Source organism: Flagellimonas algicida (assembly GCF_049629585.1).
GTDB lineage: Bacteria > Bacteroidota > Bacteroidia > Flavobacteriales > Flavobacteriaceae > Flagellimonas.
In genome coordinates this window covers 230,687-288,357 of record NZ_JBMYIX010000003.1, presented here as the reverse complement: position 1 = coordinate 288,357, position 57,671 = coordinate 230,687, and the positions used below count along the sequence as shown (strand labels likewise).

Genomic DNA, 57,671 nt, shown 5'->3' with positions numbered 1-57,671 from the left:
ATCTTGCCAAGGAACCTCCAATCTATAGCTTCCATCTTCATCCGAGTACGTTTCAGCAAGCAACTTGCCCTCCTTATCCAATACCCTTACCGCAACCTTTTCCACTGTACTTGAAGGATTGTATGATTTCACCACTTCCCCTTTGAAGGTCAGGGTCTTTAAGCCCGGTTTCTCATCGACTTTAAAACCGTACAAATCATCCTTACCCTTTCCTCCTGCCCTATTTGAAGCGAAATAGCCCAACAATCCATCCCCATCATTTCGCATGATAAGTCCAAAATCATCCTTTGGAGAATTTATACCACTCCCCAGATTAATGGGAATACCAAAACCATCTTCCTCCACGTTGGATTTGTAAATATCCATTCCACCCAGACCATAAAACACATCCGAGGCAAAGTAAAAGCTATCCTCAAAGACAAAGGGAGCTATCTCATTCCCTGGAGAGTTGATCCTGGGACCCAAATTAATGGGTGCAGACATGATCTGCCCATTGTTCGTGTATACAAAATAAAGGTCGGTACCTCCGTATCCGTTATCAAAATTAGCCGAAAAATAGAGCTTACCGCTATCCGCATCATAAAACGGATAGTAAAACGAAGTACTTAAATCCTTCAACAATAACTGAAAAGTCCCTCCTATGGCCTGCTTGCCAATAGCCAAGGCATTTTTCCCATTTTTATCAAAGCTGAGTTCCCCTTCTTGGGTATTGGAGAGTACGTATAAAATGCTATTGAGCTTTTCCGAATAAAATGGGGTAGCTTTATGATAATTGGAGCTTGGCACCCCAGAAAAGGGCTGCACAGCGGAAATCTGACCATCCGACCCCAATTTAGACTGGTAGATATTGAAATACCCTTCATTTCCCGGCGCATAGGTGTTACGCTTGTTCAGGGTCCGCCCACTGGAAAACAGTAATTGATCTTTGTAAAAGGTAGGAGCAAAATCGGTTTGCGGACTATTCCCCATCAAATTGAATATCTGATAATTCAATTCTGGACCAGCGGAGTCGTTTTCCAATAATTGCTCATTGAACTCCATGTTTTCCCAAAGCTCTTTTTGAAAACGGGACGACATGGTAGCCAAAAATGCGGTGTTTCTTTCCTTATCCGCTGTTTCGGATAGACTTTGGAGCATTTTATTCAGATGGTGCCCACTCATCAAGGTATCCTTTTTGAAGAGTTCCAAATAGGCATCGGCCGCCTTTTCAAATTTATTGGTCTGGAAATAGGAGTCCGCCAAATTCAAAAACTGCTGTTCCGTGAGGGTTCCGGCCGCTTTTTCTGCCTCATAGGCATATACGGCCTTTTGATATTCGTATTGAAAAAAGAGGTCATCCCCTCTGGACTTCTTTTTTTGGGCAAAGCAGAAAGCCATCCCTAAAAAAAAGACGACTAGTAGCGGAAGTGTTTTATTTAATCGGTCCATATTAGAAAAATCTAGGGGAATCTATCTGCTTACCTTTGTTTTTTGAGTCCTTTACTTTTCCTTTTTTTGACTTGGAGCCGCCAGAACCAAAACCACCCCTGCCTATGTAAAACTTAAGAATGGCCTCATGGGACCCTCCACTGTATTCACTCAATCCATTAGTGTTGTAATCGTAAGAATACCCTATGAACATGGCGTTGGAAATCTGAAATCCGGCCAGACCACTCACAGCATTGTCAAATCGGTATGAGGCACCAATGGTAAGGGCATCTATAAATTGAAAATTGGCCGAAAGGTTAACATTCACAGGAGAGCCTTTTAAGTAATTTACCAAAAAAGCCGGTTTAAATTTGGTCCTCTCCGCCAATTGAAAAACGTATCCGCCAATGGCATTGAACTGCATATTATCTTCCACTAGGGTAGCCACCTCATCATTGTACAAACCACTGGTGAGGAAATTGGGTGCCGATAGCCCCAAATACCAATCTTCTTCATGATACATAAAAAGTCCGGCCCCTACGGTCGGATAAAAGCTATTGTAGTTCTCCCCCAAAATGGAAGGATCCGATCCATTTTGGAACGAACCTTTTGAATAATCGATATCCAACATGGAACCTCCCGCATTGATCCCAAAAGACAATTTGGTGTCATCGGATAGATTGATCTGGTAAGAATAAGAAGCCTCTATATAGGTTTGATTGGAGGGACCCAGTTCATCGTTCACCACATTAAGCCCCAAACCCATTTTTTCATTGGACAACGGCACATTTACCCCAAACCGGATAGTAGTAGGGGCTCCGGGAATATCAACCCATTGGGCCCTGTACAAACCAATTACCTCGGGACTTTCCACCGTACCTACATACGCAGGGTTAAAACTGCCAATATTGTACATGTACTGGGTGTATTGTGGTTCTTTTTGAGCCTGCATATGGCCCATCCCCATCAAAACCATGCAGAATATTGCCGTAAATGTCCGTAAACCAATCGTATCTGGCATCTTTGTCTTTATCTTATGATCTGTATCCACCCTTTAACAACCTCGGCCCCATCTCCATGGAGATCCAATATATAGAAATAGGTCCCTTTGGGCACAGCTCCATTTTTACCTGTTCCATCCCACGAACTATCATATCCATCCATAGCGAACACACTGTTCCCGTAGCGGTCGAATATTTCCAATCGGTTATTGGTGTAATCACCATTGGGATCCACAAACTTCAATCTATCGTTGACCCCATCATTATTGGGCGAAAATATGGTGCAAAGGGTTCCTGGGTCTGTACATTGGTCCCTTCCCACTGTTACCGATACCGTTGCCGTGTTATTGTTGGTCACGTCATCCACAGGTAGCGAAGAGGTCAGCACTGCTGTATTTGAAAAAGTTCCCAGTTCAGTTACCCTAACCGTGATTTCCAATGTTGCGGTTGCTACATCGGACGCTAAATCTGGTATAGTCCATTCCCCTGTATTAGGGTCGTAGGTTCCCAAAGTTGCATCATCCCCTACATACTCAAAAGCTTCATCCAACAGATCGGTCACCACAATATCCAAAACCCTATCCATGGTGGTATTCTCCAACGTAATGGTGAAAGTGATGATATCATCCAATAACGGACCCACATTGTCCACTTCCTTGGTCAACACCAAATCTATATCCGCATTGGCAAAACAATCCTCCACGGTAACGGTCACCTGGACGGAACTATTTTCGCAGGGTCCAGCCGGACCAGTGGTGGTATATTCAAACACATAATCCCCAATGGCCAAATTGGCAAAGTCCACAACATTTCCTGCCCCAATGGCAACGCTGCCGTTGGAAGGATCGGTAATCACAGCCCAAGTCCCGGCATCCGCACCACTCAGGGTATCATCCAAATCAATGCTATTGGGCCCATCCTCACTCTCCGAATTACAAGCCACCGTATCTGTTGCCGTACCTGGGGAAGGGGCATCCAAAACGGTTGCTATCACTTCTATCCGTTCGGTGGTACATCCATTGGCTGTGGCTTCCACATAAAAGGAAGTGGTTTCCGAGATGGAAGGCGTAATAAAAACCCCTCCTGTATCCAGTGCCGTACCCCCTGTGGGTACATCGTACCAGCTTAACACGCCACTGTCCGAACTTGCGGTCAAGGTCAATGTTCCCTCCCCACAACGTTCATCCCCAGTGGGATCAATGATCACCGGAATGGGAAAATTGGTGAGGGTAACGGTAAGTATTGGACTGGCACATGCGTTTACTTCATCATAGAAAAATCCGAAATACTGTGCAGCACTGCTCACCATACTGTTTCGATGTCCGTCAGTTTGATTGGGGTCTGGGTTGGTACTCCACGTCAAGGTGCTGCCCACAGGGGCAACATTGGTCACATAATCGTTCAAATCCACCAGAAAGTCCCCGCAAAATACGGTAGGTTCCGTTGCATCCAGCACTGGGGCACCACCTCCGGCATTACATACCGAAGTATCCTTATCCGATGTGTCCTCGGCAGCCACCCCGGTCCCATTGACATTGGTAAGGGTTACACTGAGGGTCACCAAGCCATCAGCCAGACTACTCAAATCAATGTTGGCTATATTATCTGTAGGCGTAGCAATGGTTCCAGAACCATTTACCGGTGTGCCCCCACCATCACTGGTAAAGGTATAGTCATAATCTGCCCCAACTTCGGCTCCTGCAAAGGTAAAGTTGATGGACGTTTGGTTGTCAAAATTGATGATACTTTGATCTATGGTCGCTGTATATCCTGATGGGACAGCGGTGTATTTAACTGCCGTATCCGTGGTGGGAGGGCCTTCCGTACCCAGAAGATTACTCACTACGACTGAAAGGGTAACAACCCCATCCGGCAAACTGCTTACGTCTATATTAGATACCGTTTGATTCATAAAACTAAGGGCACCACTCCCCGTTACCGTACTCACGTTTCCATCCCCACTACTGCTGAAAGAAAACTCATAGGTCGTTGAAAAAGCAGGTAAGTTGGTCATGGTAAAACTTACCGCTGTTTCATTGGTTATGTTGATGGGGTCTTGGTTGATGGTCAAGGTATAGCCGTCAGGTGGGGTATTGTCTTCACTCACCAAAGTTACCGTATCGCTATTAGGTGCCCCAACGGTATAACCAGCTCCAGCCACCAAGGTAACGACTATTGTTTCATCCGCCTCAATTTCTGTATCGTCTATGGGTGTAACCGTAATGATCCCGTTCTGTTGTCCATTAATAATATCGACACTTCCGGAAAGCGTTGCGTAGTCACTTCCTGGAGTTGCCGTACCTCCCACATTATAGTCCACTGTGATGGGTGAGCCTGTATTGTTCACCCCTCCAATATTCACCGTAAAAGCTCCAGGGTCCAGTCCCTGTTCTTCGGCAGTATCATCACTTGCCGTGATGGTGGCCACTGCCGTATCATCGTTGGTGATGGTCCCTGTAGCAGGAGACCCCGAAACCGCTACTCCACCATTGGATGGCACACCCAAATTCACCGTAAAGGTCTCATCCAATTCAATGATGGTATCATCGGTTATAGGCACTATTATATCCTGTGTCTCCGAGGCATTACCCACAAAGGTTAATGTATTTGGAGTATTGTCATAGTCCGTACCCCCGGCGGTACCATTGGTAAAGCTATAGGCCACTTGGGTACCTCCAGCAACCACATTGTCCAAAGTCACGGTAAAGACCAGGTTACCTCCAACAACATCTTCTGCAACACTTTCATTTGTTATGGTCAGGGTAGCGGAGTCGTCATTCGTAAACGAACTGTTCCCCACAGCCGTGCTTATGTTCGCATTAGCGCTCGCATTGCTCAACGTGACGCTCACAGGCTCGTCCGATTCCACCACTGTGTCGCCGTTCGTGGTCACACTCACCGTCTGGGTCAGTGTCACGGTGCCAGCCAAAAAAGTGAGCGTGCCAGTGTCCGTGTCCTCGTTCCCGCCGCTTATCAAATAGTCAACCGTGATGTCCGCCAAGGGGTCCGAGGCATCTATGGTCACAGTGAAGTCGATCGTGCTCACTCCCGGACCGTTACCCTCCGCAACGGGAGCGGGACTGTCTATGCTGATGTCGGAAATGTCGTCGTCCGTAAAGGAACTGTTCCCCACAGCCGTGCTTATGTTCGCATTAGCGCTCGCATTGCTCAACGTGACGCTCACAGGCTCGTCCGATTCCACCACCGTGTCGCCGTTCGTGGTCACACTCACCGTCTGGGTCAGTGTCACGGTGCCAGCCAAAAAAGTGAGCGTGCCAGTGTCCGTGTCCTCGTTCCCGCCGCTTATCTCATAATCAACCGTAATGGAGTTGTCAGGGTCCGATTGGTCGATGCTGACAGTGAAGTCGATCGTGCTCACTCCCGGACCGTTACCCTCCGCAACGGGAGCGGGACTGTCTATACTGATGTCGGAAATGTCGTCGTCCGTAAAGGAACTGTTCCCCACAGCCGTGCTTATGTTCGCATTAGCGCTCGCATTGCTCAACGTGACGCTCACAGGCTCGTCCGATTCCACCACCGTGTCGCCGTTCGTGGTCACACTCACCGTCTGGGTCAGTGTGGCCGTATTGGCCAAGAACGTAAGGGTTCCAGTGTCCGTGTCCTCGTTACCGCCGCTTATCTCATAATCAACCGTAATGTCCGCCACGGGGTCCGAGGCATCTATGGTCACAGTGAAGTCGATAGTGCTCACTCCGGGACCGTCGCCCTCCAAAACAGGGGCCGGACTGTCTATACTGATGTCGGATTGCCCAAACCCAACACCTATACCAAAAAACAGAAAAGCCCAGAACAGGATGTTTATCCGGCTTGGGCCAGCACAAAGAAATAATGAGGTCTTTTTACAGAAAGATAGCATCAGCTTTTCTATGAGTTTCAGTTTCGTTCCTTTACTTTTTCAGGTTGGTTTTTGGGAATATCAATATTACTAAAAAAGCTCAGAACGCCACAACTTTACGGTTTAAATCTATGTTTCTTGGTTGAAATACAACTGCTTTGAAAAAAACAGGTTTTTACACCGCTGCGGATGCCGTTTCTGCATCTGGACTTATCTTTTTCACCAGTCCTTGTAAAACCTTGCCCGGACCTACTTCCACGAAGGTTTTTGCCCCATCTTCAACCATTTGCTGTACACTTTGGGTCCACTTGACGGGAGCGGTCAATTGCAGAATCAGGTTTTTCTTGATTTCATCAGCGTTGGATACCGCTGTTGTCGTCACATTTTGATATATGGGGCAGCTGGGAGTGCCAAACTGCGTTGCTTCTATGGCCGCGGCCAACTCTTCCCTTGCGGGCTCCATCAATGGGGAGTGGAACGCCCCTCCTACGGGCAACAACAATGCTCTTCTTGCTCCTGCTTCCTTTAATTTTTCACAGGCTATGTTGACGGCATCCACCTCTCCGGAAATGACCAATTGTCCGGGGCAATTGTAGTTGGCGGGAACTACCACACCATCGACCTCAGCACAGATTTTCTCCACAATACCGTCTTCCAATCCCAATACAGCTGCCATGGTGCTAGGCTTTAATTCGCATGCTTTTTGCATGGCCAAGGCTCTTTGCGATACTAATTTCAATCCGTCCTCAAAGGTTAGGGTTCCATTGGCTACCAAAGCCGAGAATTCCCCCAAGGAATGCCCTGCCACCATATCGGGCTTGAAGCTATCTCCAAGTACCTTGCTCAAAATAACGGAATGCAAGAAAATAGCAGGTTGGGTCACCTTGGTCTGTTTCAGGTCCTCGGGAGTGCCCTCAAACATGATATCGGTAATGGAAAAACCTAAAATTCCATTGGCTTTCTCAAAAAGTTCTTGTGCAGTGGAGTGGTTTTCGTAGAGGTCCAACCCCATTCCTACAAATTGTGCGCCCTGTCCTGGAAAAATATATGCGTTCATAGTGTTCTTTTATTGTGAGTGGCACAAAAATAGGGATATTTTGGAATGTTGAATGGCAAGGGAGCTTCAATAACAAACTATTTGAACCAACTGGAATACGTAACATAGTTATTGGCGATTCGGTCAATTTCTCCCGATTGGAGTTCAGGACTGATATCCTTTATCTTCCGGGCCGGCATTCCTGCATAAATGCTTCCTTCCTCCACATGTGTTCCCTTGGTCACCACGGCCCCAGCCGCTATAATGGAGTTGCTCCCAACCACACAATCATCCATAATGATACTGCCCATGCCCACCAATACATTGTCTTTCAAAGTACAACCATGCACTATGGCATTATGCCCAATGGACACATTATTGCCTATGGTGGTCGGGGATTTTTGATAGGTGCAATGGATCACGGCCCCATCTTGCACATTGACCTTATCGCCCATTTTAATGAAGTGTACATCGCCACGTACTACCGCATTGAACCATATACTGCACTGGTCTCCCATAGTAACTTCCCCTACAATGGTGGCATTTTCCGCAATAAAACAGTCCTTTCCAATTTGAGGGGTTTTTCCCCTAACGGATTTCAATATCATTTTTTCGGTGTTAGTCATACAAATTACGTTCTTTTCATGGATAAAAACATCTCCACTACGCTCGATGTGACATTCCGTACTTCACTAAAGGATTTGTATTTCTTCCCATAGTCCAGAATCTCTTTCTAGGTCCGACACGAATTGCACAAATTTTCTCGAATGCTCTATGTCCTAAGCGTACAGTGAAGGAGTAGTGAGAAATCTGTTGATTGGGATTTCTCAATCGCTTTACTCATGTCGAAATGACGATTTGCCTACTTTGTTTCGTGCTTAGACTTGAGCTTTTCTATGTCCTTTTATTGAAAATAGGATAAAAGTTCCGCCTTTTTGGATGCGGACACGGAGAGTTCCTTGCCATTGGACAGCACCACACTTCCTCCTTTTCCCTTTTTGTATTTGATCACTTCGGTAACGTTGACCAAATAGGATTTGTGTATCCGCGCAAAGGGATAGGCCTGAAGGGCTTCCTCAAAATATTTCAGGGTCTTGCTGACCACAATTTTTTTCTGCTCCAGATAGATTTCGGTATAGTTGTCATCGGCTTTGCAGAAATAAATATCGCCCACCTCCAGTACTTGAAATCCATCTTGTTGCGGCAAGGTGATTTTCCCCTCCGCCTTCATCGATTTGGCCTGAAGGACCTGGCCTTCCAATGCCATTTCCTTTTCTTTGATCGTCCTTACGTAATCCACCGCTTTGATGAGCTCATCAATATTAATGGGCTTCATTAAATAATAGGCCGCATGCTGATTTAGGGCATCCATGGCATATTGGTTATACGCCGTCACAAAAATGGTTTCAAAAGTACGCTCCGGGATTTGCTCCAATAGATCAAAGGCATTGCCAAAGGGCATTTCCACATCCAAGAAGACCAAATCGGGCCCATGTTTTTTGATGAGTGCCAGCCCTTCCTCTATATTGGCGGCCTCACCCAACAGCTTGACGCCAGAGCAATACTTTACCAAATAATTCCGAAGGATTTCCCGGCTATTCGCCTCGTCTTCCACTATGATCGTGCGTAGTTCCATCAATCTTTTTTAAGCTTTAGGGACACTCTTGTGCCGGTTTGATCTTCATTGAGGTCGGTAATGGAAACCTCTACCTTGTTCTTGTACATATCGTTTAGGATATGGATTCGTTTTTTGATATTGCCCATTCCCTTGGATTTCTGCTTCTTCTGATTACTGGTCTTCAACTCCGCAGATTTTTTGCGCCCAATTCCATTATCCTCAATGATGATTTCCAGCAGGTCGTTGGTGTGCTGTTGTACTAGAATTTTCAGAAACCCCTTATCTTCCCTGTAACGCAATCCGTGCCAGATGGCATTTTCTATATAGGGCTGTAACAACATGGGCGGAATCTGAAAGGCTTCCACATCCACTTTTTTATCGACCTCTATTTCATAATCGAACTTATCCAAGAAGCGGGAATGCTCCAATTTCACATATAGTTCCAACAATTCCAGTTCCTTGGACAATGGAATAAAGTCTTCTTCCGAATTTTCGAGCACACTGCGCATCAATACCGAAAACTCACTCAAAAACCGATTGGCGCTACGCTCATCACTCTTGGCGATGTAATTGTTCACCGAATTCAGTGCATTGAAGATAAAATGGGGGTTCATTTGGGTGCGAAGCGATTTCAAGGCCAAAAGGTTGTTGGCCAATTTCTGCTGCCTATTGCTCCGATAGTACAAAAATGCGGTCAAGGCCATGAGCAAAATCCCAAAAGCCAAGGAATAAATGATCCATTTTTGTCGTTTACTGGTTTCTTCATAGAGCTGCTGTTCGGTAACGGCCAGACTGTACTTGCTCTGACTGAGTTCCCGTTCCTGCTCCAAACTGGAAATACGATTCTGGGTATTGGCAATCTCCCGATTGAACCGAGCCGCCCTTGAAATCTCCTGTTCTTTTCTGATGTACAGACTGTCCACGACAGCCACATAATCTTGATACGACTCCAAGGCTCTAGAGAAATCCCCTTTGTACTTATAGACTTCCGACAGTTTACGGGTAGCGTCCTTTTGCACCACCAAATCGTCATCCTCATCCGCTTCCACAATACTCCGTTCCAGATAGGGAATAGCTTCATCCAACTTATCCTGGGCAATATAGGCATTGGCAATTTTATAATTGATGCGCTGGGAGGTAATGGTATCCGAATTGGGCATTACAAACCCTGAAGATGCCATTGCCGGTTGTTGGGGCAGTTGCTCCAATTCGTTCAGGCTTTTTTTGCGCAATTGGATCTCATCTTCATACCGACTTTTTTGGTTGTAGAAATCGGCAACTTTTTCGCTTTCCTGGATGGATCGTTCCGGAGCCACTTTCTTTGAAAGGTTCAAGGAATTCCGATAAAATCCTTCCGCTTCAATGGTACGATCTTGACTGGCAAAGGCATCGGCCATTTTGGAATTCAGGTCGATGACTTTTGGTGATATCTGGTTTTTTTCCGCAATTTGAAGCCCTTCCCTATAAAACTCCTGGGCTTTCTTCAAGTTGGAGAGGCCTTTATAGCTATCACCAAGGGCTTCATAAAGTTCCACTCGCTGATAGGGCACCACACTTTTTACATCCAATAATGGAGTGAGGGTGGATTCCGCATTTTCATATTCCCCATTCAAAATATAGGCCTTCCCGAGTAACAACTTGGTCTTACTGGTCTCTCTGGCCGCAAGGGCATCCTTAAAATTGGCAATGGCCAGATCATATTGTTTGTGGAACATGTAGATTTCCCCAAGAGTTGACAATGAGACCGACAATTCTTGTTTGTTCCCTTGACTTCCCAAAGGTGCTATGGAGCGGGCAATAAAATCAATACTTTTTTCCAGATCGGTGCGTTTGTAAAAGTTGGCGGAATCCAACAACTGTTTATGGTCTGCCGCTGCACCATAGCTCATACGGTTCCTTTTTTCTTTTTTTTCGGCCGTTGCACCTTCATAATCCTCAACCAGAACATCCACATCCTCATTGGACCGTATTCGGTATCGTACCGTTTCAAACTCCGGGCTTTCAAAAATCAACATATCCCCAATGGCAGCCTTTATCTTGAATTCCCCCAAACCATTGGTGGTGGCATGGTTTCCTTTGTCCGTTGAAATCTGGACCCCGGAAATTGGTGTATAGTTTTCCTTTCCCCGTACAGAACCTTCAATTTCTATCACCGACTGCCCCGTATTGGTTTGCGAGAAACCCATAAAGGACATCATCAGAAAAAGAAAGAATATGTATATGTTCTTGATCATAGAGGTTACATCTGTTCAGTAAACTTACTTCATCCCAAGCGTATTAAAAAATGGGGATTACCACAAAAACCACTTCAAATGGCACTATTTTGCCGTTTTACCAATCCATCCCCTCCCTTCACTCATTACAAACACCATTTCCCTCATTTGCGATTTTTCCTGAAAAATGTTGCGGGTACTTTTAGCCCATCATTTAAAACATTGCATCATGAAACATTTGAAAAATCTATTGGGAATAACATTTAGCCTACTCATAACAGCAACGTCATACGGATGCGACCTGAAGGCGAAGGAACCTACGAGCACCGCCTTGACCACCAAGTCGGTCACTGAAAAACCAAGCAAACAATATGTAAAGATTGCCCTGCTCTTGGATACCAGCAATAGCATGGATGGTCTTATCAACCAAGCCAAGGCACAATTGTGGGACATTGTGAACGAATTTACCCATGCCAAGTGCGGGAACGACTCCCGACCCCTATTGAAAATTTCCTTGTATGAATATGGAAATGATAATTTATCGGCACGCGAAGGATACATCAGACAGGTTTTGGGCTTCAGTTCCGACTTGGATGAAATCTCGGAAAAACTGTTTTCGTTGACCACCAATGGCGGTGAGGAATTTTGCGGGCAGGTCATTCAAACCTCATTGAGACAATTGGATTGGGGCAAAAATGCCGATGACCTAAAAATGATCTTTATTGCCGGAAACGAACCTTTCACCCAAGGAAAATTAAATTACAGGGATGCGGCCACCAATGCCAAGGAGAACGATGTCATTGTAAACACCATTTTCTGTGGCAATTACGAACAAGGTATCTCCACCATGTGGAAGAGTGGGGCCACACTGACAGGCGGAGAGTACATGGCCATTGACCACAACAAACAAATCGTGCACATAGACACTCCTTATGACGACATCATCATCAAACTCAACTCCAAATTGAACAAGACCTACATCTCATATGGCGCCTTGGGAAGACAAAAAAAGGCCATGCAATCCATGCAGGACAGTAATGCTGCCGAAATGGAGGCCGCGGTTGCCGTAAAACGGTCCGTAAGCAAGAGTTCAAGGCTCTACAAAAACTCCAATTGGGATTTGGTCGATGCCGTGGAAGAGGATGAAGTAGTACTTTCGGAACTGGATGCCGAGGATCTCCCCGAAGAGCTTCAAGAAAAATCGGAGAGTGAGATCAACACCTACATCAAAGAAAAAAAGGAAGAACGCGAAGCGATCCAAAAACAGATACAGGAACTCAATGCCAAGCGCGAGGCCTATATTGCCCAAAACCAAAAAGAAGAAACCGGCGAACTGGAAAATGCGCTTTTGTCCGCTATCAAGACCCAAGCGGCAAAGAAAAACTACAAGTGGGATTAATTAAATTCTTGAGCAATTGTCACATCGAGCGCAGTCGAGATGCCTTTAAAAAGTTCTCGACTGTGCTCGAACTGACATAAAGACTTATTAATTATTGGCCGCGGGACAATAACAATCATATCGCTTGCCCTGGTCGCTCTGTCCAAAATCGTATCCCAAGGTAATCTGGTGAAAGCCCCCATTATCAAAACGGATGTCCCCAGATTGGTAGGAATAATTATAGGAAAACATAAAATTGTTCACATTGACCCCAATAATGGGCGTGAACAACTGCAGTCGTTGCTCTGCAAAACCGCCATTGGACTGATACTGTGCACCATCAAAACTTCTTCTGTACGATAAACCACCCCAAACGGTTCCAAAACTCACATCCCTATACACTTTGGCATTGAGGTCCACAGTTTTTTCTTTGGTAAAATCGGTCATTTGAAACAAAATGGAAGGCTCAATTCGGGTCGTTCTACCAAAAACATATCCCACGGAGAACAAATACCTCCTCAAATTGTCAAATTCGGCAGCACTGTATAGATCCCGACCGCTTCCCAAAACGTTCAAGATAGCGGCATGGGCGTAAAATTCAAGAAAATTGTAAGACGCCCCTAAATCCACATTAAAGTAACTGGTCGTATTTTTCACCCCAGTGATTACGGGGTCAGGGAATACCGACCTGAATTCCGTTTCGTCCAAACTACTCAGTATCACCCCGGCACTCAGTCCAAAAGATAATTGGTTCAGGGTCCTGAAGTCACCCGCCAATTGCAAGTGGTGGGCATACGTGGCCTTAAATCCGGTTTGGGAATGATATCCATTGGAATCATTGAAAAGAATCCCTCCAATACCACTTCGCTCCCCTACCCTGGAGTTGATGCTCAATGTCTGTAAATTGGGTGCTTCGTCCACACTGAACCATTGCTTTCTGGCCGTCAGACGTACTTTGGTCCCTTCGGCAATTCCAGCCATGGATGGATATACCAAATAGTAATTGTCCGACAAATAATCGAAATAAACCGGAATTCCTTCCTGCGCCTTGGCAAATAGCCCAAAAAACAGGGTTAATATCGTTGAGGTTATGTAGCGTCTCATGTGACGGTTGGGGCTATAGTGGTTGTGTTGTAACTGCAATTAAACATTTAGATAACGATTTGCCGGGTACATTATTATAATATTTTGCTACGCATTCCAACTATTGGTATTTTTGCACAAAGATTCGCCATGAAAGAATATAACATTACCGTTGTTGCCACAAACAATCCAAAGATCATAAAATTGGAAGCCAATCATTTTTTGGCCAAGGGCAATTATGAATATAAAAACATTGACGAGGCCAAGAACTCCCCCTTGGCCCAGCAACTCTTCTATCTACCCTTCATCAAGACCGTTTACATCTCTGGAAACTTTATCGCGCTGGAACGGTTTGACATTGTGGAATGGGACGATGTTAAGGACGAGGTGGCCCAGCAATTGGTGGAATACCTCAACGCAGGGGAACCTGTGGTCCATGAAGATATTGCACAGAAAAAAGAACCCGTTACCGTATACGCCGAGGTGACCCCCAACCCAGCCGTGATGAAATTTGTGGCCAATAAGCGTATTGTTCCAGCGGTTTACGAGTTCAAGAACATTGATGAGGCCAAGGACTCGCCATTGGCACAGGAACTTTTCCATTTTCCTTTCGTTAAAGAGGTCTTTTTTGATGAAAACTATGTTTCCATCTCAAAATACGACATGGCCGAATGGGAAGAACTCACCATGCAGTTGCGTGAATTTATCCGGGATTTTTTAGCTGATGGAAAGGAAGTGGTTTCCGCGGAAGCCCTCCAAAAGAGCAAGGAATCCACCGAGCAGGCCTCAACCCAGACCCAGTATGATGACACCTCGCAACAGATCATTGATATTTTGGAAGAATATGTAAAACCTGCCGTGGCCAGTGACGGGGGAAATATTCTGTTCCAATCCTACGAAGCGGAAAGCAAAACCGTGAATGTGATCTTACAGGGCGCCTGTAGTGGTTGTCCCTCATCTACCTTTACCCTAAAGAATGGTATTGAGACCATGCTCAAGAACATGATGGGTGACAAAATCCATGAGGTAGTGGCCCTCAATGGCTGATTTTAAGATTCGTTTCTTCTGGATTCTGCCTAAAATTTGCTACATTGAATGAAATTCAAAAACAATAACCATGGCAGTTTTAAAAGTAATCGAAGTATTGGCTAATTCTGATAAGGGATGGGAAGACGCGGCCAAAAATGCGTTGGAGCAAGCCTCAAAATCGGTAAAGAATATCCGTTCCATCTACATCAATGAACAAAGTGCCACTGTGAAGGATGGAAAAATTGACGACTATAGAGTCAATGTAAAAATCACGTTCGAAGTTAAATGACCCAAGGGCACAACACATAATCGCGCCCTTATGGGCGCTTTTTTTGTTTAAAAAACATCGTATGCCAAAGAAAGTTCTCCTCATATTGGCCTTGGCCACCCTAATCCTCAGTTGCAATCAAAAACCCAACAAAGTGTCGCATAAATACACCAATGCCCTAATTCATGAAACCAGTCCCTATCTGTTGCAACATGCCCACAATCCGGTAAACTGGGAAGCTTGGAGTCCAGAGGTATTGGAACGTGCCCAAAAAGAGGACAAACCTTTGCTCATCAGCATAGGGTATGCGGCATGCCATTGGTGCCACGTTATGGAAAAAGAGTGCTTTGAAGATGAGGAAGTGGCCCAAATGATGAACGATAACTTCATCAATATTAAAATTGACCGCGAAGAACGGCCCGATGTGGACCAAATCTACATGGATGCCATTCAAATGATATCAGGAAATGGGGGTTGGCCCTTGAACATTGTTGCCCTACCCGATGGAAAACCGTTCTGGGGCGCCACTTATCTCCCCAAGGACAATTGGATAAAATCCTTGGAGCAACTAATTCAACTCTACAAAAATGATAAGGCAAGAGTCACCCAATATGCCACGGACCTCGCCGGAGGTATCCATGCCATTAATTTGGTGGAAACCGATACAGAATCCGACCTATATTCGCTGGACCAGTTGGACACCGCCGTAAACCAATGGTCACAACATTTCGACACTGGCTTGGGAGGATATCAAAGGGCACCCAAATTCATGATGCCCAACAACTGGGACTTTTTATTGCACTATGCTACCACAAGGAACAAACCGGAGCTCATGGAACAGGTGAACACCACCCTTACCCGAATGGCCTACGGTGGGGTCTATGACCACGTGGGAGGGGGATTTTCCAGATATGCCGTGGACACCAAATGGCACGTGCCCCATTTTGAGAAGATGTTATATGACAACGGTCAATTGGTAAGCCTATATGCAAAAGCCTATGCCGTGACCAAAAATGAGCTCTATAAACAGGTCGTGGAAGAGACCATTGGATTTGTCCAAGAGGAACTTTTGGATGAAAATGGAGGCTTCTATTCTTCCTTGGATGCCGATAGTTTGGATGAGCATGGAGAACTGGAGGAAGGCGCTTATTATGTTTGGACCGAAGGACAGCTGACCCAATTGCTGGGTGATGATTTCCCTATTTTTAAGGAATATTACAACATCAACCCTTATGGCCTTTGGAAAGAAGGAAATTATGTCCTGATTCGGGATAAGGGGAACGAGGAGATTGCCGAAAACCATGCAATTTCCGTTACAGAACTAAAGGATAAAATGACCCATGCCCTTCAAATCCTAAAAGAAGAAAGGACAAAGCGTTCCAAACCCAGATTGGACGACAAAATATTGACTTCATGGAACGGATTGATGCTAAAAGGTTTGGTGGACGCCTATCGATATTTAGGTAATGAAGCCTATTTGGAACTAGCCTTGAAAAATGCCCGCTTTCTGGAAAAGGAAATGATCAAAAAGGACCACTCCCTGTTCCGAAACCATAAAGCCGGGAAAAGCAATATCAATGCTTTTTTGGAAGACTACGCCACAGTTATTGAAGCTTATTTGGCATTGTACGAAGTAACCTTTGATGATACTTGGCTAAACCATTCCAAAAAACTACTGGACTACACCAAGCAGCATTTTAGGGATGAAGCGTCCGGAATGTTCTTTTTCACCTCGGATGAAGACCATTCCTTGATTCGTAGAAGCATTGAAACCAACGACAATGTCATTTCCGCCTCCAATTCCATCATGGCCAAGAACCTTCTCAAGTTCCATAAACTTTATACAGAGGAAGATTATGGCGACATAGCCCGCCAGATGGTGAAAAATGTACAAAAGGATTTTGACCGAAGTGCCCAAGGTTTTGCCAACTGGCTGCATGTGATTCTCTATGAGAATCAGAATTTCTATGAGATTGCCTTGGTTGGCGATAATTACAAAGCATTGGGCAAGGAAATCGGCACACACTATCTACCCAACAGTATTTTGGTGGGCTCCGGACAAGATGGAAACCTGGAGCTCCTCAAAAACAGGCATGTGGATGGAGAAACCTTGGCTTATGTATGTATCGAGGGTACTTGCAAGCTCCCGGTCACCACTTCGGAAGGGGTCATGCAGCAAATACAGTCCTTCCAATAGGATTAACATTTGTTTACATCTCATTCTTTTCGATTTCACGGATTATTATTTAGTTTGCCCCAAACCAAAAAAAGCATATGGAAGAATTCAAAAATTATCAAGACTACATAGATCAAGCTTGGGAATGGACCTTGAGCATGTTGCCCAATCTTATCTTGGCCATCGTTATATTTTTTGTGGGATTATGGATCATACGTTTCATCAATAAGATGGTACGTAGATTTTTCCAAAGGAAGGATTACGATGAGACCTTGGAATCCTTTTTGCAAAGCTTTATAAGCATCGCCCTAAAAGTATTGCTATTTGTCTTGGTGGTTACCCAACTCGGCGTAAAAACGTCTTCCTTGGTGGCCATGATCGGTGCCGCAGGTCTTGCCATAGGTTTGGCCCTACAAGGGTCTTTGGCCAATTTTGCCGGCGGGGTACTTCTATTGATCTTTAAACCCTTCAAGGTCGGGGATTGGATCTCCGCGCAAGGCGTGGATGGAACCGTGAAGGAAATAAGCATTTTCAACACCAAACTCAGCACATTTGGCAATCAGGTTGCCATAATCCCCAACGGACAACTGTCCAACGGGAATATTGTAAACTACAATATGGAAAATACCCGAAGGGACAAGTTTGATGTGGGAATTGGGTATGGGTCCAATATCAAGGAAGCCAAAGACATCCTTTTGAAAATCTGCGCGGACAACCCCAATATCCTTACCGAACCTGCCCCCGAAGTTTACGTAGGGGCCTTGGGTGACAGTTCCGTAAACCTAACCTTGCGTTTTTGGGCCAATACCGATGTGTTCTGGCCAGCGCATTTTTATGTAATCGAAGAGGCCAAGCTTCGCTTTGATGCCGCTGGGATTGAGATTCCTTTCCCACAGCGTGTGGTGCACCAAGCCGATTAAGCTTTCTTTTTGCCCTGTAGGACAAAATCCTTTAGATAGTAGGGTTCAAAATAGGCGACATCCTCAAAGTGTCCCGCTTCATATTTTTTATGGGCCAATTGTGCCATTTCGTTTGCGGAAGGTGTTATCGAAACATCAAACCTAAAGTTGGGATGTTGGAGAAGGGCCTTGCATTTTTGGGCACCGCTGCCCACAATATGGACTTCTTTATGGGCCATGTATTCCCCAAATGAGTCTTCGGTGATGATTTCGGCCTTGGTTTCACGGATTTCTTGATGGTCTGCATCAAATACCGCCGAATATACCTCCATCCTACGGGCATCCAAAACCGGTATGATCAGTCCATCATCCTTTAGGGTGACCTGATGCGCCATACTTTCCAAGGTAGGAATGGAAATCAGCGGAAGGTCCAATGAAAAACAAAGTCCCTTTGCCGCGGACACTCCAATACGGAGTCCCGTATACGAACCCGGTCCCTTGCTTACCGATACGGCATCCAAGTCTGAAAAAGACAAAGAAGCCCCTTGCAAGGCTTCCTTGATAAAAATGTGCAATTGTTCTGAATGGGAGTATTCCATGGCATTGTTTTCCTTAAGGAAAACAACAGTATCTCCATCGGAGATGCTCACAGAGCAATTGGTGGTCGCGGTTTCTAAATTGAGTATTCTGGCCATAGCGGCCACAAAGATACTAGTTTAAGGAAATGGGCAAACCAAAGTAGAACTCCAAAATTTTCAATCTAAAGATATAATCGTATTTGGTACGGATCACTTCAGCTTCTGCATTGTCCACCCTGGCCTGTGCCTGACTAAAATCAAAGGCATTCATTAGCCCTACATTAAAACGTTCTTTGGCATATTCATGGGCCAATCTACGTGCTTCCAAGGTTTTCAGGGCTGCCTCATAGGCTTTCTCAAAAGTGCCCACATCCACATAGGCTTGTTGCACGGTGGTCTCCAAATCCAACTTGTCCTGCTCCAATTGCAACTTGGCCTTTTGCAAACTGATTTCGGAGCGTTTTACGCTATTTTTGGTCCTCCACCCGTTAAAGATGGGCACGCTCAACTGCGCTCCGTAGGAGATACCATCGAATATCCACAACTGATCGGTGAAATTTGGGGTATACACCCCTCCATTTCCATCGGGAATTTGGGTCACATCCGAATACCTTGATCCATACTGAAAAAATGCGGTTAAGCTGGGATAGTAGGCTCCCTTGGCTATTTTTAGGTCTTCCTCCGCCAAATCCACGGAAGATTCCGAGAATTTTATATCACTTCTAAAGCTTACGGCCTTGTCAAAAATCACCTTGGGAGAATTGCTAAGGATATCGGAAGGAGGCACTTCGAACTCTTCCTCGGCGATATCAAAATTTTCATAATCGGTAATTTGAAGCAATTGCGCTAAATTCACCCTAGAGATGAGCACCATACTCTCCCCGTTCACAATCTGCTGTTCCTGGCTTGCTGCTGTGGCCTCTATCTCCAAAAGATCACCTTTGGGCACCACTCCGGATTCCACGAGTTCCTTGGTACGTTTTAAATCCTGCTCGGTCACCGCATATTGCGCCTTAAAGGTCTTCAATTGCTCTTTGTTGGACAGTACCTGTAAATAGGCATTGGCCACATTCAATCGAATGTCATCCTTAAGGTTGTCCAACCTGTATTGATTGGCAATGGCATTGAGCTTGGCCCTATTGAGCTGCCGCATATTGCGCAATCCATCAAATAGGGTAATATTGGAGCTTATACCGGCATTCACATTGAACGCCGTGCTATTGGTAGGCAAGTTGTTGGTAGGATTAATGGAAAATCCCGTATTACTGGATACGGATGTAGATCCGTTTAAATCAGGGAGCATATTTCCCAAGGCATCCGACTTGTCTATTTTGGCGTTCTCAAGATCCAATTCAAATTGTTCAACGGTCAGATTGTGCTCCATGGCATATTGCACACACTCCAACAAGGTCCATTTACGAACCTGTGCTTGGGAGAGGGATATGGCGAAAAGGAGCACCACGGCTGTTATGATATTTCTCATTCGTTTTTTGATTTTGTTCTTGGAAACAGTGGCTTTTTTATTCTGCATCACTTTTCTTTTCGAGCTTGTTCCAGATCTTGACCTTGGCTTTTTCATCAAGTCCTGAAACCACTTCCACATCGATGCCGTCACTAACACCCAGTTCCAAATCCTTACGTTCAAACTCGTTCTCACCTACTTCAATTTCCACATAAGGCTTTTCGGTTTCCTTGTCAAACTGTAGCAAGGCTTCCTTGATGGCCAATACATCCTTTTTCTCCTCCAAGACAATGGAGGCATTGGCACTATATCCTGCCCTTACATAAGTGGTGCTATCGGTCAGTGCCAAATCCCCTTCAATCTTAAATTGGACGGCACCTTCTTCCTCTACTCCCTTTGGGGCGATGAACTTCAGATTTGCCGAGAACTTTTCCGTTTCAAGGGCACCCAAACTAATATCCAAGGGCATTCCCACATGTAATTTTCCAACTTCGGCCTCGTCCACTTCGCCTTCAAAGATCATTTTGGACATATCTGCGATTGTGGCAATGGTAGTACCGTCGTTGAAATTGTTACTCTGGATCACTTGATCACCTTCCTTAACGGGTATCTCCAGAATGGTTCCGGATACCGTGGCCCTGATGTTGGTATTGGCACTGGCAGAGCCTCCAGACGATCCTTTTTTAATGATCTGGTAATCGGCACGGGCATTTTGCAATTCCTGTGTGGCTTGGTCAAAGGTCAACTTTAGGTTGTTGAAATCCTGGCTGGAGATCACTCCTTTATCAAACAACACTTTATTTCGATCATACTCGATCTTGGCATTGTTCAATGACAGCTCGGCGTTACGGACCCTCCCTGCCGCTTGGTTCAAGGATTGCTCGTTGGGGACCACCTTGATCACCGCGATAAGGTCTCCTGCATTGACCTTGACCCCTTCTTCCAAAATAATCTTATCTATAATCCCAGATATTTGGGGTTTTATGTTGATTTCATCCTCTGGAATGACCTTTCCGGTAACAATCACCTTGTTTACAATGTCCTTTCGCTCCACGGTCTCGGTTTTGTAGAGCTCTGCCGGTGTACTGTTTTGTTTGAGAAAGTATACGGTAGCGGCCAAAATACCTACGACCAAAACCCCAATCAATCCGTACTTTACATATTTGTTCATTATGACTAATTTGATTCGTTATTATTTGTATTGATTATTCTTCCCTTAATGCTTCGATAGGCCTTACCTTAACTGCCCTGTTTGCCGGCAACAGTCCAATGAGTACACTCAGACCAACCATTAAGACAAACGATATGACAAACTGCGGTATACTGATCATGGGATTGGCAAAGGGAAAATCGTCCCCACTGCCCCACATGGAATTCATGATGGCCAATATCCCCACGGAAATAGCAAACCCTACCAGTCCGGCGAAGGCCGTCAACACAATGGCCTCAACCACAATCTGACGTTTCACAATTTTAGGCGTGGCCCCCAAGGCCCTTCGTACTCCAATCTCCTTGGTACGCTCCTTTACGGTAATCAACAGGATATTACTAATAGCAATGACACCTGCCAACAGGGTAAAAATCCCCACAAAAAAGGAAAATCCTTGCAGTACCATGGTAAAACTGGTGATGTTGTTGAATATCTCGGACATATCGAAACTACCGATGGCCCGATCATCATCCGGATGGATATCGTACTTATGTTTGAGAATATCCTTGATCTGCTTTTCCACAAAAGGAACCGGGGTTTTGGATTCCACGGCTATGGCCATCCACCCCATGCGATCTCCAGAGTTGAAAGCTTTTTGAAAGGTGGTAAAAGGAATAAACACGGCATTCTCCCCATCAATATTGATATTGTTGTTGGGTTTATAGATTCCGACCACCGCAAAGTACACCCCATTGATGCGGATATCCTGCCCAATGGCATTCTCCCCTTTATCAAATAAAAGCTTGTAGGTTTCCTCTCCAATGACACAAACCTTCTTGGAGTGTTCAATATCAGTTTGGTTCAGGAACCTGCCCTCCACTAATTTCTTTTTGGTAATCTCGTCAATCTCGGGGTAATCCCCATAAACTGCCGAACCACTGGTCTGTCCGTTTCTATACACGCTGACCACACTTCTATGGCTGCCCAATTCTATACGTGGGGCCAACACCTCGATTTCTGGAATCTGTTTTTTCAAGATCTCGGCGTCTTCAATCTTGTACCGAATCCTTCTGCCCCTTTCAAACCCTTTATAGGGTTCCGATGTGGATTGTCCCCAAACAAAAAGGCTATTGGAAGCCGTTCCCGCAAATATCTTGTTGAATCCATTGCTCATTCCATTGGCAGACCCCAACAGCAGCACCAAAATGACCATGGCAAAGATAACCCCCAACATGGTAAGGAAGGTCCTGAACATATTTTTGCCCAGCGTATGAAAAATCTCTATCCACAAGTCCCTATCAAATAACCACATAACTATTTATCACTAAGTGCAACAATGGGTTTAACATTAGCGGCTTTCATGGCCGGTATAAGACCAGCCAAAACACCAGCAACAATCAAGATAATGGTGGCGGTAATGACCGTGGATGCATTTACAGAGGGGTTGCTAAATGCGGGTGTCTGAAACATGGGGCCTACAGCCGCCAGTATCATCCAAGCGAACAATAATCCGATAAACCCGGATAATGCGGTAATAAAAATAGACTCCAAAAGCACCAAATTTATAATCTGCCTAGGCCGTGCCCCCAATGCTTTCCGTACCCCTATTTCCTTGGTGCGTTCCTTAATGGTAAATACCATAATATTTCCTATCCCTACGATGCCCGCAACCAGGATAAGGAAGCCAACCCCAATGCCAATACCTCTTAAAACCGCCGTAAAACTGCTGATGTCATCAAAGGCCTCTGCATAATTCCAGACATACAGTCCGGCCTGGTCCTCTGGGTCTATCTTGTGCCTTCTTTTCATGACATCCTCCAGTTTCCCGGAAAATTCCAACGCCTTGGCCAAATCATAGGTAGGGTTATAGGTAAGTGCTATGACATTGATATTATTGGTGTTCCCGTAAATACGCTGGTACGTGGTCACTGGGGCATAGATTCCTCGTTCGGCATTGTCATCCCCATCATCCGTGAACACCCCAATCACCCGAAAGGACAGATTATTGAGTTCCACAAATTTTCCAAGGGGGTCTTCCTTCTTAAAAAGATCTTCGGCCACTTTTCGTCCGATTACCACCACCTTGGCCTTGTTGATGAGGTCCGCTTCATTGAAATATCTTCCAGACATGATCAAGGTCTTTTCAATGGCCTGATGGTCTGGATGGGTGGCCTGCACGTTGTAAGAACCGGTTTCACTTTTATATCGAGCCGTGACATTGGCATAATATCTGGAGCTTAGGTACTCTATGTCATCAGCAAAGCTTTTCTTGACATACTCCAGATCTTCATTTTTTAATTGGATGCGCCTCCCTGCCTCAAACCCACCGTAGGCTTTTGAGGTGGTCCCGGGACGGATAAAAATGGTATTGGTGGCATCGTCATTGAACTGGCCCAAAAACCCATTTTGCATTCCATTGACGGAAGCCAGGAGCATTACCAAGATAAAGATGGCCCATCCTACGGAAAAACCTGTTAAGAAGGTCCTTAGCTTGTTGGTCTTTATGGTATTGAATATTTCTTGCCAGACGTCTCGATCAAACATATTGCCCTGCCCTTACCTGTTCAATTTTCTTATCTTCCACAATCACCCCATCCTTAAGGTGTACAATACGTTTGCACATATGTGCAATATCTTCTTCGTGGGTCACTACCAAAATGGTATTCCCCTCGTCATTGATCTGTTGGATCAAGTCCATAACCTCATATGAAGTTTTACTATCCAAAGCCCCTGTAGGTTCATCTGCCAACAATACTTTGGGTTCCGCGGCCATGGCACGGGCAATGGCCACCCGTTGTTTTTGCCCACCGGACAATTCGCTGGGTAAATGATGGGCCCATGGCTTGAGTCCTACTTTCTCCAAATATTGCATCGCTTTTTCCTGACGTTCTTTTCTGGGAACTTTTTGGTAGTATAGAGGTAGTGCCACGTTTTCCAGGGCACTTTTGTAATTGATGAGATTGAAGGATTGGAAAATAAATCCCAAAAACTTGTTCCTGTATTGGGCTGCCTTGGTCTCGCTCAGGTTCTTGATTGGAACCCCATCCAAGGTATATTCCCCGGAATCGGCGCCATCCAACATCCCCAGTATGTTCAAGAGTGTAGATTTTCCAGATCCTGAAGACCCCATGATGGCCACCAGTTCGCCATCCTCTACTTTAAAATTGATCCCTTTTAAAACATGTAGGGAATTGCTCCCCATTTTATAGGACTTGTGAAGATCCTTGATTTCAATCATAATTGGTCATGTTAGCTATCCAATATCAACTTCTGTATGTAAGACATACAAGTTGTTGAATTGTTACAAGAATTATTGAAATTTTTTGTTAAATGATTGATAACAAGGATTTCTTACCCCCTAAAGCATAGGTTTTGATACCATCAATGGAACAAATTGAGAAAAATCAGGTTTTCCTATCCCCGCATTTTACGGTAGACAAAATAGCCCACACCCGCCACTAGCACATATGGGATGGCCATAAGGTACACAATCCCGTTATTGATACCTTCCGCGGTTTTACCATCAGCCTCACTTTCCACCACTGCTCGGCACATGGCGCATTGGGCTTCCACAACATTGGGCAAAATCAACAATACAAGTAACAATAATAGAAGCTTGGTCCTCATTTTTGGCATTTTCAATATGAATAGTAGGGAGAAATCATGATGTAGACAACAACCCCGGTCACTGCCACATACAACCAAATGGGAAATGTGTATTTGGCCCACAGTCTGTGGCTTTGAAAGTCGTTTAAATACACTTTGGAATAGGTAATCAGAACCAAAGGAATCACCGATATGGAAAGCACTATATGGGTCAACAATATAAAGTAATAGATGTATTTTATACTACCCTCACCACCATAAATGGTACTTTCCGATGTCATGTGGTATGCCACGTACATCACCAAAAACAGTGCGGACAAAATGATACAAGTCGTCATTAATTTTTGGTGAAGCCCCCTTTTACCATTCTTAATAGCAATTACAGCAATCACCAAAAGAACCGCGGTCAGTCCATTGATCATAGCATATATGGGCGGTAAAAAAGATAAGGGTTCCGCATTGGGTATCTTGTAGCCGAACAACAGGGCCACCACCAAAGGTATGGCCACTGATATCACCGTAATCCATTTATTGAACCGTTTTTCCCTGATAGAGACTTCGTCGATCATTCTGCCAATAATTTTTTAATATCCTCTTTTAATATGGTAATCTGCTGGGGCTCTCCCTCTGCATTGACCCCTTGTTCCTCAGTCACGGTTCCCCTGTAGTAAATCAGGGGGTTTCCATGTTCATCTTGGCGAGAACGAATATACCCATTTTTGTCGACCAAAGCGAACATTCCGGAATGCTCAAAACCACCCGGGGCATCCTCCACTTCATTCGCAACTATATAGAATCCTTCTTGGGCCAAATTGTAAATTTCATCCCTATCCCCGGTCAACAAATGCCAATCCTTGTCCACAATAGCATACTTTTTGGCATAGTTCTTAAGTACGGATGGCGTATCGTATCTTGGGTTGATGGTAAAGGAGGCCACTCCAAAACCTTCATCATTTTGAAAGGTGTTTTGCAACGACACCAAATTTTTTGTCATTACCGGGCATATGGTAGGACAAGTGGTAAAGAAGAATTCTACCACATACACTTTGCCCAGGTAGTCCTTATCCGTAACCAATACACTATCTTGGTTCAGGAAGGCAAAAGAGGGCACTTTTCGTTTCTTCCCATTGTTCAGTACAAAACCTACCTGCTTTTGTTGGAACCCCATGTTCATACGATCGTTCTCCACCACGGTTCCATCCTTAAGCCTCTTTGTGACTTCATAGACGGCAAAAATCCCAAAAACCAAAATGACTGCGGACACCCAGACGTAGGTATACTTTTTCTTTCTATTTGCTCCTGTTGGCATCGTTGTTCTTTAAGGCTAATCTATATTCGGCCAAGATAATCTTGACATCATCTTCCATCTTATTGTTGAGCTCCGCCACTGAAGTGGTGTTAAAGCCGTATTTTACCCCTTCATCCTCATCATCTTTTCTTCCCCTGAGGTTACGGTCCTTATCAACGATAAAAACATAGGGGGTGGATAGATCGTCATCCAAATTTACATCGGTCTTCAGTTGGGCAAAAAACGATTTGATCTCGTCCCCAGTCCCAAAGGCAAAGTGCCATTTGTCCGCATTGGAAAGTTCGCCCAGTTCCTTTTTTAGGAGTTCGGCATCTTCCCGATGTCCTTCTTCCACTACCATGACCATCTGAAAGTCATTGAAATCCCCGAACCGTTTGTAGATTTTCTGGTTAAGGTTAAAGGCATTGCCTTTTTTCTGCTGAATGCCACTTCCCATAAAACCTAGAATGGTAATCTTTCCATCCAGGCTCAAAGTGTTTTCCAATTCAGAGATATCGGGGATATTCTCCGTTAAAACCGGCAGTTTTCCGAAGTTGTTTACCCCTGATGCAAAAAATAGATAGGCCACCAAAGGGAGTACAAACAAAACCACTAAAACAAACGTCTTTTTCATAGGGAACAAAACCTTACAAAAATAAAAAAGACGGTTGAAAAACCGTCTTTTAATCTTGTTAATACTTTCCTTTAGAAATTCCAGGCCAAGAAACCATCCTTGTACACATTATAGATGTAATCCGCCTCAAAAAGGAGAATGAATATCAAATAACAGATCAAGAATATTGGGGTCCATACTATGGATCTTCTCAGGGCTTTCTTTTCATCACGCAAGTGCATAAAATCCCATGCAATGTAATAGGCCTTTACCAAGGTCAGGATGATGAATATCCAGTTAAGGAGTTTCATCCCCAAAAAGAAGTTATGCGTCAACACTTGTGGTTTGGCAATACCCAAAGCCACTTCCACTGCCGTTACAATGGAAAGGAAGATAAGAACGCCCCAAATCTTCTGGACGTTGGATTTGAACTTCAATGTTCCTCTAAAAATCTCAAGTTTGTGCTCGTGTGCCATGCTATTGTATACTGTATGCTTATTGATTCCTGATGTATCCGGAATCGAAATCCAATTTTAAACCAAATAAAAGAATGTAAATACGAATACCCACACCAAATCTACAAAGTGCCAGTACAATCCAACCTTTTCTACCATTTCATAATGTCCCCTACGCTCGTAAGTGCCCAGAATGACATTAAAGAAGATAATTACGTTGATGACCACACCTGAAAATACGTGGAATCCGTGAAACCCTGTTATAAAGAAGAAGAAATCGGCGAAAAGTCTGCTACCATATTCGTTATGGATAAGGTTGGCCCCTTCCACTACCAAAACGGCATCTTTTAGTTTTGCCAAGGATTCCTCGCGGTTCAATACCGTCTTATGTCCTTCTTCATTTATGGTCTCCGTACGGATAAGGATATTGGGGGTAGCCTTGAAGCCTTCCACCACTTCATTCAAGGAGAATGAGGTTTGACTGCCTTCCTTTTCAAACCAAACACCTTTGCTGCTTTCGTGCTTTACCCTTTCCTCGGGCAAGGTCTTGGAGAAATCGGCCAATGAAGCCCGTTGTCCGGTCTCCGCATTGACAAATTGCAATATTCTACCTCCTTTGGTTTCCAAGGCCCCATGGTCTCCCTTGATAAAGGTTGCCCATTCCCAAGCCTGTGAACCAACGAAGATGGCCCCACCTATGATGGTAAGGAACATATAAAGAATTACTTTTTTCTGCATCATTTTATGCCCGGCATCCACAGCAAGTACCATGGTCACGGAGGACATAATCAGAATAAAGGTCATAAAGGCCACGTAGTACATGGGATAGTTTCCGTGGAAAAAGGGAACGTGGGTAAACACCTCATCGGCAATAGGCCACGTTTCAATAAACTTGAACCTGGAAAAGCCATAGGACACCAAGAACCCAGAAAAGGTCAAGGCATCAGAGACAATAAAAAACCACATCATCATTTTTCCGTAGCTAGCACCCAAGGGACGATTTCCGCCTCCCCAAACACTTTCTTCCGTACCGGTAGTCACCGTTGCATCCATAAAAAAAGTCGCTTTAATAAAACTTTCACAAATTTACACCTTTTGGTGTATTCAAAAAGATAAAGTTGAATGAAAACTGCTCCATTCAGAATTTATTTCACGAAATACATAAATAGTATTAAATACACCCATAGAAAATCCAAGAAATGCCAAAACGTGGCACCCAATTCCAGACCCAACATATTTTCGGGGCTATATTTACCTCGCAATTGCTGCACCAACACCACCAATAAAGAGATGAGGCCTGCCACAACGTGTGCTATGTGTACCGCCGCGATCAAAAACACATAGGACATTTTAATGTTACTGGTAGGACCGGTAAAATAATACCCATGCTCCAACATTTGGGAAAATCCCATGAACTGCAATACGATAAATGAAATTCCAAAGAACAAGGTCGTGAACAACAAAATGGTCCCCAATTTCCGGTTGTTCCTTTCAACTGCTTTCTGGGCAATGAAATAGGTGATACTGCTTAAAATAATAATGGCCGTACTGACAAAGAATGCCTGAGGGAGTTCCAAATCACTGATCCAATCGTCCCTTTTGCTACTGACAATATAGGCACTGGTCCAACCAGCAAATCCCATGATCAAACTTACTATTCCAAACCAGAGCATCATTTTCTTTGCCCTACGGTTTTTCTCCACTGCTGTTCCTTGGGTTAAATCCATCCTTTTCTAAATATATTTATCTGCAACATATACGATTTGAATCAACGATATATAGGTAACGCTGGCCAACATCAATTTTCTTGCGGTGGCATTGTCGCGTTTTTCATACAATCTCAAGGCAAAAAAGAGCATCACCAATCCGAAAACAAATACCAGTACCGCTGCCGGAACGGAGAGGGTCAACCTTCCTGTAAACCCAAAAACGGGTATAATGGAAATTACCATCATCCAAATCGTGTACAGTATGATTTGTAGCGCCGTTCCCTTATCTTTTTTCCCTGTGGGCAACATTTTAAAGCCTGCCTTTTTATAATCTTCATCCAACATCCAGCCCAAGGCCCAAAAATGGGGAAACTGCCAAAAAAATTGTATCATGAACAACGTTCCCGGCTCAATTCCAAAATCATCTGTGGCCGCCACCCACCCCAACATAAAGGGAATGGCACCAGGAAAGGCACCCACAAAAACAGACAAGGGTGTCTTTGTCTTTAAAGGTGTATAAACGCTAGTGTACAAAAAAATTGAAATGGCACCGAACATGGCTGTTTTTGGACTCAGGGCAAACAAGGCCAAAACGCCCAGCACAGTTAAGGTAATGGCAACGGCCAAAGCGCTTTTCACCGACATCCGTCCCGAAGGAATTGGGCGGTTTTTGGTTCGGTTCATCAACGCATCCAAGTCCTTTTCTATAATTTGATTATAGGCATTGGAGGCCCCAACCATACAGTATCCACCAAAAGTGAGCAACAATAGGGAAACCAAGCTTACCTCGTAGGCCCCTAAAAAGTATCCCGCAATGGAAGAAAACACCACACTGACCGCCAGCTTGGCCTTGGTAATCTCCTTGAAATCAGAAAGAATTACGGACAGCGATGTGTTTTTTACGGAACCTACAGCAGACTTCATCCACAAATTAATTGGCTGGCAAAGATAGCGCGGAGAGGCTTCTTTTCCAACCTATTGATGGTCTTTATGCTGTTTTGGAAATGTTAATACATCACATAAAAGCTGCCATACTATATTTTTGAAACAAAAAAAGCCCTGACGTTTTACTGTCAGGGCTTTTTCCATTCCTGCCTCAACAGGAACATATATGCTTTTACTGCAATTTAAACGTAATTGGAATACTAAAAGGAACTTTTACCGCTCTACCCCTTTGTTTTCCTGGAGTCATTTTTGGCAATTTGTTGATGATTCTCAATGCCTCAGCTTCCAAGTTTTTATCCGGTCCACGCATTCTGATGTTACCGATACTTCCATCTTTTTGGATAACGAATATCACGTTCACCCTTCCCTGAACTCCCATTTCTTGGGCAATTTCAGGATAACGGAAATTCTTACGGATGTGTTTCTGCATCATTTCCTGAAAACAGGCCTTTTTATCTTTGGCTCCCTCACAACCGGGGAAAACGGGTACATCTTCAATCACGGCAAATGGAACCGAAATATCTTCTTCAACCTCCTCAACCTCAACTTCTTCAATTTCCACAACTTCTTCTTCCTGACTGGTTTCAGTGGACTCGATAACGGTCTCTTCCACTTCTTCCTCATCTTCAACAACTTCGATTACCTCTGGCGCAGCAGGTGGCGGTGGTGGTGGTGGAGTCTTGATTTGCTCGGTCATTGGCACTTCTTCGTCCAACTGATCTTCAACATTCATTGAAATGTCGTAATCATTCGTCTTATCATATTTTTTCCACTCCATGGCTCCATAAACCAACCCCAAAACAGCGGCCAACCCTACCACAAAATAGAGTGAGCTGTTTCTTCCTACGTCCGCTTTTGGATTCTTTTTTAGTTCCATCTCTTTGATTTTAGTGTTTGCTAATTTAATTATTAATTGGTTAAATAAACAATTAAAATTTCCATTTTAACGGCCTTTCTTTAGAAAAAGACCACCTAACTAGGCTTATTCCTACAAATGCCCCAAAAGTATTGGCCAAAACATCTCCAAATTCGGCCATACGATCGGTGGTCAACGTATATTGTAATACCTCAATACCTATGCCATAGACCACTGCTACAAGAAAAATAAGCCTACTTGCCTTTACCAACTCCATTTGTCCTTTGGTTCTTTCCCTAACTAAAAGGCATCCCAAGACCCCAAAAACGAGATAAAATATAAAATGGGTAATCTTATCGGCATAGGGAATATTCCATCTGCCCTCATCCAAATCCATTTCAGAAAAAGAAAATAAGCTGAGTGTCGTTATGAACAGCACCCAGCCTATAAACAATAAGGTATATCCGTTTTTTTTAAGCACCTATCAATGCCTTGTAATCATCAGCATTCATTAGACCATCAACCTCAGAGGCGTCGCTCATTTTAATTTTGATCATCCAGCCTTCCCCGTAAGGATCGGAATTCACCTTCTCAGGTTCATCTTCCAAGGCTTCGTTGAACTCAATGATCTCACCACTAAGGGGCAAGAACAGGTCGGATACGGTCTTTACGGCCTCAACCGAACCAAAAACCTCTTCTTTATCCAAGGTTTCATCCAGTGTCTCTACCTCTACATATACGATATCCCCCAACTCACTCTGGGCAAAATCCGTGATTCCTACCGTGGCGATATCGCCATCTATTTTGACCCATTCATGGTCCTTGGTGTACTTTAGTTCAGAAGGTATGTCCATTCGTGTTTATGTTTGAATTAGTCGATGGACAAATGTAACGGATTGTGGATAGGTTTTCAAAAAATCCGCTAAACAAAATTCAACAATCCCCCAATCCTTCCAAAACCTAGTTTCCGAAGTTGTAGCGCAAGGTAAATCCTGTATTGATCGTAGTCTGTGGAAAAGCTGTTGAGACCGCAAACTTTGAGAAGGAATGATCGTAAAAGAACAGCGCATTGAAATTCTTGCTCAAGGCGTAATCGGCAGTAAACTTAATAGACATCAAATTCTGGCCCGAAGTGATCTGGTTATTGTCTATGTCCAAATTTCGGATGATGGTAATATTATCCCTAAGGGTAAGATCAAATTTTAAATTAAGATCTCCCTTAAGTCGGGTTTTTTCCCCGCCAATGTTGGTTACCATTTTTACATCCTTGAACCGGTAGCCCAATCCAAGGGTATATTCCTTTCCATTGATCTCGGTCATCAAATTATTGTCAAAACTCAAGGATAGGGTCCTGTCCGTTCTCACCTCGGCCAAAAAGCTAAAGGAATTCTGCATTTCAAAATCTACCCGCATCAATGGGTTGAACTGGTCCGTCAACACCACATTGTTGATAATGTTCTCGGGAAGCGCATCATCATTTTCCACATTTATGGGGGGCAGACCATCCTTTATCAATTGTTCCCGAGCCAAGTTGGTCTGGAAAGAATTGATACTATAGGCCGCACGATAGCCATGGCTCAAAGAGAAACGCTTGAACTTCTTCCTAAACCAACGGTTTTTCATCAATCCGGTATACTTAAGGTTCCAGTTAGGAATAGGGATCTGACGGAAGGCATCCAGATTAACACGGTTCACATCCTGACCGGTATAGGCCGCAAAGAAAGCAGGCAACAACACTTCTTGCTGCGTCTTTCCATAACGTTCCGGGAATCCATCCTCATCCAAAGTTCCTGGGTTTTCTCCGCGATCGGAAACCAATCGGTTGGCCACAGTGACCCTATTCTGCTTGAACTGCTCAAAAGTTTCCGAATCAAACTCATCGCTCTTGCTGAATATAGTACCAATCATTATGGTGGAAATACTAAAATTTCCAAAATTGTTGCCCAATAAGGTCTCATACTCAAACTGCCCCCCTCCAAGATCATTTACCTTAAAGGTCTCCTGATAACTGTTGGATATCTGTCTATCGGCCGTAATATCTATGGTCAAGTCTTGCGTAGGCTGGGCCGTGGCGGTAATGTTCAATTGTTTGGTGGAGTTCTGCATAAATTGGGTGTTGAACTCCGTGAAAGTAGTCAACCAACCTTTTCGGGCAGCCTCGTACCGCACATCGGCCTGACTACCGAACACAAATCCTATGGAAGGTCTGGCCGTACCGATAAAGCCAATGCTTTGGGTATACCCGGGCAACATTTTACCCCTATTCTCAGTGTAATTGATATTGACCCGCTTCACCATGGTCACAATATCCACCAAGGTATTGAATCCCTTGCCGGTCTTTTTGGGAGCGTTGTTTTCAGAATCAGTGGCGGGATTACCCGCTTTGTCCCTTCGCACAGGCGCTTGGGAAGCCGTTACCTTACCATCCCGCTTCTTTAATCCCAAAAAGTCGTAGAAACGTTGCATGGTCAGGTTACCCGTTATATTATGGGTACTGGCATTCTGCACCGTATTGATATCCTGACCGGCCACTTCATTGAGCGCATCGCCTCCCCGCTGCCAATCGAAATTACTGGTGTAGGTGTACTGGGCATTGATAAAATCAAGGAACGGGAACTTGCTAAAAGGCAATTCGTAGTTCAACTGCATCTGCTGGGCATGACGATTGGGCTCTCCAATGTCGAAAAATCCGTCCCACAGATCCAACGCCTGGTTGATCCCTGAATCCTCATCATCATCCACATTGAAGTAATTCCGTACTATATTGTTGTTGGAAGCCGTCAAATTAAGACGTAGGGACTTGGAGATACTATAATTTAAGGCATATTGCCAATTGAAGAGATAGTTGCGTTGTTGCAACAAGGGGAGTTCCAAGGCATCCACCCCTGGCTCCAACACATCCCTGAACCGCTGCTGGTTGAAGGCCCGGTTGATGTTAGCATTCACCGACATGCTGGTGGGCAGTACGTTCAAGTTTAAATCCTTGAGCCATTTCCAATACCTTCCGGTAAACAAGGAATCCTTTTTGGCAAATGGGGCAACGGGAGCTGGTTTAAAATTGTGGTTGTACACAAAGCCCGTATTCACATTCTGATCTTTTAGATCGGCTATCTCAAAATCCCGATGGCTGGTTTCGTTATAAGAATAATTAAAGGTGAAGTTCTCTATATCAAAAAAGTCCTCTTTGGCTTCCTCACCCCTATTTTTTCTCACCCCGATCAGGTTGAAACTAGTCCGCTTGGTATAATCCTCGGCCTGCTCTTGAATGGTTTCGGCATCTTCCTGCGTGGCTGCCGCCGCAATACGGTCGTCCAGTTTTAAATCGTCATATACGGGGTCAAATTCCGGAGTGATCAAGGTTTCCGACACACCATAATTGAACGGCACCTGAAGGTTCCACTTTTTTGGCAATAGCTGCCCGGCATTTACATTGGTCACCATATCATAGGAAACCGCATCTTCCCTGGAACGTTCGTTGGGCATTTGGTCTATGGAACCAAAACCCGAGGTACTCTTGCTCCCGGTCACGGAAATGTTGGCAAAATCGGCCATATTGGCGTCCATGGCCACAATAGCGGCCCAACCACCTTTATTGTCCAAGCCCACAAGGCGTAATTCGTTGAACCATACCTCTCCCCTTGCCGGAAGGTCATCAATGTTCTTTATCCCGACCATCATACCGCGGATACTTCCCAAGGAAGGGTTACCGCGAATCCCAATTCGCACCCTTCCCAACGTACGGGGGGCAAACTCATCCACAGGAATGGCTTCGCCATCCACAATTTCATAATAGTTGGTTTCGTTCAGGGTCTGTTCCGCTATCCCTTTGGATTTTACCTTGTTCAAATCATTCAAGGCAATATCTATTTGGTTGACATCGGGCCAAATCTCTTCCGCAGAGGTCACATTGAAAGGGGTAAACTGCAATGGAAGTTCCACCTGATAGTAGTTCTCGGAGAAATCCGTTCCAATCCGAAGGAATCCTACCAATGGGGTGTCGCTATCGGCATAGTCCCCATTCATTATTTTTTCAGCGTGCATGAACATTTTAATCCGTTCATACTGACGTACATCCACATTCACATTCTTGAACACCCCTCGGGAATCCTCAGACTCCAAGTTTTCCACTACAAATGACAAGGATTGTTCATTCTGACGGATAATGGTGTTGTTATTGTTCAGCTGTTCCCTAACCACCCCTGGAGGCAATACATAAGGAATAGGTTGGCGACCAAAGTTTTCTTCAATATTGACCGTGTTCACGTCGGTTACGGTTCCATCATCGGAAGGGTCGTTGTCCACTTCTTCAGGTTGTAGGGACCTTGAATAGGTACGCCAATCACCACGGACCAAATCCAAGGTAGCAAAACGCATGACCACATCATCAGAGAATCCGGTAAGGTACATCCGCATAAAGCTAATGGACCTGAAATCTGTAATCCCTCCCACGGCATCGGTAAAATCACTCAACGGAATCTTATACTGTATCCACCTACGGTTCAATTGGGTTCCATTGGGCAGGGTTGGGGTCTGTCCCTCACGGATATCCGTAACATACTTGTCGTTGATGGTGGTATTGGGTTTGATCTCGATACGGTACTCATAGTAACTGTTCACCGTGTTCATGGTCAAATCGCGATCAATGTCCTCCACATCGGGCAATGTGGTAGACCCCCTATTGGTATTGGTCACGGCCACGGGTGAGTTGCCTTGCGTATTGTTGAAATCAAGATAACGCTCCATGATGCTTCCCTCACGGTTCAAATAATATTGGTAGTTGTCCAAGGCGGGATCTTCTGCAGGACCGTTATATATGGCCTGCTCTTCGGCGTCGCTCAAACCATCCAATCCAACATCCTGTGAGGTACGGTTCGTTTCATCGGCATCAAAAGCATATACCAGGGATTGTGTGGAGGGTACTTGCCCCCACATAGTGGGTCTGGGCACCTCGCTATTGGTGCTTGCCGGTAATCCGTTTTCATATTGCTTACGACCATCACGCAAAATATCTTCGGAAATGTTCCCCAAGTTCAATACTAGCTCACCCGCGTTGGAGTTGTCGGTCTGCCCATCCACATAGGGGTCCAATACCCAAAACTGGACAAATTCCACATTGGATTGCTCAAAATTGGTACTGCTCAACGGACGCATGATACCGGCCCATTTGTCTTGCGGTGCTTCGGTCTCAAAACTTGGGTTGGCATTGTACGGCCCTTTTTGATTGGGATAGTATACAATGTCCAAGGTGCTCTGCACCTGGGTCTGGCCCTGGGCAATGTCGGTTTCGGTAAAGACCTCATCAATGAATACCCTTCGGGTAGTGTTCAAGGAAATATCATTGTCCGATAAACCGGATGGTCTTTGATTGGTATAAAAGATGGGGTCAATGGTGTACCAAGCCATCTTGGCACGTTCGTAGCCCACATCAATATCGGTTCTGTCCTGAATGAATTCCACTGGCGGACTCGCCAGGGTCCATCCCAAAGAGGAGCGAATGTCGATCAACGCTTGGGCCCCTTCAAAATCATCCAAATAGGTTGTGGTCTCTCCCTGAAAATCCGCATTCTTGGGTGAATTGGGCTTTAAAAAGGCCACTTCGCCCCGCAAGGACAGGTTGGAAGGCACATCGGTATCTATGTTGGGTAACTTATTGGCCAAACGGGTCAAGAATGGAATCTCGGTGCTGAAATTTCCATTCAAACCAAAAATGGTATTGTTTACAGGTTCTACCCCATAGTTGGATTTTTGGGTAAGCGGTCTTTCATTTAGGTTGAGAAGGGTTCCTCCCAAAACAAATTTTTCATTGAACTGGTGTTCCACGTTTACCCCTGCAAATCGACGGGTCTGCTGTCCGAAAACCGCATTGTTTTCCACCGAAATGTTAATGGGGGTATTGGATGCGGCCAAACTGGGATCCAAAATCTGGACGGTTCCCGCTTGATAGTTCACCGTATAATCTATTCCTTCCTGAAGTTGTCGGCCTCCTGCCGTTACCCGCACCGAACCCCTAGGTACGTTGAACGCCCCAATTGGAATACCATTATTCCCTTGCGACTTGTAACGCCCCTTGATCTGAAAACGGTTCTTTTCCGCATCCTGCAATGACGCCGCTTTGGTTTTGGCATACATATTACGGAACACATATCGTCTTTGGTTGGCATTATACCCTTGATCGTTCTCAACATCATAGGTTCCACCTCCCATCTCCTCAAAGAGGTACTCCCCAAAAGGCTCCACCTTGGTAAAGATGATACGTCCAGACTGTGGGTCCACGGTAATGCCCGGCACGTAGTCAAAGAATCCATCCCCTCCAGGTTGAATGTCGTTGTACACATTCAAACGGTCCAGGTTGAACACATTGATCAATATGCGGTCCTCCAAACCATTGGGCCATCCCGCATTGGGATCCACCGGCGTAATATAGTTTCTTGGTGTGGGGTCGGAATAAAGAATGTTGAGTTTAAAATCTTCCTGATCTAATTGAAAAGCTCCTGTGGAATAGATGTTTTTCATCATCAAATCCCAAATGGGATCCTCCACATTGGTAATGTTACTCTTCAACAATTTCAGGATCAAGGTATTGTTCTCAATGATAGGATTGACCCCGCCGGAAACGGTTGTGGCATCTACCCCACCATTGGCAAACTCCCCTACTTGGTACACTTGGCCATTGATGGTATATTGAAAAGCAACCCCCAATACCTCATCATTGCTCAAACGTTGGTTCAAGGATATGTATCCCAATTGCGAGTTGAACTGGTAATCCCTGCCCTGCTCCAATTTTCGGGCATTTTCCAAGATGGCATAGTCAAATCCTTGGTTCACTTGATATCCGGGAACATTGAAACCTGCTTCCACCGTGGCAATATCTCGAATGGACTGGGTCAAGGCGCCCGTCCCAATCTGTGCAGGGTCGAAGGCGTTTGCCGCATTCTGCGGATATCCCGTGACTATGGCCGATGGATTAAAAAATCCTGCCGGGTCTCCATTATTAATACCGATTCGGGTCTTGTCCTCCAATGCTTCCCCCAAATCCTGAAGGGCTACCACATTCCTAACATTGAGGGTCTGCTGGTTACGGTTGGTCACCCATACCTCCAATCGGGTAATCTGTACTTGGCTCCTAATAAAAGGATAATCTTGAAGGGCACGATCGTAATTGTCCCTAAAATATTGGGCGAGGAAAAAGTGCTTGTCCTCATCATAATCCAGGGCAGTAAGCGAGAATTCGTTCAGGGTTCCCCCTCCTTGCGCCACAACCGTATTGTTCTGCGACCGCTGTTCCGAAAAAACGGCGGTTACCGTGGTTTTTCCAAATTGCAATTGGGTCTTCACCCCAAAAAGGCTCTGTGCTCCCGTGATCAAAGAACTGTTCAAGGGCATGTTCACATTACCAATTTCAATCTTCTGAAGAATATCATCTTCCGTGGGAGTGTATTCCAGTTTCACCAAGTTCTGAAAATCAAAAACAGCCTCTGTATCATAGTTGGCGGTTACCTGAAGACGTTCGCCAACCTTTCCCAACAAGCTCAAACTGATCCGCTGGTCAAAATCAAACGAAAGATTGGTCCGGTTACGGGGCGAAAGGGCCGGGTTGTCGTTCTTTTGCCAAAGTACCCCAAGGTCCATGGCCACGGAACCCTGCGGAATCACCTCAATGGTATTTCCCCCAAAGATGGATTCAAAGAAGTTACTGTTCACATAAAAATTGGGCAATAGGTTCTTTCGGGCCTCCTCACTTCCTTCCTTTTTCCCGGTAAAAGCATCAATCTTTTGCTTGAAATAGGACCTCATCTGTTCTTTCCGCACCAGTTCATAGTATTGGTCCGGGGTAAGGATAACAGGATAATTGATATTGAAATCCCCTATACTCTCGGTGTAGATGTAACGGTCGGTTTGGGGATCGTAAGTATATTTGGCAATAATGCTATCGGGGTTCTCCAAGATAAGCCTACCCAGGTCTACCCCGGTCTGTACAGAATCCTGAACCTGTTCATTGGTCTCCTCCTGACCCATCATGGACGTGACGGCCAAAAAACAGATGAATACGAAAATGTACTTAAAACTGGCTGGTTTAAGTATTGGTTTTGCCCCTCTTTTCAAACTAGTTACAAATTTTTCAGCGCCTGTTTAATAGTGTTCTCAACGCTAAGTGAAGGATCTTCGGAAAGCACCTTGTCCACAACCTTTTCCGATTGTCTTCTGGTAAAACCAAGAACCTCTAAAGCAGATAACGCTTCTTCTTTACTTGTATTGTTTGATGGAAGGGAAACTTCACCCATATCGTAGACTTTCAAAATCTTGTCCTTCAAGTCTAATATCACCCGTTGGGCTGTCTTGGCACCAATTCCCTTTACCGCCTGTATGGTAGCTACCTCTGCATTGGCTATGGCGTCCCTCACTTCGGCGGGTGACAAAGAGGACAGCATGGTCCGCGCAATGCTGGAACCCACACCGGAAACGGATATCAACAATCTGAAAATCTCACGCTCCGATCGCTCCACAAAACCAAACAGCGTATGGGAATCTTCCTTGATTAGAAGATGGGTGTACAACTGAATGTTCTCCTCGTCTTTCAGCAAGGAAAATGTATGCAGGGAAATGTTCAAAAAATACCCTACCCCATTACATTCCACAATAACATAGGTTGGATTCTTTTCTACCAGTTTTCCTCTTAAATGGGTAATCATATTTGGTATGTTGGATTATTCATTTTTTTTGATTGAGGGAACTACTCTGCGCTTCTTCTTGTTTTTCTGCGTTTTTCCCGTTCTTGGGCATCAATTACGGCCACGGCGGTCATGTTCACCATTTCATCCACACTGGCTCCCAGTTGCAAAATGTGGGCCGCCCTGGTCAATCCGACCATAATGGGCCCTATGGAATCCGCTTTATTAAGGCCTTTGAGAAGTTTATAGGTGATATTGGCCGATTCCAAATTGGGAAAAATAAGCGTGTTCACCTTTTTACCGGATAATTTGGAAAACGGAAAGTTATTGTTGCACAGTTCTTGGCTCAAGGCAAAATCAGTCTGTATTTCCCCATCCACAACCAAATCAGGGTTCTTTTCATGCAAAATCCGAACCGCCTCCTTCACTTTTTGGGCATTGGGATGGATTGATGAGCCAAAGTTGGCATAGGAAAGCATGGCCACAACCGGATTAAACCCGAACGTACTGGCCACATTGGCCGTCATTTGGGCAATCTCCGCCAATTCCTCAGCATTGGGATCTATATTGATGGAGGTATCTGCCAAAAAGAGGGGGCCTCTTTCCGTGATCATAATATTGACCGTGGAAGCGTTCTTCACGCCTTTGGCCCTTCCCAAGACCTCAAAAACAGGACGAAGCACCTTTGGATATGACCGGGAATATCCGGAAATCATCCCATCCGCATCCCCTTCAAGGAGCATCATGGCACCAAAATAGTTGCGTTTGCCCATGTTCACCCGGGCACTATATCGGGTTTCCCCTTTGCGCTTTCTGGATTCCCATAATCTAAGGGCATATTTGGTCCGCAGTTCCTTGACCTCATCGGAACGAGGGTCGATAATGGTCACTTCGGCATCAAAATCGAGTTCCTTTTTTAGACTTTCTATGGTTGGCTTGTGTCCCAAAAGTATCGGTTCGGCAATACCTTCCTCATAGACTATTTGGGCTGCTTTCATCACATCCAACAGTTCAGCTTCGGCAAAAACAATACGCTTTGGATTTACTTTGGCCCTATTGTGCAGTAACCGGACCACCTTATTGTCGTTGCCCGATCTTTGATACAGTTCTTCCTCGTACCGGTCCCAATCCTGAATGGGCGCTTTGGCCACGCCACTTTCCATAGCGGCCTTGGCCACTGCCAGCGGAATGGTGGTGATCAACCTGGGATCAAAAGGTTTTGGAATGATGTATTCCTTCCCGAAGGCCAAGCGTGTGGCATCATACGCAATATTTACCTGTTCCGGAACAGGCTCACGGGTAAGATCGGCCAAGGCCCTGACCGCTGCCATCTTCATTTCCTCATTGATCTTGGTGGCCCGTACATCAAGTGCCCCTCTAAAAATAAAAGGAAATCCAAGTACATTGTTCACTTGGTTGGGATGATCGGAACGTCCGGTGGCCATGATCACATCCTTTCGGGTCTTACAAGCCAAATCGTAGGCAATCTCCGGATTTGGATTTGCCATGGCAAAGACAATGGGGTCGTCTGCCATGGACTTGAGCATTTTAGGGGTCACAATATTGGCTATGGACAGACCGATAAACACATCCGCACCTTTCATAGCTTCCTCCAAGGTATCTATTTTTCTATCGGTGGCAAATTCCTTCTTCTCCTCACTCAAGTTTTCCCTATCACTACGGATAACCCCCTTACTGTCCAACATGACAATATTCTTGCCATTGGCACCGAAAGCTTTATAGAGTTTTGTGCAGGAAACTGCGGCGGCACCGGCACCACTGACCACAATGTTCACCTCATCGATTTTCTTGTTGGTCAACTCTATGGCATTCAACAAGGCTGCGGCAGAAATAATGGCCGTTCCATGCTGGTCATCATGCATTACCGGAATGTCCAATTCTTCCTTGAGACGTCTTTCTATTTCAAACGCTTCGGGCGCTTTGATGTCTTCCAGATTGATGCCACCAAAGGTGGGCGCGATGGTCTTTACGGTTTCAATGAATTTATCCACATCCTCCGTATCCAATTCAATATCGATGCCGTCAATATCCGCAAAAATCTTGAACAGGAGACTTTTCCCTTCCATCACGGGTTTTGAAGCTTCCGGGCCAATGTTGCCCAGACCCAAAACGGCCGTTCCATTGGAAATTACGGCCACAATGTTTCCTTTGGCCGTGTACTTATAGACATCTTCCTTGTTTTTTTCTATTTCCAAACAGGGTTCCGCTACTCCGGGAGAGTAGGCCAAGGCCAGATCACGCTGGGTGGAATAGGGCTTGGTGGGGACTATTTTTATCTTTCCTGGCTGCGGCTTAGCATGATACAACAATGCTTCCCGTCGTTGTTTTTCCTTGCTCATATAGTGAAAAATGAATGGGTAAAGTTAGGGGATTCCTTGGTTTTGGAAAGTCCCTATCCAGCAATTTTGATATTATCCATGAAACGCCTTAAAAATTGGCATCCCATAACACACCCGAATTTAAGGTATTTCAATATCCAATTCGGAATCTTGTTTGTCCTTGGGAATATTGAGTCTCATGGCCAACAATCCTGCAATTATAAAAAATACACCCCCAAACAAAATGGCATTAACGGAATTGGCTCCCAATAAATTTTTAAAAATTGGACCAAAGGAAATTGTCTGTATAAACATAGGGATAACTATCATCATGTTCAAAATTCCCATATAGACCCCTCGACGTTCCTGGGGAACAATTTTGGAAACCATACTATAGGGAATCCCCATCATAGCAGCCCAACCCACACCAAATAGAACCATAGGAATCAAAACATAAAACGAATCAGAAATATGGGGTATGACCAATAACGCCAGTGCAGTGCCAAATAAACTTAAAGCATATATCTTTTTCCCTCCAAAACGCGCTGTCAACGGAACCAAAAGAAGTGCCACAACCGTAGTAACAATATTATATGTCAAACTCATAGTAGCTGCTTGGCCAGTGGCTTCGGAAGTATCCATATTCATGGTTACTCGTAAGAGCGGTGTAATGAATTGCCAATAAATAAATAACGCATACCACTGGAAAAAATATACGGCAGCTATTCTCCACATAAACTTTGGCATGTCCTTTACAGCATCCCCAACTTCCAAGAAAGGAGCTAAAATATCTGCAAACTTTTTGATGGAGGTTTTATTTGTGTTCTTCTTTATTAATCGAAAAAGGTAAGAGAACCATATTGTACATATTAATAGAACAATAACTACCCATAAATTGATATCTTCAAACAAAGAAGGGTATTGTTTACCGATCAAAAAGCCCAATAATAATGGTAATGAAAAAAGTATAAATACCACTCCCAAAATCTGAACAAATGCAGAAGGTTTTCCTTTATTAAATTCATTTATACCTTTCAATTCCTTTTCATCTGGTGGTATCTCAGGAGTTTTCAATACTGACCATGAAATGGTTACAATCGACAAAATAGAACCGATTAAAAAAGGATAGAATACCCACTTAGGAATCACCCCTATCATGTCCGGTTCTTCAGCTCCAAACATTTTTTGAAAAAAAACAATTGCTCCAGTTGCCAATAAAATGCCAGCACCTACAAAAAGACTTTGCATTTGGTATCCTAAGCTCAATTGATTATCAGGAAGCTTATCGCCAACAAATGCGCGATAAGGTTCCATGGCCATGTTGTTGCCTACATCCAAAATCCAAAATAATCCAGCAGCGAACCATAATGAAGGGCTTTGAGGGAAAACAAAAAGGCAAACACTTGCCATAATCGCTCCTATCAAGAAAAAGGGTTTTCTCCTCCCCCATCTTGGCGACCATGTTTTATCTGAGATTGCCCCAACTATTGGTTGAACCACCAATCCGGTCACAGGGCCTGCAATATTAAGTATTGGTAACATTTCTTCTTTTGCACCAAGCCAAAGAAAAATAGAATTTATAGCGCTTTGCTGTAAGCCAAAACTGTATTGGATACCCCAAAAACCAACATTCATATTGAATATCTGCCAAAAACTTAAACGGGGTTTTATGATCTTCATCCTGTGTGTTGTTTGGTTAGAAAAGAATGGCGCTTGAAAATCAGTAATTTTCAATCCATTAAAAACATGACTCAAATTTTGAGGATTTCCCAATACGAATCCAATTCAAGATAGTCTTTTTAATGATTCCGTTAAAAAAACTTAACCGCTAATTGACTTTAGAACAAAACGAAAACGTTGTAGTGAACCTTAGGATTTCAAAAAATCGATATTGCGCTGCAATCCGCCGTACTTGGTTCGCTTTACCGCAGATTTTTTGAAGACCTTCCTAAACACTTCTTCCGTAATTTCCTCCCAATCTTTCTTGGTCATGGAAAGCAGTTGTGGGTTGGGGTCAAAAAGGGGCTCGCTATGCGATTTTGAAAATCGGTTCCACGGACAAACATCTTGACAAACATCGCAGCCAAACATCCAATCATCCAACTTCCCCTTGAACCCCGTGGGAATTTCATTCTTGAGCTCTATGGTAAAATAGGAAATGCATTTGCTGCCATCCACCACATAGGGTTCCACAATGGCCTCAGTAGGACAGGCGTCGATACAAGCTGTGCATGTACCACAATGATCCGTTGTTGGCGTATCGTATTCCAAATCCAAATCCACAATAAGCTCTGCAATAAAATAAAACGAACCTACTTGTTGGGTCAGGAGGTTACTGTGCTTGCCTATCCACCCCAGACCACTCCTGGCAGCCCAGGCCTTGTCCAAAACCGGGGCGGAATCCACAAAGGCCCTTCCATGGACCTCCCCTATTTCATCTTGGATAAAATGCAAGAGACTTTTGAGTTTGTCCTTTATCACAAAGTGATAATCCGTACCATAGGCATACTTGGAGATTTTATATGAGTCTTGGTTCTGCTCTTCGGATGGGAAATAATTCAACAATAGCGAAATCACCGATGTTGACCCTTCCACCAGTTTGGCCGGGTCCAATCGCTTGTCAAAATGGTTCTCCATGTACTGCATTTCCCCGTGCATGTTATTGTTTAGCCATTTCTCCAAACGTGGGGCCTCCTCTTCCAAAAATTGCGCTTTGGAAACGCCGCAAGACAAAAAACCGAGGCGCTTGGCTTCGGTTTTGATCATCGTAGTATGTTTGGTCTTTGGAGTCAAATCAAAAAAGTCCTCCTTGGGTTCCTCCTTTTATCCTTCCCAGATGTTTATAGGCCAACTCGGTGACCTCGCGTCCTCGTGGGGTCCGCATAATGAAGCCTTGCTGGATCAGAAACGGCTCGTATACTTCCTCAATGGTCTCAGCACTTTCTGAAACTGCCGTGGCCAAGGTGGTAATCCCGACAGGGCCTCCCTTGAATTTATCGATGATGGTCATCAAAATCTTATTGTCCATCTCATCCAAACCATGGGCATCTACATTCAGGGCCTTTAGACCAAATTGGGAGATTCCCAAGTCGATATTACCATCTCCCTTGATCTGGGCAAAATCCCGGACCCTGCGCAAAAGGGCATTGCAAATCCTAGGGGTCCCCCTACTCCGTCCTGCAATTTCAATGGCTGCCTCTTGGGTAATGGGAACTCTTAAGATTTCCGCACTTCGTTCCACAATGGTGGAGAGGAGTTCCGTGTTGTAGTACTCCAATCGACTCTGGATACCAAACCTTGCCCGCATGGGTGCCGTGAGCAATCCAGAGCGCGTAGTGGCTCCTATCAGCGTAAAGGGGCTTAAATTTATTTGAACGGTCCTCGCATTGGGACCGGTCTCGATCATGATATCAATTTTATAATCCTCCATGGCCGAGTAGAGATATTCCTCCACAATGGGGCTCAACCGGTGGATCTCATCAATAAAGAGGACATCCCTTTCTTCCAAATTGGTCAACAATCCCGCCAAATCCCCGGGTTTGTCCAGTACAGGACCAGAGGTCACCTTGATTCCCACTCCAAGTTCATTGGCCAGAATATGTGCCAAGGTGGTCTTTCCCAATCCAGGGGGGCCATGAAAAAGGGTATGGTCCAAGGCCTCATTCCTAAGATTGGCCGCCTGCACAAAAACCTTAAGGTTTTCCAATACTTGGGCCTGTCCCGTAAAATCATCGAATGTGATTGGACGCAGTGCCCTTTCTATATCGAGCTCCTCTTGGGAAAAATTATGGGCCGTTGGATCTAAATTTTCATTCATGTCTTAACAAATATAGTTGAAAAGCCCATGAGGCTGAAAGCAATTCGGCCAAAATGATTACCTGCATACATCTTAAAAAACTAAACCTTACCTTAGATACATTGAAAGCAAAATGACCCCATCGTAACCCAAAATTCAATGGTAACTACAGATTATTCCTTGGGAATTCTACAATACATCCCTTTTTTCTATGTCATTTGGTCGGACGACCTGCTTTCCGCTTCCGAGATTTCGGTAGTTGAAAACACGGTTCAAGAAGATGACTCACTTGATCCAGATGAAAAGAAGCAATTAAAGCTCTGGCTCAACAAAGAAAATCCGCCTGCTGACGAAGAAATCAAATCTTGGAAGCAAACCATTTCCAGCTCTGGGGTGAAACTGGTGGAAAGTGACACCTACCCCTTGACTTCCTTGAGTCAACGGTTGACCAGCTTGCGATGTGATGACTGTGACTTTAATGAGTATTTAAAGCATATTGAAATCAATTTGGGCATACAGCCCAACCACTACAACCACTTGTTTGATGTTGAGGTGGTCCATGAAAAGACTTCGGACCTCTACGATGCTATCATTTTGGATGGAATCCTAAAAAGCGAGCATGCCCCTGTAGTTGATGAATTTCGCCAGTTTTTGGCACAACCCACTTTCCAATGGGATGTGCGTCGGAACAAAGAGGATTTCAGAGCAAAAATATTGCAGCAGGTACAACTTTTGGGCGAAAAGGGATACGGTGCCATGGCTTATCCGCCTGAATATGGGGGTACGGGCAACATGCCCGCCTATGCCGCCATATTTGAACATTTAATGTTCGTAGATGGAAGCCTTGCGGTAAAATTTGGGGTACAGTTTGGGCTCTTTGGGGGAAGTATCCAAAAATTAGGCACCAAAAAACATCATGACCAATATTTATCCGATGCGGGAAAAACCAACCTATTGGGTTGTTTTGCCATGACCGAGACGGGGCACGGCTCCAATGTAAGGGGCATTAGAACCACTGCCACATATGACCCAACCACGGATTCCATCATCATTCACACCCCGGGCAAGAATGATAATAAAGAATATATCGGCAATGCATTGCATTCCAAAATAGCCACCGTTTTTGCCCAACTCATTGTCAATGGGAAAAATGAAGGGGTGCACGCCATCTTGGTGCCCTTGAGGAATGAAAAACATGAACTGCTTGAAGGCGTTATCATTGAGGACAATGGATACAAACTCGGGTTAAATGGAGTGGACAATGGAAAGATTTGGTTCAACAATGTAAGTGTGCCCCGGGAAAATCTTTTGGACAAGTACGGAGAAATCACTTCGGAAGGAAATTATTCCTCATCCATAAAAAACCCGAACAAACGTTTCTTTACCATGCTGGGCACGTTGGTAGGTGGACGCATCTGCGTAGCCCGTGGCGCTTTGGGAGGGGCCAAAATGGCCTTGACCATAGCCGTTAAGCACGCATTGAACCGTAGACAATTCAATGACAGTATCAAAATCCAAGAGGATTTGATCATGGATTATCCCACCCATCAGATACGATTGACCCCATCCATTGCCAGTGCTTACGTCTACCATGTGGTATTGGAGGAAATGATGAAGCGTTACAGTGACGACTCCCAACCGGACAAGCGGCAAATTGAAACCCAAGTGGCCGGCCTTAAATCAGTGATCACCTGGTTTGCCAATGATACCATCCAAGAATGCAGGGAGGCCTGTGGCGGAAAGGGTTATTTGTTGGAAAACCGAATTGCCGACCTCAAAGGGGATGTGGATATCTTTACCACATTCGAAGGTGACAACACTGTACTCCTCCAATTGGCAGCAAAAGGTATTCTTTCGGATTTTAAGGCGGAATTCAACAGTGCTGGGTTCACCTCGGTGCTGAAATTGCTGCAAAGTCAGCTTTCGGACAAATTAACGGCCATCAATCCGCTTTATTCCAATAAAGTGGATGCCGAGCACTTGTACAACCCAAAATTCCACAAGCACGCCTTTAACTACCGAACCCGCAGATTAACCTACACCTTGGCCATGCGGATTCGTGGTTACATTAAAAAAGGGGTGCCTTCCTATCAGGCATTTTTAAAGGTGCAGACCCATTTGTTGGCCTTGGGCAAAGCATACAGTACCGAATTGGCCTATTCCATTTTTTCTGAGTTTTGCGCTACGGTAGAGGATGAAGCTTATCGAGAGCTCTTGGAAAAAGTGGGTACGCTCCATGCGCTGCAACAGATACATTTGGATGCCCGATGGTATTTGGAACAGGGCTATCTCGGCAGCACAAAATCCAAGGCGATACGTCAACGGGTTGAACGGCTATCCACCGAACTACGACCCCATATTGAGGTCTTGGTAGACGGTTTTGGCATTCCAGAGCATTGCCTTACCGCACCCATTGCCCAGTAACGTCATTCTTTTTTTTTAATGAGTTGGGAGGTATCCAAAAATTCAAGAACAGTGACTTTTGGAGCACCGTAGAGGTATGTCCTTGAATCTCCCTTGGCACTGAGTTCAAATTCGCCATGGGCATAGATGCGGGCACTGGTATTGCTTTCCAGCCCCATTTTAACGGTCCCGGCCTCCATGGTCTCCCCTTTGTATTTGGCATTTCCCATCAAACGTCCTTGGATTCTGTTGGAGGTTCCTTCTAGGGTCAGCGAGGTATGGTCCTCCAAATCCACTAAGCTCACTTCGTTCACGGCATAGATGTATGCATCCGACTTATGTCCCATGGTGATGTTCAAACTATCCACATCCACATTAAAGTCTCCATGGCTGGTGTCTTCCAGATTGATGTCCATAACACCGGCCCTAGCCTTGATATCGAGTTTGGTATTGTTGAATCCGTCTACAAACAACTCATCACTTTCAATGATATCTTGAGAAACAATACTGCCCTCTTTGATGGTAATTGCCTTTAAATCCAAATAATTGACAATGATATCCATCTGTTTCTTTGCGGTAACATCATAATAGGAACTGATGAGCAAGGTACCATCCTGCACCTCAAACTTGAGGATATCTATCAAATTATCATCTGCGATGACCTCATAACCCGGGCCAAAAGATTTTTTAAGGACGATATCCAAATTATCATTCAATACTATGGCATTGAATGGGGGAAGTTCTTCATTGACCTGGGTAACAATACGGCTTCCCTTGATTCGGGGTTTACGTTGGGACAATACCAAGATGGGACAAACCAACAGAAAAAGGATAAGTACTTTCTTCACTGTGCTTCTTTTTGGGGTTCCGTTCCTTAAAGATATTATAATTGCTGCTAACTCTTGTGATTCAATATGCTACAATCAAAAAAGCCCATCCGGATTGGATGGGCTTTCTTTATATGTTTTCACCTTAGTGGTGGAGTTCTTCCTCATTTTCCTGAAGCGGTACGTTCTGCGGAACAAAATCCTGTCCAGCTATAATGTACTCCCCATTTTCATAGGTCTTACTGTAATCGTATGCCCAACGGGTTACATGTGGAATGGCACCTGGCCAGTTTCCATGAATGTGTTCTTGAGGTGTGGTCCATTCCAACGTATTGGCTTTCCAAGGGTTTTTCGGACCTTTTTTACCGTAGAATATGCTAACGATGAAGTTATAGGCAAATACCAACTGTACACTTGCAGTGATGATGGCAAATACGGTCATCAATACTTGGATATTGGTCAAATCGTCAAACATTGGGAACGCAGTGTTCTGGTAGTAACGTCTTGGCACCCCAGCCATTCCCACAAAGTGCATGGGAAAGAAGATTCCGTAGGAGCCTATCGCCGTTACCCAAAAATGGATATATCCCAAATTCTTGTTCATCATACGTCCTTGGAACATTTTGGGGAACCAGTGGTATACCCCGGCAAACAATCCATATAGTGCAGATATACCCATTACCAAGTGGAAGTGGGCCACTACAAAGTAGGTGTCGTGAACGTTGATATCCAACGTACTATCACCCAAAATAATTCCCGTTAGACCTCCAGTGATGAAGGTAGATACCATTCCTATGGAGAATAGCATCCCTGGGTTCAATTGCAGGTTTCCTTTCCACAGCGTGGTTATCCAGTTAAAGGCCTTAACGGCAGATGGAATCGCAATCAAAAGCGTAGTAAATGTAAATACAGAGCCCAAGAATGGGTTCATTCCCGAGATGAACATATGGTGTCCCCATACAATCGTAGAAAGGAACGCAATGGCCAAAATAGAGGCAATCATGGCACGGTATCCAAAAATAGGTTTACGTGCGTTTACCGCCATTACTTCGGAAACGATTCCCATCGCTGGCAAAATAACAATATATACTTCCGGGTGACCCAAGAACCAGAACAAGTGCTCGTACAATACGGGCGAACCTCCTTGGTAATGCAATACCTCACCTTGAATGAAGATGTCGGAAAGGAAGAACGATGTTCCAAAGCTACGGTCCATGATCAACAACAAGGCTGCTGAAAGAAGCACCGGAAATGAAATCACACCGATAACCGCTGTTACAAAGAACGCCCAGATGGTCAATGGCAAACGTGTCATTGACATTCCCTTGGTCCTAAGGTTAAGTACGGTTACAATATAGTTTAATGAACCCAACAATGAGGAAGCAATGAATATAGCCATGGAAACCAACCATAGGGTCATACCCATACCGGAACCGGGTTGCGCCATGGGCAATGCACTCAATGGTGGATAGATGGTCCAACCAGCTGCAGCAGGCCCAGCTTCAACGAACAGGGAAATTACCATGATCAAAGAAGAAAGGAAGAACAACCAGTATGAAACCATATTCAAGAAACCGGAAGCCATATCCCTTGCACCAATCTGCAATGGAATCAATAGGTTACTGAAGGTACCACTCAATCCGGCGGTAAGCACGAAGAATACCATGATGGTACCGTGAATGGTAACCAATGCCAAGTAAATATCGGCATCCATGACCCCATCAGGCGCCCACTTTCCCAGTAGGGCCTCAAAGATTGGGAAAGACTCCCCTGGCCATGCCAATTGCATTCTAAACAACAAGGACATTGCAATACCGATGAATCCCATGATAAGACCCGTAATCAGGTACTGCTTGGAAATCATCTTATGGTCTTGACTAAAGATGTACTTGGTAATAAAGGTCTCTTTATGATGATGCCCGTGATCTTCGTGTCCGTGTTCGTCGTGTCCGGTAGCTGACATAATCTTCTTAAGTTTTGTTATGGTTTCTTTCCTAGCCTAAATTATTCTGCGGGTGCTACAGTTTGTTTGAACGTAGCCTGTTCCGCCATCCATTTGTTGAACTCCTCTTCGGTCTCCACTATAATCTTCATTTGCATGTTATAGTGCGACTTTCCACAAATTTTATTGCAGAGCAATACATAATCGAACTCCCATGGATCGGAATCCGGTCTTCCCTCTGCTGCCCATTCTGCCCTAATGGCATTGGTGCGTTTTACTTTATCCACTACATCAGGGTTCAAACGCATTTCTTCCGTGGTCACGGTAGGTGTGAACGAGAATTGTGTGATCATTCCTGGCACACAGTTCATCTGTGCCCTAAAGTGCGGCATATATGCTGAGTGAAGCACATCTTGGGAACGCATCTTAAAGTTCACCTTTCTGCCCACGGGCAAGTGCAATTCTTTTACAATGACATCATCCTCTCCATTGGGGTCCGCTTCATCCAAGCCCAATATGTTGGCCTTATCAATATCGATCAAGCGCACATTGGCATCTCCCAAAACGTTGTCCTCCCCACCGTAACGGGCCGTCCAGTTAAATTGCTGGGCGTAGAGCTCAACGATCAAGGGGTCATCCTCATCATTGACATCCATGATGTTGGTCCAGGTATACAATCCCCAAAGGATCAATCCGGCCAAAACCACTACTGGGATGATGGTCCAAATGAACTCCAAACGGTCGTTATCTGCATAAAACAATGCTTTTCTTCCTTCTTCCCCACGGTACTTGTACCCAAAATAGTGCAACAAGGCCTGTGTGATAAACTGAACAAAAAAGATGATTGCAAAGGACACCCACATCAATTGGTCGTATTCCCCACCATGGGCAGATGATGCCTCAGGCAACAACACTTTGGTATATTTTGCAAAACAAAATATGGTGATTCCATAGATGAATATCAGGAATGCAAACAACAGATATCCGTTGTTTTTGTTATCGGTATCGTTTGCTATCTCGGCCTTCTCTGTTTTAAGTTGGGACAATTCAAAAATCTTGGTCATTTGCCATATCGCAATCGCCACCAGTACTAAAACAGTCAATGTTAATAATGCAGTCATTGTATACTTATCTAAGACTTAAATCGTATTAATAATGAAAATGTCTACTTTCCTCAATAAATGGATTGCGCTTGGGCTGCAACGGAGCCTTGGTCAAGGTATTGAACACCCAGTACACAAATAGACCTCCAAAGAACAATATACCTCCTATTTCGGGCAATCCAATATACCATTGGTCCCCTACAGTTGCCGGCATAACCATATTGAAGATATCCAAATAGTGTCCTGCCAATACCACGATACCTGCCATGATCACGAACCAGTTGACTCGCTTGTAGTCGCTGTTCATCAACACCAACAATGGGAACACAAAGTTCATCGCCAACATGGCAAAGAACGGCAGTTTGAAATCTTGGAAACGTGCCACATAATAGGTAACCTCCTCGGGAATGTTGGCATACCAGATCAACATAAACTGGGCAAACCACAGGTATGTCCAGAAAATACTGATACCGAACATGAACTTGGCCAAATCGTGGATGTGGCTATTGTTCACTTGCTCCAAGTATCCTTTGGATTTCAGGTAAATGGTCACCATAGCAATCACAGTAATCCCTGATACGAACATACTGGCAAACACATACCATCCAAAAAGGGTACTGAACCAGTGTGGGTCCAAACTCATGATCCAATCCCATGACATCATGGATTCGGTAACCAGATAGAATACCAAGAACCCGGCAGACCATCTAAAATTCTTTATAAAGTTGCTATCGTCATCAGACTCGTCCTGAGCCAATGAAAGTTTTCTGGAATACTCACGGTAAAAAATCCATCCACCCAAAAATATGGCGGCCCTTACCAAGAAGAAGGTCGGGTTTAAATACCCTGCTTTTCCTTGTAGCAGTTCGTCGTGTGCCACAACATCGGCATCCATCCATACGAACATATGGTTCATGTGCATTACAGAGAGTACCAAAATCACAAAAACTACGATACCCCCGGGTACCAAGTATGAGGTAATCCCTTCCATGACCCTAAACAACAAGGGCGACCAACCTGCCTGCGCGGCACGTTGTATGGCGTAGAAGGCCAATACTCCCAAAGCGATCATAAAGAAAAAGAAAGCAGCTACATACAGAGCGGCCCATGGCTTGTTCTGTAGTTGGTGCAACAAATGCTCATCATGGGAGGCATCATGTCCTTCATCATGCGAAGCTTCTGCACCGTGTGCGGCACTTTCCCCATGGCCTTGATCACCTCCATGGCTTACGGCCTCTTGTCCGTGACCACCTCCGTGGCCATCATCATGGGCAGCCACAATGGCCTTTGCCTCTTCCACTGTTGATGGAGCCGATAGAAAACCAATGGCCAAGAAAATAACTCCAAGCCCCATGGCAATGAAAGATCCTATTTTAAGTCTGTTTGAAAAGGTGTACATAGTTTACTCTTATCCAATTATTTTGTTAGGTCCTCCTTTAACTTCATCACGTATTCCGACACCTGCCACATCTCTTTTTCGTTGGCGAACTGAGATGCATAGGAGCCCATGGAATTCAAACCATAGTAAATGGTATGGTACGTAGTACCTACGGTAATGTTTCTTGCCGCATCACTATAGCTGGGAACACCCAATATTTTTTCACGTTTTACCAAGTTTCCTTGTCCATCCCCTTTGGCACCATGACATACTGCACAATAGATATCATACAATTCCTTGCCCACGGCCAAGTTTGCTTCTGTATCCAAAGAATCCAATGGACTTGTGTTCAATCTGGCCAGTTCTTTTCCTTCAGGAGTATTTTCGAACTCATAGGGCATATATCCTCTGGAGATGGTTCCTTCCACAGGCAACATGGCCTCTGTTCCTTCAGGGAACAGTCCATTATCCACTCCTTGATAGGTTTCATATCCTACGCCTTCGTACATATTTGGCATAAATTGGTAGTTTGGTCTGTTCTTGTCAGCGCAAGCAGCAACAAACAACACCAAGGCCAATACAACACTTATTTTACCTAGTAGTTTCATAGTATTAAGACTCCTTTTCTGTAACTTTTATTTCCACCGCTCCTGTTTCCCACAACAAATCGGTCAACTCCTGTTCATTATCGTGTACTCCAATTTCCATTAAAAAATGGTCGTCCGTAGTACGTTTATCGGGATTTTCCGCTTTTTTGAAGGGCCACATTTTACTTCTTAGGTAAAACGTGATCACCATCAAGTGAGCCGCGAAGAAAACCGTCAACTCGAACATGATCGGAACAAAGGCGGGCATATTTTCCAAATAGCTAAAGCTGGGCTTTCCTCCAATGTCTTGGGGCCAATCCTCGATCATGATGTAGTTCATCATCACAATGGCAACGGTCAATCCCAAACAACCATACATGAAGGAAGTGATCGCAATTCGCGTATCTGCCAATCCCATGGCCTTGTCCAAACCGTGAACTGGGAAAGGGGTGTATACTTCCTCTATATGATGGTGCTCTGCCCTCACTTTCTTTACGGCATGCATCAACACATCGTCATCGTGGTAAAGTGCCTGAATAACTTTTGATGCCATAACTATTTCTTATCGTTTAATTTTTTTGCTTGACCTGCCCAATCATCACGCTGTGCCCTTCCTGGGAAGGAACCGGTAATGGAATCCAACAGATCATATTCTTTTTCGGTCATTTTACTTACCTGTGCAAAGGTATGGATGCCTATTTGGTTCAAGGCTTCCTCCATTTGAGGACCAATGCCTTTGACCTTTTTCAAGTCATCCGCAGTATCCGTTTCAGGGTCGAATGTACCGATAGCTTCCAAGAGGGATGAAACTTGTTTTGGATCAACCTCTTTTACTTCAGCCTTGGGAGCCTCCACCTTTTTAGAACCGCCTTTGGCCGGCATTTCATACAATGGCTTTCCGGCATCCCGTAGCTTCTTGTACTTTTCCCCTGATGATTTCAAAATGGACTTCACTTCCGCCTGCGCTATAACAGGGAATGTTCTGGAATACAATAGGAACAATACAAAGAAGAATCCTATGGTCCCGATAAATATTCCGATATCCACAAAGGTTGGGGAGAACATGGTCCAAGAAGATGGCAGATAATCCCTGTGCAATGAGGTAACAATGATCACAAAACGCTCGAACCACATCCCTATGTTTACCACAATAGAGATAAAGAAAGAGAACATGATACTGGTACGTAGCTTTTTGAACCACATGAACTGGGGAGAGAACACATTACAGGTCATCATGGACCAGTAAGCCCACCAGTAAGGCCCGGTAGCCCTATTCAAGAAGGCGTACTGTTCGTACTCCACTCCAGAGTACCAAGCAATGAACAACTCCGTGATATAGGCACATCCCACGATGGAACCTGTAATCATGATTACGATGTTCATCAACTCAATATGTTGTACAGTGATATACGCTTCAAGGTTACACACTTTACGCATAATGATCAAAAGCGTGTTCACCATGGCAAATCCAGAGAAAATCGCACCGGCAACAAAGTACGGTGGGAAGATGGTCGTGTGCCATCCTGGAATTACCGAAGTAGCAAAGTCAAACGATACGATGGTGTGTACGGAAAGTACCAAAGGTGTTGCCAAACCGGCCAATACCAAGGAAACTTCCTCAAAACGTTGCCAGTCTTTGGCACGACCTGTCCAACCGAAGCTCAACAAGCTGTATATTTTCTTTTGGAAAGGTTTTACCGCTCTGTCACGGATCATGGCGAAGTCAGGCAAAAGACCCGTCCACCAGAATACCAATGATACAGAAAGGTAGGTTGAAATCGCAAATACGTCCCAAAGCAATGGCGAGTTGAAATTCACCCAAAGGGAACCGAATTGGTTAGGGATGGGAAGTACCCAATATCCCAACCATGGGCGACCCATGTGGATGATCGGGAACAAACCGGCCTGAACTACCGAGAAGATGGTCATTGCCTCTGCGGAACGGTTGATCGCCATTCTCCACTTTTGACGGAACAACAACAGTACCGCCGAAATCAGGGTTCCTGCGTGACCAATACCTACCCACCATACAAAGTTGGTGATATCCCAGGCCCAGTTAACGGTTCGGTTTAGACCCCAAACCCCAATACCCGTGGAAACGGTATAAATGATACATCCTAGACCCCAAAGGAATGCCACAAGGGCAATAGTGAAGACAATCCACCATTGTTTATTGGCCTTTCCCTCTACCGGACGGGCAATGTCCACGGTTACATCGTGGTATCCTTTGTCTCCAAGTACTAAGGGCTTTCGAATAGGTGCTTCGTAATGCGACGCCATAATTTATCTTCTAGTTACTTCTTTTTATTGATTACGCCTCGTTGGTGTTTCTTACCTTAACATGATAGAACACATTGGGTTTTGTACCCACATGCTCCAACAAGTGGTACATTCTATCATCCTCCTTCAACTTGGCAACTTTACTGTCGTGATCATTAACATCTCCAAATACCATAGCTCCGCTGCTACAAGCCGCAGAACAGGCTGTTTGGAACTCACCATCCTTGATGACACGTCCATCCCGCTTGGCATCCAAAATGGTCTTTTGTGTCATTTGGATACACATGGAGCATTTTTCCATTACCCCTCTTGAACGAACATTCACGTCTGGATTGATGACCATCTTGCCCAAGTCATTGTTCATATTGAAATCGAACTCGTCATTGTTGTTGTACAAGAACCAGTTGAATCGACGTACTTTATACGGACAGTTGTTGGCACAATATCTTGTACCTACACAACGGTTGTAGGCCATATGGTTCTGACCTTGTCTACTGTGCGAAGTGGCCGCAACCGGACAAACCGTTTCACAAGGTGCATGGTTACAGTGCTGGCACATTACGGGCTGGAAGGCTACCTGAGGATTGGCAGATGGATCTTCCATCTCCCTGAATCCGCCCAAGGAACCTTTTTCGCCCCAAAGACCATCCATTCCATCCTTCTTCTCATTATCCTGCTCAAAGGTCTCCTCTGAAGAGTAATATCTATCGATTCGCAACCAGTGCATATCGCGTGAACGACGCATCTCCGCTTTACCCACAACAGGAACGTTGTTTTCAGCGTGACAAGCAATAACGCAAGCCCCACATCCCGTACAAGCATTCAAGTCGATGGACAAGTTGAAGTGATGCCCCACGGAACGATCGAACTCATCCCAAAGGTCGGCATCTGGAGAAGTCACAGGGATTTCATTGTGGTTCAATGAAACCTGTGGCATATGGTTCCACTCAGCATGATCTTTAGTATTGAAGATCTCCAAGGTGGTTTCCTTGATGATATCCCCTCTACCCATCAATGTTTTTTGCGACTGGATACATGCAAACTCATGCTCTCCACCCACTTTTTCAACGGTTACGGACTGAACATCTGAAAAATTGGTATACAAGGCGTAAGCATTTACCCCTGTGGCCATTTCAGATTGCATTCCGGCTTTTTTACCATATCCGAAAGAAAGTCCCACGGTACCTATCGCCTGACCAGGCTGCACGATTACCGGAACACTTTCCAATACTTTTCCATCAACGGTCAATTTCACATAGCTACCATTGACACCACCATCGGCGACCATCTTGTTTTCCACACCCCATTTTTCGGCATCGGCTTTGGAAATGGTCACGTAGTTGTCCCAAGAAACCCTTGAAATAGGATCAGGGAACTCTTGCAACCATGGGTTGTTGGCCTGTCGGCCATCCCCCATACCTACTTTGGAATATAGCACCAATTCCGTTCCAGTACTGGTAGCATTCACCAAGGAGCGAATTGCGGAGGCAATGGGAACCACTGTGGATTCGCCTTCCGCTTCTTCCACCTCAACCTGAGAGGCCGTAACAGCACCCTCCTCTTGGGCAACAGGAGCAGAAGCCACAAAAACCCCATCCTGAAGCGCCTTGTTCCAAGACCCTCCCTGAAGGATATCTGTACTCCAAGTTTCCTTGATGTAATCGTAATATGTTTTTTCACTGCCCATCCAAGTCAACAAGGCCGTTTGGAACTGTCTTGTA

General features: G+C 44.8%; 45 protein-coding genes (2 of these 45 running past the window's edge). 6 read left to right on the top strand and 39 right to left on the bottom strand.

Annotation, left to right across the window (positions count from 1 at the left end; genetic code table 11):
* The 7 genes from ACPD8L_RS15100 to ACPD8L_RS15070 form a co-directional block, all read right to left on the bottom strand.
* Positions 1-1,428, bottom strand: the 5' portion of a protein-coding gene (locus ACPD8L_RS15100) for an OmpA family protein (protein WP_423944262.1). Its footprint begins 519 nt before the window's first position; the window shows 1,428 of its 1,947 coding nt (coding positions 1-1,428); its start codon is at positions 1,426-1,428; the stop codon falls past the left edge of the window.
* A gap of 1 nt (position 1,429) precedes the next feature.
* Positions 1,430-2,428: a PorP/SprF family type IX secretion system membrane protein gene (locus ACPD8L_RS15095; RefSeq protein ID WP_116217257.1), complete on the bottom strand. Its 999-nt coding sequence runs from the start codon at positions 2,426-2,428 to the stop codon at positions 1,430-1,432.
* A gap of 8 nt (positions 2,429-2,436) precedes the next feature.
* On the bottom strand, positions 2,437-6,285 hold the full coding sequence (locus ACPD8L_RS15090) for a Calx-beta domain-containing protein (protein ID WP_423944258.1): 3,849 nt from the start codon (positions 6,283-6,285) through the stop codon (positions 2,437-2,439).
* Between the two features lie 154 nt (positions 6,286-6,439).
* Positions 6,440-7,321 (bottom strand): ACP S-malonyltransferase, encoded by an 882-nt coding sequence (gene fabD / locus ACPD8L_RS15085; protein ID WP_421810858.1) that lies wholly within the window; start codon positions 7,319-7,321, stop codon positions 6,440-6,442.
* A 77-nt stretch (positions 7,322-7,398) separates the two neighbouring features.
* A complete protein-coding gene (locus ACPD8L_RS15080) occupies positions 7,399-7,908 on the bottom strand; it encodes a gamma carbonic anhydrase family protein (protein ID WP_116217665.1) in 510 nt (169 codons plus the stop codon).
* A gap of 296 nt (positions 7,909-8,204) precedes the next feature.
* Positions 8,205-8,936 carry a LytR/AlgR family response regulator transcription factor gene (locus tag ACPD8L_RS15075; protein ID WP_116217254.1) on the bottom strand — a complete coding sequence of 244 codons (732 nt, stop codon included), beginning with the start codon at positions 8,934-8,936 and terminating at the stop codon, positions 8,205-8,207.
* Positions 8,936-11,152 carry a tetratricopeptide repeat-containing sensor histidine kinase gene (locus tag ACPD8L_RS15070; RefSeq protein WP_423944254.1) on the bottom strand — a complete coding sequence of 739 codons (2,217 nt, stop codon included), beginning with the start codon at positions 11,150-11,152 and terminating at the stop codon, positions 8,936-8,938. Before ACPD8L_RS15070 ends, ACPD8L_RS15075 begins: the two co-directional genes overlap by 1 nt.
* 208 nt (positions 11,153-11,360) lie before the next feature.
* Between ACPD8L_RS15070 and ACPD8L_RS15065 the strand changes: the two genes are divergently transcribed.
* On the top strand, positions 11,361-12,530 hold the full coding sequence (locus ACPD8L_RS15065; RefSeq protein ID WP_421810856.1) for a VWA domain-containing protein: 1,170 nt from the start codon (positions 11,361-11,363) through the stop codon (positions 12,528-12,530).
* An 87-nt stretch (positions 12,531-12,617) separates the two neighbouring features.
* Here the strand turns inward: ACPD8L_RS15065 and ACPD8L_RS15060 are convergent, their stop codons facing one another.
* The gene (locus tag ACPD8L_RS15060) at positions 12,618-13,613 is read right to left on the bottom strand and encodes a PorP/SprF family type IX secretion system membrane protein (protein ID WP_116217251.1); all 996 of its coding nucleotides are present in this window, start codon (positions 13,611-13,613) and stop codon (positions 12,618-12,620) included.
* 129 nt (positions 13,614-13,742) lie between these two features.
* Between ACPD8L_RS15060 and ACPD8L_RS15055 the strand changes: the two genes are divergently transcribed.
* From ACPD8L_RS15055 to ACPD8L_RS15040, 4 genes are all read left to right on the top strand, one after another.
* On the top strand, positions 13,743-14,639 hold the full coding sequence (locus tag ACPD8L_RS15055) for a NifU family protein (protein ID WP_423944251.1): 897 nt from the start codon (positions 13,743-13,745) through the stop codon (positions 14,637-14,639).
* Between the two features lie 70 nt (positions 14,640-14,709).
* Positions 14,710-14,910, top strand: coding sequence for a dodecin family protein (locus ACPD8L_RS15050; RefSeq protein ID WP_116217249.1), 201 nt, complete (start codon positions 14,710-14,712; stop codon positions 14,908-14,910).
* A gap of 61 nt (positions 14,911-14,971) precedes the next feature.
* Positions 14,972-17,086: a thioredoxin domain-containing protein gene (locus ACPD8L_RS15045; RefSeq protein WP_423944248.1), complete on the top strand. Its 2,115-nt coding sequence runs from the start codon at positions 14,972-14,974 to the stop codon at positions 17,084-17,086.
* A gap of 77 nt (positions 17,087-17,163) precedes the next feature.
* Positions 17,164-17,985 carry a mechanosensitive ion channel family protein gene (locus tag ACPD8L_RS15040; RefSeq protein ID WP_116217247.1) on the top strand — a complete coding sequence of 274 codons (822 nt, stop codon included), beginning with the start codon at positions 17,164-17,166 and terminating at the stop codon, positions 17,983-17,985.
* Here the strand turns inward: ACPD8L_RS15040 and tsaB are convergent.
* The 23 genes from tsaB to ruvB all read right to left on the bottom strand — a co-directional run bounded on the left by tsaB (position 17,982) and on the right by ruvB (position 45,451).
* A complete protein-coding gene (gene tsaB / locus ACPD8L_RS15035) occupies positions 17,982-18,659 on the bottom strand; it encodes a tRNA (adenosine(37)-N6)-threonylcarbamoyltransferase complex dimerization subunit type 1 TsaB (protein WP_423944244.1) in 678 nt (225 codons plus the stop codon). The genes ACPD8L_RS15040 and tsaB overlap by 4 nt on opposite strands.
* Before the next feature lie 16 nt (positions 18,660-18,675).
* A complete protein-coding gene (locus tag ACPD8L_RS15030; protein WP_116217664.1) occupies positions 18,676-20,025 on the bottom strand; it encodes a TolC family protein in 1,350 nt (449 codons plus the stop codon).
* Positions 20,026-20,062: 37 nt separating this feature from the next.
* Positions 20,063-21,175 (bottom strand): efflux RND transporter periplasmic adaptor subunit, encoded by a 1,113-nt coding sequence (locus ACPD8L_RS15025; RefSeq protein WP_293303095.1) that lies wholly within the window; start codon positions 21,173-21,175, stop codon positions 20,063-20,065.
* A gap of 34 nt (positions 21,176-21,209) precedes the next feature.
* A complete protein-coding gene (locus tag ACPD8L_RS15020) occupies positions 21,210-22,409 on the bottom strand; it encodes an ABC transporter permease (protein WP_293303097.1) in 1,200 nt (399 codons plus the stop codon).
* Between the two features lie 59 nt (positions 22,410-22,468).
* On the bottom strand, positions 22,469-23,698 hold the full coding sequence (locus ACPD8L_RS15015; protein WP_293303100.1) for an ABC transporter permease: 1,230 nt from the start codon (positions 23,696-23,698) through the stop codon (positions 22,469-22,471).
* A complete protein-coding gene (locus tag ACPD8L_RS15010) occupies positions 23,691-24,392 on the bottom strand; it encodes an ABC transporter ATP-binding protein (protein ID WP_116217242.1) in 702 nt (233 codons plus the stop codon). The genes ACPD8L_RS15015 and ACPD8L_RS15010 overlap by 8 nt, the downstream gene beginning before the upstream one ends.
* A gap of 176 nt (positions 24,393-24,568) precedes the next feature.
* Positions 24,569-24,781 (bottom strand): hypothetical protein, encoded by a 213-nt coding sequence (locus tag ACPD8L_RS15005; protein ID WP_116217241.1) that lies wholly within the window; start codon positions 24,779-24,781, stop codon positions 24,569-24,571.
* 11 nt (positions 24,782-24,792) lie between these two features.
* On the bottom strand, positions 24,793-25,329 hold the full coding sequence (locus ACPD8L_RS15000) for a DUF420 domain-containing protein (RefSeq protein ID WP_421810850.1): 537 nt from the start codon (positions 25,327-25,329) through the stop codon (positions 24,793-24,795).
* Positions 25,326-26,069 (bottom strand): SCO family protein, encoded by a 744-nt coding sequence (locus tag ACPD8L_RS14995; RefSeq protein WP_293303110.1) that lies wholly within the window; start codon positions 26,067-26,069, stop codon positions 25,326-25,328. Before ACPD8L_RS14995 ends, ACPD8L_RS15000 begins: the two co-directional genes overlap by 4 nt.
* Positions 26,050-26,682: a hypothetical protein gene (locus ACPD8L_RS14990; RefSeq protein ID WP_423944237.1), complete on the bottom strand. Its 633-nt coding sequence runs from the start codon at positions 26,680-26,682 to the stop codon at positions 26,050-26,052. Before ACPD8L_RS14990 ends, ACPD8L_RS14995 begins: the two co-directional genes overlap by 20 nt.
* Before the next feature lie 71 nt (positions 26,683-26,753).
* Positions 26,754-27,137 (bottom strand): cytochrome C oxidase subunit IV family protein, encoded by a 384-nt coding sequence (locus tag ACPD8L_RS14985; protein WP_116217237.1) that lies wholly within the window; start codon positions 27,135-27,137, stop codon positions 26,754-26,756.
* Between the two features lie 57 nt (positions 27,138-27,194).
* On the bottom strand, positions 27,195-28,169 hold the full coding sequence (locus ACPD8L_RS14980) for a cytochrome c oxidase subunit 3 (protein WP_116217236.1): 975 nt from the start codon (positions 28,167-28,169) through the stop codon (positions 27,195-27,197).
* Positions 28,170-28,261: 92 nt separating this feature from the next.
* The gene (locus tag ACPD8L_RS14975) at positions 28,262-28,843 is read right to left on the bottom strand and encodes a cytochrome c oxidase subunit 3 (RefSeq protein WP_116217235.1); all 582 of its coding nucleotides are present in this window, start codon (positions 28,841-28,843) and stop codon (positions 28,262-28,264) included.
* Between the two features lie 6 nt (positions 28,844-28,849).
* Complete coding sequence (gene cyoE / locus ACPD8L_RS14970) at positions 28,850-29,749, bottom strand: heme o synthase (RefSeq protein ID WP_423944233.1); 900 nt, start codon at positions 29,747-29,749, stop codon at positions 28,850-28,852.
* 193 nt (positions 29,750-29,942) lie between these two features.
* Positions 29,943-30,647, bottom strand: a complete 705-nt coding sequence (locus ACPD8L_RS14965; RefSeq protein WP_116217233.1) for an energy transducer TonB — start codon at positions 30,645-30,647, stop codon at positions 29,943-29,945.
* A gap of 52 nt (positions 30,648-30,699) precedes the next feature.
* The gene (locus ACPD8L_RS14960) at positions 30,700-31,107 is read right to left on the bottom strand and encodes a VanZ family protein (protein WP_147300824.1); all 408 of its coding nucleotides are present in this window, start codon (positions 31,105-31,107) and stop codon (positions 30,700-30,702) included.
* On the bottom strand, positions 31,100-31,480 hold the full coding sequence (gene gcvH, locus ACPD8L_RS14955) for a glycine cleavage system protein GcvH (RefSeq protein WP_293303127.1): 381 nt from the start codon (positions 31,478-31,480) through the stop codon (positions 31,100-31,102). Before gcvH ends, ACPD8L_RS14960 begins: the two co-directional genes overlap by 8 nt.
* 106 nt (positions 31,481-31,586) lie before the next feature.
* A complete protein-coding gene (gene sov, locus ACPD8L_RS14950) occupies positions 31,587-38,729 on the bottom strand; it encodes a T9SS outer membrane translocon Sov/SprA (RefSeq protein ID WP_423944229.1) in 7,143 nt (2,380 codons plus the stop codon).
* 5 nt (positions 38,730-38,734) lie between these two features.
* Positions 38,735-39,316: a Holliday junction branch migration protein RuvA gene (gene ruvA, locus ACPD8L_RS14945; RefSeq protein ID WP_293303132.1), complete on the bottom strand. Its 582-nt coding sequence runs from the start codon at positions 39,314-39,316 to the stop codon at positions 38,735-38,737.
* 41 nt (positions 39,317-39,357) lie between these two features.
* Entirely contained in the window at positions 39,358-41,655 is a 2,298-nt protein-coding gene (locus tag ACPD8L_RS14940; RefSeq protein ID WP_423944224.1) for an NADP-dependent malic enzyme, read from the bottom strand.
* A gap of 120 nt (positions 41,656-41,775) precedes the next feature.
* Positions 41,776-43,314: an MFS transporter gene (locus ACPD8L_RS14935; protein WP_423944221.1), complete on the bottom strand. Its 1,539-nt coding sequence runs from the start codon at positions 43,312-43,314 to the stop codon at positions 41,776-41,778.
* Positions 43,315-43,503: 189 nt separating this feature from the next.
* The gene (gene queG / locus ACPD8L_RS14930; RefSeq protein WP_423944218.1) at positions 43,504-44,400 is read right to left on the bottom strand and encodes a tRNA epoxyqueuosine(34) reductase QueG; all 897 of its coding nucleotides are present in this window, start codon (positions 44,398-44,400) and stop codon (positions 43,504-43,506) included.
* Positions 44,401-44,428: 28 nt separating this feature from the next.
* Positions 44,429-45,451 (bottom strand): Holliday junction branch migration DNA helicase RuvB, encoded by a 1,023-nt coding sequence (gene ruvB / locus ACPD8L_RS14925; RefSeq protein WP_116217225.1) that lies wholly within the window; start codon positions 45,449-45,451, stop codon positions 44,429-44,431.
* A 138-nt stretch (positions 45,452-45,589) separates the two neighbouring features.
* On the opposite strand from ruvB, the gene ACPD8L_RS14920 reads away from it, so the two are divergent.
* Positions 45,590-47,854 carry an acyl-CoA dehydrogenase family protein gene (locus ACPD8L_RS14920; protein ID WP_421810843.1) on the top strand — a complete coding sequence of 755 codons (2,265 nt, stop codon included), beginning with the start codon at positions 45,590-45,592 and terminating at the stop codon, positions 47,852-47,854.
* Positions 47,855-47,856: 2 nt separating this feature from the next.
* On the opposite strand, the gene ACPD8L_RS14915 is transcribed toward ACPD8L_RS14920, so the two are convergent.
* The 8 genes from ACPD8L_RS14915 to ACPD8L_RS14880 form a co-directional block, all read right to left on the bottom strand.
* Positions 47,857-48,681, bottom strand: a complete 825-nt coding sequence (locus ACPD8L_RS14915) for a GIN domain-containing protein (RefSeq protein ID WP_423944215.1) — start codon at positions 48,679-48,681, stop codon at positions 47,857-47,859.
* Positions 48,682-48,805: 124 nt separating this feature from the next.
* Positions 48,806-50,623 (bottom strand): cytochrome c oxidase subunit I, encoded by a 1,818-nt coding sequence (locus ACPD8L_RS14910; RefSeq protein WP_423944212.1) that lies wholly within the window; start codon positions 50,621-50,623, stop codon positions 48,806-48,808.
* Positions 50,624-50,664: 41 nt separating this feature from the next.
* Positions 50,665-51,723 carry a cytochrome c oxidase subunit II gene (locus tag ACPD8L_RS14905; RefSeq protein ID WP_116217221.1) on the bottom strand — a complete coding sequence of 353 codons (1,059 nt, stop codon included), beginning with the start codon at positions 51,721-51,723 and terminating at the stop codon, positions 50,665-50,667.
* Positions 51,724-51,751: 28 nt separating this feature from the next.
* Positions 51,752-53,104: a quinol:cytochrome C oxidoreductase gene (locus tag ACPD8L_RS14900; protein ID WP_116217220.1), complete on the bottom strand. Its 1,353-nt coding sequence runs from the start codon at positions 53,102-53,104 to the stop codon at positions 51,752-51,754.
* A 17-nt stretch (positions 53,105-53,121) separates the two neighbouring features.
* Positions 53,122-53,691, bottom strand: a complete 570-nt coding sequence (locus tag ACPD8L_RS14895; protein WP_116217219.1) for a c-type cytochrome — start codon at positions 53,689-53,691, stop codon at positions 53,122-53,124.
* 4 nt (positions 53,692-53,695) lie between these two features.
* Positions 53,696-54,223 carry a DUF3341 domain-containing protein gene (locus ACPD8L_RS14890; RefSeq protein ID WP_116217218.1) on the bottom strand — a complete coding sequence of 176 codons (528 nt, stop codon included), beginning with the start codon at positions 54,221-54,223 and terminating at the stop codon, positions 53,696-53,698.
* A gap of 2 nt (positions 54,224-54,225) precedes the next feature.
* Positions 54,226-55,950, bottom strand: a complete 1,725-nt coding sequence (gene nrfD / locus ACPD8L_RS14885; RefSeq protein ID WP_116217217.1) for an NrfD/PsrC family molybdoenzyme membrane anchor subunit — start codon at positions 55,948-55,950, stop codon at positions 54,226-54,228.
* 31 nt (positions 55,951-55,981) lie between these two features.
* Positions 55,982-57,671 carry the 3' portion of a TAT-variant-translocated molybdopterin oxidoreductase gene (locus ACPD8L_RS14880; RefSeq protein ID WP_421810841.1) on the bottom strand. Its footprint extends 1,442 nt past the window's final position, so only the last 1,690 of its 3,132 coding nucleotides appear in the window; its start codon lies off the right edge, out of view — the gene reads right to left on this strand; its stop codon occupies positions 55,982-55,984.

Excerpts from the sequence above, each read along its gene's own strand:
- ACPD8L_RS15095 (WP_116217257.1), bottom strand. The coding sequence starts at position 2,428 with ATGCCAGATACGATTGGTTTACGGACATTTACGGCAATATTCTGCATG.
- ACPD8L_RS15090 (WP_423944258.1), bottom strand. The coding sequence starts at position 6,285 with ATGCTATCTTTCTGTAAAAAGACCTCATTATTTCTTTGTGCTGGCCCA.
- fabD (WP_421810858.1), bottom strand. The coding sequence starts at position 7,321 with ATGAACGCATATATTTTTCCAGGACAGGGCGCACAATTTGTAGGAATG.
- ACPD8L_RS15080 (WP_116217665.1), bottom strand. The coding sequence starts at position 7,908 with ATGATATTGAAATCCGTTAGGGGAAAAACCCCTCAAATTGGAAAGGAC.
- ACPD8L_RS15075 (WP_116217254.1), bottom strand. The coding sequence starts at position 8,936 with ATGGAACTACGCACGATCATAGTGGAAGACGAGGCGAATAGCCGGGAA.
- ACPD8L_RS15070 (WP_423944254.1), bottom strand. The coding sequence starts at position 11,152 with ATGATCAAGAACATATACATATTCTTTCTTTTTCTGATGATGTCCTTT.
- ACPD8L_RS15065 (WP_421810856.1), top strand. The coding sequence starts at position 11,361 with ATGAAACATTTGAAAAATCTATTGGGAATAACATTTAGCCTACTCATA.
- ACPD8L_RS15060 (WP_116217251.1), bottom strand. The coding sequence starts at position 13,613 with ATGAGACGCTACATAACCTCAACGATATTAACCCTGTTTTTTGGGCTA.
- ACPD8L_RS15055 (WP_423944251.1), top strand. The coding sequence starts at position 13,743 with ATGAAAGAATATAACATTACCGTTGTTGCCACAAACAATCCAAAGATC.
- ACPD8L_RS15050 (WP_116217249.1), top strand. The coding sequence starts at position 14,710 with ATGGCAGTTTTAAAAGTAATCGAAGTATTGGCTAATTCTGATAAGGGA.
- ACPD8L_RS15045 (WP_423944248.1), top strand. The coding sequence starts at position 14,972 with ATGCCAAAGAAAGTTCTCCTCATATTGGCCTTGGCCACCCTAATCCTC.
- ACPD8L_RS15040 (WP_116217247.1), top strand. The coding sequence starts at position 17,164 with ATGGAAGAATTCAAAAATTATCAAGACTACATAGATCAAGCTTGGGAA.
- tsaB (WP_423944244.1), bottom strand. The coding sequence starts at position 18,659 with ATGGCCAGAATACTCAATTTAGAAACCGCGACCACCAATTGCTCTGTG.
- ACPD8L_RS15030 (WP_116217664.1), bottom strand. The coding sequence starts at position 20,025 with ATGAGAAATATCATAACAGCCGTGGTGCTCCTTTTCGCCATATCCCTC.
- ACPD8L_RS15025 (WP_293303095.1), bottom strand. The coding sequence starts at position 21,175 with ATGAACAAATATGTAAAGTACGGATTGATTGGGGTTTTGGTCGTAGGT.
- ACPD8L_RS15020 (WP_293303097.1), bottom strand. The coding sequence starts at position 22,409 with ATGTTCAGGACCTTCCTTACCATGTTGGGGGTTATCTTTGCCATGGTC.
- ACPD8L_RS15015 (WP_293303100.1), bottom strand. The coding sequence starts at position 23,698 with ATGTTTGATCGAGACGTCTGGCAAGAAATATTCAATACCATAAAGACC.
- ACPD8L_RS15010 (WP_116217242.1), bottom strand. The coding sequence starts at position 24,392 with ATGATTGAAATCAAGGATCTTCACAAGTCCTATAAAATGGGGAGCAAT.
- ACPD8L_RS15005 (WP_116217241.1), bottom strand. The coding sequence starts at position 24,781 with ATGAGGACCAAGCTTCTATTATTGTTACTTGTATTGTTGATTTTGCCC.
- ACPD8L_RS15000 (WP_421810850.1), bottom strand. The coding sequence starts at position 25,329 with ATGATCGACGAAGTCTCTATCAGGGAAAAACGGTTCAATAAATGGATT.
- ACPD8L_RS14995 (WP_293303110.1), bottom strand. The coding sequence starts at position 26,069 with ATGCCAACAGGAGCAAATAGAAAGAAAAAGTATACCTACGTCTGGGTG.
- ACPD8L_RS14990 (WP_423944237.1), bottom strand. The coding sequence starts at position 26,682 with ATGAAAAAGACGTTTGTTTTAGTGGTTTTGTTTGTACTCCCTTTGGTG.
- ACPD8L_RS14985 (WP_116217237.1), bottom strand. The coding sequence starts at position 27,137 with ATGGCACACGAGCACAAACTTGAGATTTTTAGAGGAACATTGAAGTTC.
- ACPD8L_RS14980 (WP_116217236.1), bottom strand. The coding sequence starts at position 28,169 with ATGGATGCAACGGTGACTACCGGTACGGAAGAAAGTGTTTGGGGAGGC.
- ACPD8L_RS14975 (WP_116217235.1), bottom strand. The coding sequence starts at position 28,843 with ATGGATTTAACCCAAGGAACAGCAGTGGAGAAAAACCGTAGGGCAAAG.
- cyoE (WP_423944233.1), bottom strand. The coding sequence starts at position 29,749 with ATGAAGTCTGCTGTAGGTTCCGTAAAAAACACATCGCTGTCCGTAATT.
- ACPD8L_RS14965 (WP_116217233.1), bottom strand. The coding sequence starts at position 30,647 with ATGGAACTAAAAAAGAATCCAAAAGCGGACGTAGGAAGAAACAGCTCA.
- gcvH (WP_293303127.1), bottom strand. The coding sequence starts at position 31,480 with ATGGACATACCTTCTGAACTAAAGTACACCAAGGACCATGAATGGGTC.
- ruvA (WP_293303132.1), bottom strand. The coding sequence starts at position 39,316 with ATGATTACCCATTTAAGAGGAAAACTGGTAGAAAAGAATCCAACCTAT.
- ACPD8L_RS14940 (WP_423944224.1), bottom strand. The coding sequence starts at position 41,655 with ATGAGCAAGGAAAAACAACGACGGGAAGCATTGTTGTATCATGCTAAG.
- ACPD8L_RS14935 (WP_423944221.1), bottom strand. The coding sequence starts at position 43,314 with ATGAAGATCATAAAACCCCGTTTAAGTTTTTGGCAGATATTCAATATG.
- queG (WP_423944218.1), bottom strand. The coding sequence starts at position 44,400 with ATGATCAAAACCGAAGCCAAGCGCCTCGGTTTTTTGTCTTGCGGCGTT.
- ruvB (WP_116217225.1), bottom strand. The coding sequence starts at position 45,451 with ATGAATGAAAATTTAGATCCAACGGCCCATAATTTTTCCCAAGAGGAG.
- ACPD8L_RS14920 (WP_421810843.1), top strand. The coding sequence starts at position 45,590 with ATGGTAACTACAGATTATTCCTTGGGAATTCTACAATACATCCCTTTT.
- ACPD8L_RS14910 (WP_423944212.1), bottom strand. The coding sequence starts at position 50,623 with ATGTCAGCTACCGGACACGACGAACACGGACACGAAGATCACGGGCAT.
- ACPD8L_RS14905 (WP_116217221.1), bottom strand. The coding sequence starts at position 51,723 with ATGACTGCATTATTAACATTGACTGTTTTAGTACTGGTGGCGATTGCG.
- ACPD8L_RS14900 (WP_116217220.1), bottom strand. The coding sequence starts at position 53,104 with ATGTACACCTTTTCAAACAGACTTAAAATAGGATCTTTCATTGCCATG.
- ACPD8L_RS14895 (WP_116217219.1), bottom strand. The coding sequence starts at position 53,691 with ATGAAACTACTAGGTAAAATAAGTGTTGTATTGGCCTTGGTGTTGTTT.
- ACPD8L_RS14890 (WP_116217218.1), bottom strand. The coding sequence starts at position 54,223 with ATGGCATCAAAAGTTATTCAGGCACTTTACCACGATGACGATGTGTTG.
- nrfD (WP_116217217.1), bottom strand. The coding sequence starts at position 55,950 with ATGGCGTCGCATTACGAAGCACCTATTCGAAAGCCCTTAGTACTTGGA.